63 protein-coding genes (1 of these 63 running past the window's edge) are annotated in these 57,671 nt (G+C 39.8%); 48 read left to right on the top strand and 15 right to left on the bottom strand.

The features are described from left to right. Positions 1-935 carry the 3' portion of a type I phosphomannose isomerase catalytic subunit gene (locus BSCG_RS23845; protein WP_004313588.1) on the top strand. 37 nt of this gene lie to the left of the window's left edge, so only the last 935 of its 972 coding nucleotides appear in the window; the start codon falls outside the window, past its left edge; it ends in the stop codon at positions 933-935. A gap of 95 nt (positions 936-1,030) precedes the next feature. Here the strand turns inward: BSCG_RS23845 and BSCG_RS23850 are convergent, their stop codons facing one another. The 3 genes from BSCG_RS23850 to BSCG_RS23860 are packed head-to-tail and all read right to left on the bottom strand — an operon-like array spanning position 1,031 to position 5,572. Continuing rightward, positions 1,031-2,734, bottom strand: a complete 1,704-nt coding sequence (locus BSCG_RS23850; protein ID WP_008774867.1) for a response regulator — start codon at positions 2,732-2,734, stop codon at positions 1,031-1,033. Further along, positions 2,731-3,375 (bottom strand): hypothetical protein, encoded by a 645-nt coding sequence (locus tag BSCG_RS23855; protein ID WP_032849309.1) that lies wholly within the window; start codon positions 3,373-3,375, stop codon positions 2,731-2,733. Before BSCG_RS23855 ends, BSCG_RS23850 begins: the two co-directional genes overlap by 4 nt. Further along, positions 3,353-5,572 carry a reverse transcriptase family protein gene (locus BSCG_RS23860; protein ID WP_032849308.1) on the bottom strand — a complete coding sequence of 740 codons (2,220 nt, stop codon included), beginning with the start codon at positions 5,570-5,572 and terminating at the stop codon, positions 3,353-3,355. The genes BSCG_RS23855 and BSCG_RS23860 overlap by 23 nt, the downstream gene beginning before the upstream one ends. A 275-nt stretch (positions 5,573-5,847) precedes the next feature. Between BSCG_RS23860 and BSCG_RS23865 the strand changes: the two genes are divergently transcribed. From BSCG_RS23865 to BSCG_RS23875, 3 genes are all read left to right on the top strand, one after another. Continuing rightward, positions 5,848-6,813, top strand: a complete 966-nt coding sequence (locus BSCG_RS23865) for a tyrosine-type DNA invertase cluster 3b (RefSeq protein ID WP_008774864.1) — start codon at positions 5,848-5,850, stop codon at positions 6,811-6,813. 335 nt (positions 6,814-7,148) lie between these two features. Continuing rightward, positions 7,149-7,727, top strand: a complete 579-nt coding sequence (locus BSCG_RS23870) for a UpxY family transcription antiterminator (protein WP_008018120.1) — start codon at positions 7,149-7,151, stop codon at positions 7,725-7,727. A 28-nt stretch (positions 7,728-7,755) separates the two neighbouring features. Further along, a complete protein-coding gene (locus tag BSCG_RS23875) occupies positions 7,756-8,505 on the top strand; it encodes a polysaccharide biosynthesis/export family protein (protein ID WP_015531610.1) in 750 nt (249 codons plus the stop codon). Between the two features lie 3 nt (positions 8,506-8,508). Here BSCG_RS23875 and BSCG_RS23880 read toward each other — a convergent pair whose 3' ends face one another. The 3 genes from BSCG_RS23880 to BSCG_RS23885 are packed head-to-tail and all read right to left on the bottom strand — an operon-like array spanning position 8,509 to position 9,557. Further along, positions 8,509-8,922, bottom strand: coding sequence for an N-acetylmuramoyl-L-alanine amidase (locus BSCG_RS23880; protein WP_008774862.1), 414 nt, complete (start codon positions 8,920-8,922; stop codon positions 8,509-8,511). A 3-nt stretch (positions 8,923-8,925) separates the two neighbouring features. Beyond that, positions 8,926-9,033 carry a smalltalk protein gene (locus BSCG_RS29865; protein ID WP_004297473.1) on the bottom strand — a complete coding sequence of 36 codons (108 nt, stop codon included), beginning with the start codon at positions 9,031-9,033 and terminating at the stop codon, positions 8,926-8,928. 35 nt (positions 9,034-9,068) lie between these two features. Next, positions 9,069-9,557 carry a DNA-binding protein gene (locus BSCG_RS23885; RefSeq protein WP_008770913.1) on the bottom strand — a complete coding sequence of 163 codons (489 nt, stop codon included), beginning with the start codon at positions 9,555-9,557 and terminating at the stop codon, positions 9,069-9,071. A gap of 220 nt (positions 9,558-9,777) precedes the next feature. Here BSCG_RS23885 and BSCG_RS23890 point away from each other — a divergent pair, with 220 nt between their 5' ends. After that, a complete protein-coding gene (locus BSCG_RS23890) occupies positions 9,778-9,996 on the top strand; it encodes a DUF4248 domain-containing protein (RefSeq protein WP_004313208.1) in 219 nt (72 codons plus the stop codon). A gap of 174 nt (positions 9,997-10,170) precedes the next feature. Here BSCG_RS23890 and BSCG_RS23895 read toward each other — a convergent pair whose 3' ends face one another. Next, positions 10,171-12,003, bottom strand: a complete 1,833-nt coding sequence (locus BSCG_RS23895) for a DUF3987 domain-containing protein (RefSeq protein WP_008774861.1) — start codon at positions 12,001-12,003, stop codon at positions 10,171-10,173. Positions 12,004-12,039: 36 nt separating this feature from the next. Further along, on the bottom strand, positions 12,040-12,672 hold the full coding sequence (locus tag BSCG_RS23900) for a BT4734/BF3469 family protein (RefSeq protein ID WP_032849307.1): 633 nt from the start codon (positions 12,670-12,672) through the stop codon (positions 12,040-12,042). Positions 12,673-12,825: 153 nt separating this feature from the next. On the opposite strand from BSCG_RS23900, the gene BSCG_RS23905 reads away from it, so the two are divergent. From BSCG_RS23905 to BSCG_RS24010, 25 genes are all read left to right on the top strand, one after another. Beyond that, complete coding sequence (locus BSCG_RS23905; RefSeq protein ID WP_008021935.1) at positions 12,826-12,975, top strand: hypothetical protein; 150 nt, start codon at positions 12,826-12,828, stop codon at positions 12,973-12,975. 150 nt (positions 12,976-13,125) lie between these two features. Further along, positions 13,126-14,532, top strand: a complete 1,407-nt coding sequence (locus BSCG_RS23910; protein WP_008774859.1) for an undecaprenyl-phosphate glucose phosphotransferase — start codon at positions 13,126-13,128, stop codon at positions 14,530-14,532. Positions 14,533-14,596: 64 nt separating this feature from the next. Further along, complete coding sequence (locus BSCG_RS23915) at positions 14,597-15,403, top strand: polysaccharide biosynthesis/export family protein (RefSeq protein WP_032849306.1); 807 nt, start codon at positions 14,597-14,599, stop codon at positions 15,401-15,403. 20 nt (positions 15,404-15,423) lie between these two features. Continuing rightward, positions 15,424-17,862, top strand: coding sequence for a GumC family protein (locus tag BSCG_RS23920; protein ID WP_008774857.1), 2,439 nt, complete (start codon positions 15,424-15,426; stop codon positions 17,860-17,862). Positions 17,863-17,901: 39 nt separating this feature from the next. Beyond that, entirely contained in the window at positions 17,902-18,297 is a 396-nt protein-coding gene (locus tag BSCG_RS30335; protein WP_234116502.1) for a hypothetical protein, read from the top strand. After that, a complete protein-coding gene (locus BSCG_RS30330) occupies positions 18,294-18,818 on the top strand; it encodes a polysaccharide pyruvyl transferase family protein (protein WP_241762137.1) in 525 nt (174 codons plus the stop codon). The genes BSCG_RS30335 and BSCG_RS30330 overlap by 4 nt, the downstream gene beginning before the upstream one ends. Next, the gene (locus tag BSCG_RS23930) at positions 18,818-20,353 is read left to right on the top strand and encodes an MATE family efflux transporter (protein WP_004313215.1); all 1,536 of its coding nucleotides are present in this window, start codon (positions 18,818-18,820) and stop codon (positions 20,351-20,353) included. Before BSCG_RS30330 ends, BSCG_RS23930 begins: the two co-directional genes overlap by 1 nt. 62 nt (positions 20,354-20,415) lie before the next feature. Next, positions 20,416-21,225 (top strand): glycosyltransferase family 32 protein, encoded by an 810-nt coding sequence (locus tag BSCG_RS23935; protein WP_032849305.1) that lies wholly within the window; start codon positions 20,416-20,418, stop codon positions 21,223-21,225. 14 nt (positions 21,226-21,239) lie between these two features. Beyond that, positions 21,240-22,214, top strand: a complete 975-nt coding sequence (locus BSCG_RS28490; protein ID WP_008651621.1) for an acyltransferase family protein — start codon at positions 21,240-21,242, stop codon at positions 22,212-22,214. A 6-nt stretch (positions 22,215-22,220) separates the two neighbouring features. Further along, a complete protein-coding gene (locus BSCG_RS23940; protein WP_004313218.1) occupies positions 22,221-23,189 on the top strand; it encodes a glycosyltransferase family 2 protein in 969 nt (322 codons plus the stop codon). Position 23,190: 1 nt separating this feature from the next. Then, on the top strand, positions 23,191-24,228 hold the full coding sequence (locus BSCG_RS23945) for a hypothetical protein (protein ID WP_004313219.1): 1,038 nt from the start codon (positions 23,191-23,193) through the stop codon (positions 24,226-24,228). Positions 24,229-24,271: 43 nt separating this feature from the next. Then, positions 24,272-25,402, top strand: a complete 1,131-nt coding sequence (gene glf / locus BSCG_RS23950) for a UDP-galactopyranose mutase (protein WP_008651624.1) — start codon at positions 24,272-24,274, stop codon at positions 25,400-25,402. Between the two features lie 2 nt (positions 25,403-25,404). Beyond that, positions 25,405-25,731 carry a hypothetical protein gene (locus tag BSCG_RS30325; protein ID WP_241762136.1) on the top strand — a complete coding sequence of 109 codons (327 nt, stop codon included), beginning with the start codon at positions 25,405-25,407 and terminating at the stop codon, positions 25,729-25,731. Beyond that, the gene (locus BSCG_RS23955) at positions 25,721-26,410 is read left to right on the top strand and encodes a hypothetical protein (protein WP_004313221.1); all 690 of its coding nucleotides are present in this window, start codon (positions 25,721-25,723) and stop codon (positions 26,408-26,410) included. The genes BSCG_RS30325 and BSCG_RS23955 overlap by 11 nt, the downstream gene beginning before the upstream one ends. 58 nt (positions 26,411-26,468) lie before the next feature. Beyond that, the gene (locus BSCG_RS23960) at positions 26,469-27,662 is read left to right on the top strand and encodes an O-antigen ligase family protein (RefSeq protein ID WP_004313222.1); all 1,194 of its coding nucleotides are present in this window, start codon (positions 26,469-26,471) and stop codon (positions 27,660-27,662) included. A gap of 172 nt (positions 27,663-27,834) precedes the next feature. Then, positions 27,835-28,893: a glycosyltransferase family 4 protein gene (locus BSCG_RS23965; RefSeq protein ID WP_004313223.1), complete on the top strand. Its 1,059-nt coding sequence runs from the start codon at positions 27,835-27,837 to the stop codon at positions 28,891-28,893. 10 nt (positions 28,894-28,903) lie between these two features. Beyond that, positions 28,904-29,995: a glycosyltransferase gene (locus BSCG_RS23970; protein ID WP_008651626.1), complete on the top strand. Its 1,092-nt coding sequence runs from the start codon at positions 28,904-28,906 to the stop codon at positions 29,993-29,995. Positions 29,996-30,006: 11 nt separating this feature from the next. Continuing rightward, positions 30,007-30,585, top strand: a complete 579-nt coding sequence (locus BSCG_RS23975; protein WP_008774854.1) for a putative colanic acid biosynthesis acetyltransferase — start codon at positions 30,007-30,009, stop codon at positions 30,583-30,585. 25 nt (positions 30,586-30,610) lie between these two features. Then, entirely contained in the window at positions 30,611-31,726 is a 1,116-nt protein-coding gene (locus BSCG_RS23980; RefSeq protein WP_004313226.1) for a glycosyltransferase family 4 protein, read from the top strand. Beyond that, a complete protein-coding gene (locus BSCG_RS23985) occupies positions 31,719-32,288 on the top strand; it encodes a DapH/DapD/GlmU-related protein (protein ID WP_008997745.1) in 570 nt (189 codons plus the stop codon). The genes BSCG_RS23980 and BSCG_RS23985 overlap by 8 nt, the downstream gene beginning before the upstream one ends. 8 nt (positions 32,289-32,296) lie before the next feature. Then, entirely contained in the window at positions 32,297-32,776 is a 480-nt protein-coding gene (locus BSCG_RS23990; RefSeq protein ID WP_004313228.1) for a hypothetical protein, read from the top strand. Positions 32,777-32,817: 41 nt separating this feature from the next. After that, positions 32,818-33,243, top strand: coding sequence for a glycosyltransferase (locus BSCG_RS23995; RefSeq protein ID WP_229096967.1), 426 nt, complete (start codon positions 32,818-32,820; stop codon positions 33,241-33,243). Positions 33,244-33,273: 30 nt separating this feature from the next. Then, positions 33,274-34,029, top strand: coding sequence for a glycosyltransferase family 2 protein (locus BSCG_RS24000; protein WP_008651635.1), 756 nt, complete (start codon positions 33,274-33,276; stop codon positions 34,027-34,029). Between the two features lie 405 nt (positions 34,030-34,434). Beyond that, the gene (locus tag BSCG_RS24005; protein ID WP_004311443.1) at positions 34,435-34,728 is read left to right on the top strand and encodes a nucleotidyltransferase family protein; all 294 of its coding nucleotides are present in this window, start codon (positions 34,435-34,437) and stop codon (positions 34,726-34,728) included. Next, positions 34,721-35,113, top strand: coding sequence for a DUF86 domain-containing protein (locus BSCG_RS24010; protein WP_008644079.1), 393 nt, complete (start codon positions 34,721-34,723; stop codon positions 35,111-35,113). The genes BSCG_RS24005 and BSCG_RS24010 overlap by 8 nt, the downstream gene beginning before the upstream one ends. Before the next feature lie 7 nt (positions 35,114-35,120). Here BSCG_RS24010 and BSCG_RS24015 read toward each other — a convergent pair whose 3' ends face one another. The 3 genes from BSCG_RS24015 to BSCG_RS24025 are packed head-to-tail and all read right to left on the bottom strand — an operon-like array spanning position 35,121 to position 35,986. Further along, on the bottom strand, positions 35,121-35,378 hold the full coding sequence (locus BSCG_RS24015; RefSeq protein WP_004297510.1) for a hypothetical protein: 258 nt from the start codon (positions 35,376-35,378) through the stop codon (positions 35,121-35,123). 3 nt (positions 35,379-35,381) lie between these two features. Then, positions 35,382-35,744: a phage holin family protein gene (locus tag BSCG_RS24020; protein ID WP_004297511.1), complete on the bottom strand. Its 363-nt coding sequence runs from the start codon at positions 35,742-35,744 to the stop codon at positions 35,382-35,384. 32 nt (positions 35,745-35,776) lie between these two features. Further along, complete coding sequence (locus BSCG_RS24025) at positions 35,777-35,986, bottom strand: YtxH domain-containing protein (protein ID WP_004297513.1); 210 nt, start codon at positions 35,984-35,986, stop codon at positions 35,777-35,779. 200 nt (positions 35,987-36,186) lie between these two features. Between BSCG_RS24025 and BSCG_RS24030 the strand changes: the two genes are divergently transcribed. The 18 genes from BSCG_RS24030 (at position 36,187) to BSCG_RS24115 (ending at position 54,600) form a co-directional block, all read left to right on the top strand. Further along, a complete protein-coding gene (locus BSCG_RS24030; protein ID WP_004307255.1) occupies positions 36,187-36,957 on the top strand; it encodes an SDR family oxidoreductase in 771 nt (256 codons plus the stop codon). A 115-nt stretch (positions 36,958-37,072) separates the two neighbouring features. After that, complete coding sequence (locus BSCG_RS24035) at positions 37,073-37,567, top strand: SPOR domain-containing protein (protein ID WP_004311445.1); 495 nt, start codon at positions 37,073-37,075, stop codon at positions 37,565-37,567. Between the two features lie 251 nt (positions 37,568-37,818). Next, the gene (gene cysQ / locus BSCG_RS24040; RefSeq protein WP_008651639.1) at positions 37,819-38,643 is read left to right on the top strand and encodes a 3'(2'),5'-bisphosphate nucleotidase CysQ; all 825 of its coding nucleotides are present in this window, start codon (positions 37,819-37,821) and stop codon (positions 38,641-38,643) included. A gap of 11 nt (positions 38,644-38,654) precedes the next feature. Beyond that, the gene (locus BSCG_RS24045) at positions 38,655-40,208 is read left to right on the top strand and encodes an SLC13 family permease (RefSeq protein WP_008644081.1); all 1,554 of its coding nucleotides are present in this window, start codon (positions 38,655-38,657) and stop codon (positions 40,206-40,208) included. Positions 40,209-40,220: 12 nt separating this feature from the next. After that, positions 40,221-40,829 carry an adenylyl-sulfate kinase gene (cysC, locus tag BSCG_RS24050; RefSeq protein WP_008774851.1) on the top strand — a complete coding sequence of 203 codons (609 nt, stop codon included), beginning with the start codon at positions 40,221-40,223 and terminating at the stop codon, positions 40,827-40,829. Positions 40,830-40,836: 7 nt separating this feature from the next. Then, positions 40,837-41,745, top strand: a complete 909-nt coding sequence (gene cysD, locus BSCG_RS24055) for a sulfate adenylyltransferase subunit CysD (RefSeq protein ID WP_004297523.1) — start codon at positions 40,837-40,839, stop codon at positions 41,743-41,745. 12 nt (positions 41,746-41,757) lie between these two features. Beyond that, a complete protein-coding gene (gene cysN, locus BSCG_RS24060; RefSeq protein ID WP_004307251.1) occupies positions 41,758-43,218 on the top strand; it encodes a sulfate adenylyltransferase subunit CysN in 1,461 nt (486 codons plus the stop codon). A gap of 82 nt (positions 43,219-43,300) precedes the next feature. Continuing rightward, complete coding sequence (locus tag BSCG_RS24065; protein ID WP_004311448.1) at positions 43,301-44,407, top strand: sulfotransferase family protein; 1,107 nt, start codon at positions 43,301-43,303, stop codon at positions 44,405-44,407. A gap of 25 nt (positions 44,408-44,432) precedes the next feature. Beyond that, positions 44,433-45,401 carry a PCMD domain-containing protein gene (locus tag BSCG_RS24070; RefSeq protein WP_004307249.1) on the top strand — a complete coding sequence of 323 codons (969 nt, stop codon included), beginning with the start codon at positions 44,433-44,435 and terminating at the stop codon, positions 45,399-45,401. A 318-nt stretch (positions 45,402-45,719) separates the two neighbouring features. Further along, positions 45,720-46,859: an OmpA family protein gene (locus tag BSCG_RS24075; protein WP_008774850.1), complete on the top strand. Its 1,140-nt coding sequence runs from the start codon at positions 45,720-45,722 to the stop codon at positions 46,857-46,859. Between the two features lie 74 nt (positions 46,860-46,933). Then, positions 46,934-47,350 (top strand): Holliday junction resolvase RuvX, encoded by a 417-nt coding sequence (gene ruvX, locus BSCG_RS24080; RefSeq protein ID WP_004307247.1) that lies wholly within the window; start codon positions 46,934-46,936, stop codon positions 47,348-47,350. A gap of 45 nt (positions 47,351-47,395) precedes the next feature. Beyond that, positions 47,396-47,950 (top strand): peptide deformylase, encoded by a 555-nt coding sequence (gene def, locus BSCG_RS24085; protein ID WP_004313245.1) that lies wholly within the window; start codon positions 47,396-47,398, stop codon positions 47,948-47,950. A gap of 76 nt (positions 47,951-48,026) precedes the next feature. After that, positions 48,027-50,057 carry a tetratricopeptide repeat protein gene (locus tag BSCG_RS24090; RefSeq protein WP_008774849.1) on the top strand — a complete coding sequence of 677 codons (2,031 nt, stop codon included), beginning with the start codon at positions 48,027-48,029 and terminating at the stop codon, positions 50,055-50,057. A gap of 82 nt (positions 50,058-50,139) precedes the next feature. Further along, positions 50,140-52,080, top strand: a complete 1,941-nt coding sequence (gene thrS / locus BSCG_RS24095) for a threonine--tRNA ligase (protein WP_004297531.1) — start codon at positions 50,140-50,142, stop codon at positions 52,078-52,080. A gap of 72 nt (positions 52,081-52,152) precedes the next feature. Then, complete coding sequence (gene infC, locus BSCG_RS24100; protein WP_004307244.1) at positions 52,153-52,764, top strand: translation initiation factor IF-3; 612 nt, start codon at positions 52,153-52,155, stop codon at positions 52,762-52,764. Between the two features lie 69 nt (positions 52,765-52,833). Then, positions 52,834-53,031: a 50S ribosomal protein L35 gene (gene rpmI / locus BSCG_RS24105; RefSeq protein ID WP_004326827.1), complete on the top strand. Its 198-nt coding sequence runs from the start codon at positions 52,834-52,836 to the stop codon at positions 53,029-53,031. Between the two features lie 98 nt (positions 53,032-53,129). Continuing rightward, positions 53,130-53,480 carry a 50S ribosomal protein L20 gene (gene rplT / locus BSCG_RS24110; RefSeq protein WP_004297540.1) on the top strand — a complete coding sequence of 117 codons (351 nt, stop codon included), beginning with the start codon at positions 53,130-53,132 and terminating at the stop codon, positions 53,478-53,480. Between the two features lie 358 nt (positions 53,481-53,838). Continuing rightward, positions 53,839-54,600, top strand: a complete 762-nt coding sequence (locus BSCG_RS24115; protein WP_008774847.1) for an EFR1 family ferrodoxin — start codon at positions 53,839-53,841, stop codon at positions 54,598-54,600. Between the two features lie 17 nt (positions 54,601-54,617). Here BSCG_RS24115 and xpt read toward each other — a convergent pair whose 3' ends face one another. The 4 genes from xpt to BSCG_RS24135 all read right to left on the bottom strand — a co-directional run. After that, positions 54,618-55,190, bottom strand: a complete 573-nt coding sequence (gene xpt, locus BSCG_RS24120; RefSeq protein ID WP_004311456.1) for a xanthine phosphoribosyltransferase — start codon at positions 55,188-55,190, stop codon at positions 54,618-54,620. Between the two features lie 90 nt (positions 55,191-55,280). Beyond that, the gene (locus BSCG_RS24125) at positions 55,281-56,588 is read right to left on the bottom strand and encodes a phenylacetate--CoA ligase (RefSeq protein WP_008774846.1); all 1,308 of its coding nucleotides are present in this window, start codon (positions 56,586-56,588) and stop codon (positions 55,281-55,283) included. Positions 56,589-56,599: 11 nt separating this feature from the next. Then, positions 56,600-57,184, bottom strand: a complete 585-nt coding sequence (locus BSCG_RS24130; protein ID WP_004311458.1) for an indolepyruvate oxidoreductase subunit beta — start codon at positions 57,182-57,184, stop codon at positions 56,600-56,602. 3 nt (positions 57,185-57,187) lie between these two features. Next, on the bottom strand, positions 57,188-57,671 hold a 484-nt coding region (locus BSCG_RS24135; protein WP_241762135.1), incomplete at its 5' end, for a thiamine pyrophosphate-dependent enzyme.

The following is a 57,671-nucleotide window of genomic DNA, read 5'->3' as shown; positions in this document are numbered from 1 at the left end:
CGCTTTGGGGGGGCGACAAAATTATTCCGTTCAAGCATTTGAACTCTGACTTGAAAGGAGTAGGAGAAAGCTGGGAGATTTCCGGTGTTGAGGACAATGAATCCGTAGTGGCTAATGGCCCGGATAAAGGTTTAACCTTAGCCGATATGGTAAGAAAGTATCGTGAGGAACTGGTTGGTGAAGCGAATTATGCCCGTTTCGGCAACAAATTTCCGTTGCTCATTAAGTTCATCGACGCCAAACAGGATTTGTCAATCCAGGTACACCCAACAGATGAGTTGGCGAAGAAACGCCATAATTCGATGGGAAAAACCGAGATGTGGTATGTGGTAGATGCCGACAAAGGAGCTAAATTGCGTTCAGGATTCTCTGAACAGATTACCCCGAAAGAATATAAAGAACGCGTGTTGAACAATACGATTACCGACGTATTGCAGGAATATGAGATCCATCCGGGTGATGTGTTTTTCCTTCCTGCCGGACGCGTACACAGCATCGGGGCAGGTTCTTTCATCGCCGAGATTCAGCAAACCTCTGATATTACTTATCGTATTTACGACTTCAACCGTAAAGATGCGAATGGCAAAACCCGCGAACTTCACACCGACTTAGCCCGTGAAGCCATCAACTACGAAGTATTGGATGACTATCGCACTAAATACGAACCGTTGAAGGATGAGCCGGTAGAACTGGTTGCCTGCACCTACTTTACGACTTCTCTGTATGACATGACTGAAGAAATCAGTTGCGACTATTCCGAACTCGATTCATTCGTGATCTTTATCTGTATGGAAGGATCCTGCAAGATGAGAGACAATGAAGGCAATGAACTGACTGTTAGTGCTGGAGAATCTATTTTGTTGCCTGCAACTACACAAGACATCACAATCACTCCTGAAGGAGGAAATGTGAAATTGTTGGAAACATACGTATAAAACTAGGAAACAGGAAGTATAAAGGGGCATTCTTTTGAAGGATGTCCCTTATTATTTGGCAAAGTGGAAAAATTGGCAATAAAATGTGTAGAATGTTATGCATTATCCATGAAATCGATGATGAGAGCCATCATTTTTAGAAGTCTTTTTTCCAAATCAATATTGGAAGTGCTACTTCCTCCATGGGTGTTGTTGTTTCTTGTAGAGTTTAATTCCAATAATGTCATGAAATGTCGGTTTGTGGTACGGGCAAACATCCATGAACCAATGCGCGCGTATGGTGTCAGTTCTAACTCTTTTTCTTTATGAGTACCTTGTGTTTGTTGGATCAAATTGCCCTTCCAGGTTTTATCATATATCATTTTTAGCTTTTCAGAACAATTAATATCATTTCCGTTTATATCTTCGCAATAAATATCCTTTTTGTTTTTGATTTTGATATACATATCAGGGCTTGGTTCTGCAAAAAGTTCTAGAATCTGATAATATGACAAGTAAGCATATCGTAGATATCTTTCATCAAAGCGGTAATTTGTTAACATGATCCATGCTATTTCTATTTGTTCCCTTATATTATCAAGCATCTTTTTTCTAATAGGAACACTTATTGTGCTTGTTTTATCATCTAATCTGTCCAAAATCTTTTTTTCATTTTCTGCCACTTTCTGGAGAAAATGACTTTTAGAGATTGCATTGACAGATTGTTTTAATAACTCTTCCAGTTTTTCTTTAGAGCAACTTTTATCAAAAATAGATTCTTTAGTGATATAAGCAAATACATTTTTGTTTAAAGTATATTGTAGGTTCCATGCCTTATTGGAGGCTGTCACGATGATAATTTGGATTCCCTTATTAAGTGTTTGCAACATATTGATAACATCAAAGCTGGAGAAGTCTGTTTTCTTGTTAAAGTCATCTTGCAGTAGCCGGATGTCAAGTAATACTAAATGGTATGGTTCAAACGCATTTTCTAGAATCGTCTCCTTTACTTTTTGGAGTAAGGTCTCTTTGGTGTCAGATGCATAATCAAAGCCTTTCAGCGTGTTTACTTCAATGCAGGAATAGTGGGAAAATAATGCCTTATAAAGTTCACCCCATCCTTTATCTGCTTCATCATCAATAATAAGAATGCGCTTTTTTTCCGGCTCTGACTCTGATGGATATGGAGGATAATCAATCGTGACTTTATCGTCAGATTCGGGGTGTTGTGATGTAATATACCTGTAATATAAATTCCTTTCAATATGATTTTCTATAGCCGATTTGATATTCAGACATTTAGACCATTGGTAGAGAGACCACTCGCTCGTTATAGAATGATGGGAAAGATAGTTATTAGGTTGAGGTATATGAGTTTTTTTTAGATATGCTTCATAATTTTCCAGATGTTTATAGGTATGAATATTGTCAATGACATTTTTCACTTTTTCTTTAGAATAAGGTAAAAGTTCCACCGCCGGAGTCTGTAGAATGGAGGAATAATCTGAAAGACGTAATAATTCGGTGATATTTTCTGAACCAATTAAGAAAATGGGCAGCTTTCCTACTCCTTCGCCTCTGGTTATAATACGTATATAGTGTGCCATCTGAAGTCCTTGCAATTCTATAGCATTATCAGATAATGTGTTCATAATGAAAATGGCTGTGATTCCTTCTTTGTTGTAGCTTTCTGATAAGTCATTGAATGTCAGATAAAATCTTTCATCAACAGTGTGTCCAGAAGTGGCTAAACGGATGTTTTGAAAATAATCAAGTTGAGAAAATACATTTTCTTTATAGTAAATCAAGGCAGGTTTCATATTTTTTGTTTTATAAGTGAGGATATACTATTAATCTGTTCGCGTAATAGGGTCGGATTATACCCTTTATCTTCATGCACACATTCGGTTAACGAAGCATTGTTGGCTAATTCTAATACATAACTGTCTAAATCAAGTTCTGAATATGTCTGCGTGTCGTCTTCAGCTTCAAGCCATTCTATCAATTTATTTCTTGTGTTCATTAATATGGCAACTTCATAATCTTCTCCGAATTCTATTTTTTCAAGTATCAGCGGATTTTCTGCTTTTATATCTTGCACTATGTATGGCAATGCCTGTGTGTAAAACTTGTCGACGCTCAGTTGCAATACATTATCACTCATGTAGGAGTAGGAATAACGTCCGGAAAAGAAAATTAGTGGAATACTGTTTTTCCGGCATATCTCTTTTAGCTGATCTTCTATTTTTTCCACAAATGTGTGGTGGCAACAAATGATTGCATACTTCGCAATATGGGATGTCTCTTTGTTGGAACGAATTTCTTCAATAAAAGAAGCACATTCGTTCCCTGTCAGGATGTGAAGCTGGTCACAGTTCTTCAATATGTTGTTTACTTCCTTATTTATTGAAGCAAGCTCTTCCCGCCGTGTTTTCTTTTCATCTATAATTAGGATTTTCATAAGCATAATGTTTATATATACGGATTCGGTGAGTGAATCCCTTTACTCCATCTAAAAGTAAAGGTTCTGCTATTGTCCGATCAGATTGAATACTATTTAAATACTTGATGCGGAATACTCCATCTTTACATTGTGCTTCCACATACCAGTCGCATAAGTTTATCATTTTTCTTTTCCATTCACAAAAATCTCCTGATTCAATTTCCTGCATCAGTTGTTGGTGAGTGGCGTAATAATTCGAATCTTGTTGACTAAGTAAGATGTCTACATAATCAGAACCAAGGTCTTCTACTTTTACGAGTATGTTGGGAAACTGTTTCCTTTGTGCCATGTCATGTAGTATGTCGGATAGAATATTACGTATCATATATACGTTTGTGTATAATTTGGTGTCTGTTAGTTCAAAAGTAACATGAAAATCGAAATTTAAATATTGCTTGACTAGTTCTCGCAGAAGTTTCTTTAGTTGACGTGTCTCCAGCCTGAACTGAAATTCAGACTTAAATAGTTCTACGATATCACTGAAATAGTTCAATTTTACATTTTTTGCTATTTCGCGTTTATTTTCCGGAATCGGGCAATCGAAAGGAGAACGTTCCGGATGTTCAGAACACCATGCTTTTAGCCATGAAGAACTCCATCCGGATTTTATTTTATATTGCCCCCATCCTCTGTTGTTGAGGGGATTATGTAGAAAACCGTAAAAACAGTAAAAAAGATTCTTATCTATTGTTTTAAAACGTTCGGTTATCTCTTTAAATGCAATTTGTTCCTTTCGGATAAAATCCTCATATCCTTCAAATTTGCAATTGTCAGCATTTCCATCCCAGATATGAGTGATAAATTTGAGCGGATCGTTTTTGCTGAAATTCTCATATAAAAAGGATGGTAGTAGTGTGGCATTGTGTATTTGTTCCTTAAAGACAGTCTGTGTGGGAGTGTCAGATGCTTTTAAAGTTAAACAAGACAGAGCTTTGGTAAGTGAAGTATAGAGGGGTGTGTCTTTTAGCAGGTGTATGTTGATGTTTGTACTAATTGTTTTATACCATTTATTTAGCTCTTCTATACTTAATTTAGAGTTCTGTACTGCATCACAGAAATTGAGTATATTCTTTTTCCATTCTTTCCACTGAGGAATATATAAGTAAATAAATTTATTTTGCAATGTCTTATAAGTAGCATCACCATTTCCTTTTATCATCCGCATATATTGGATTTTTCCACTTAAATAGTTGGATAATTGAGGAATGTCAGAACAGTTGTCTTTCGTTTTCTTTATATCTGAATCGAGATACATCTGCGCGCGTTCGTATCCATATCGTTCCCATAAATATAAATATAACCGAATCTCTTTGACATACGATTTTGAGACATTTACCTTTTCATTGATCGTTAAGCCGCAAACAGTCTGTCTGTAGCCTCTGCCTTCTGCTCTGGTTTTGGAAGGTTGAATTTGGAAGTTCTGTCCCGAAATGATCCTGGCTAGTTCTTGCTGGAACTCTGTGTTGTTTGCGATGTCCTGATAGGATGAAAAAGTTATATCATCTGCATAGCGTGTATATCTAGCACTGAATCTTTTGGCAAGTCCGGTAAGTTTACGATCCAGACGCAGACTTACAATGTTAGATAAAATGGGAGAAGTCGGTGCGCCTTGAGGTAAGAAGGCTCTGTTGCCGTCATTAGTACAACATATATTGGCAATACAATAAGCTATTCTTTCTTTATCTCCATTCAGATTGAATGGAGGTAATGTAAGACAGGCCTTTACCCGATAAAGAGAAATAGAAGTAAAAAAGTCTTTTAAATCTAAATGAAAAACATAAGGCATTCTTACATGTGGTTTTGCTGCGTCACCTATGTTTTGTCCCAAAATAAAACCCTTAGCGGAAGGATGAGGGTGATAGAGACTGGACAGGATAAAGTTCAGACATATTTGCAGACGTTTTAAATCTTTTATGGGTGCTTGTATTTCACGTGTTTTTCCGCTTTTTTTAGGAATTAAAAACTTGTAATATGCATCTTTAGCCAATTTATAATTACTAAAATAGGTCACGTCTTTTAGTGGAATTCTTTTATGTACACCTTTGCATAAGTATGACCAAACCTCATTCATCAGTTTAGTCAAATCTGCAACAGTCTTTATATCTTGAAAAGACTGAGCTACTTGCTGACGTATCTTAATTTCTTGCTCTGTCATTAATAGAGGAAAGTATACTAAAAAATTCTTTATGTATAAACGAGCACGCAGAGCAGTCTGCGACTACGGCAAATGATAAAACCTATAGTCTTCCGAAGAAGACATCAAGCCGATCTGTTAATTTCTTAACCAGCTTGCTAAATTCAATTTATGTAATAGCATACTTTCCTTGCTGCAAAGATAAGATTTTCGTTTGAAATAGGAAAGAATTAGAAAGTTTTTCGTTCTTTTGCCACTTGCCAAATGGCATAATATACCAAATAATTAATGATGTAATGAGGAACAAAAATGGATTTAGCCGGTGTGCGGAATTCTACATCGGTCGTTTGCGAAAGGAGGGACGGCATTCTACGGCGCATGTCTACAAGAATGCCCTCTTCTCTTTCAGCAAATTTTGCGGCACGTCTAACGTGTCGTTCAGACAGATCACCCGTGAGCGTTTACGGCGTTACGGTCAGTATCTTTATGAGTGTGGCTTGAAGCCCAATACGATTTCTACGTATATGCGTATGCTTCGTAGTATCTATAACCGTGGAGTGGAAGCGGGCAGTGCGCCATACGTGCCGCGACTGTTTCATGATGTTTATACAGGTGTGGATGTCCGCCAGAAAAAGGCTTTGCCTGCTACGGAATTGCATAAGCTTCTGTATGAAGATCCCAAAACGGAGCGTTTACGCCGTACGCAAGCTATCGCTGCTCTGATGTTTCAGTTTTGTGGAATGTCATTTGCCGATTTAGCCCATTTGGAGAAGTCGGCTTTGAATCAGAATGTGTTGCGATACAATCGTATCAAAACCAAAACTCCGATGAGCGTGGAAGTGCTGAATACTGCAAAGGAAATGATTAACCAGCTCCGTAGTAAGGAAAGTTCTCACCCCGATTGTCCGGATTATCTGTTTGATATTCTTCGTGGGGATAAGAAACGGAAAGATGAAAGAGGTTATCGGGAATATCAGTCCGCTCTTCGTCGATTTAATAATAATCTGAAGGACTTGGCAAGAACCTTGCATTTGCAATCTCCTGTCACTTCCTATACGCTTCGTCATTCCTGGGCAACGACTGCGAAGTATCGGGGAGTATCCATTGAAATGATTAGTGAATCATTGGGCCATAAATCTATAAAAACCACACAAATCTATTTGAAAGGCTTTGAGCTTAAAGAACGTACGGAGGTAAATAAAGGGAATTTATCTTACGTAAGAAACTGCTGTGTAGGCAGAAATAAAAGCGTAAAGTTCTAATAATCAGAACTGATATATGTGTGTTACTTCTTAGGTAACGGAACTTAAATTTGACGCAAAGATAGACAAAAACATAAATAGTAAGCAAATATTCTTCCATTTTTTTTCGTTTTATCTAAAATATAGGAAAAAAACTATCCGAACATGAAATAAGATTATTTTCATGCCCTATACTTTTTATTGCCTAATCTCTGGATTCTTCCCGTTGAGTATTAGGCTGTTTCCTTCTTATGCCCTATTTCTATATGTGATTTCCATTTTTTGTTGAGATGTGTGCCTTGTGTATGTATTGTCCGTTACCTAAGAAGTAACGGAAGAACATGAGGTAAAAAAACATGATTTTAACAAAGCCGAAATCAATTAGTGCTGGGCCTAGCGATGGGACAGGGGAAGGCGTAGCACACTCTAAACGCTGGTATGTTGCTCTGGTTCGTATGCATCACGAGAAGAAAGTAGCCGAACGTTTAGATAAAATAGGGATTGAGAATTTTGTTCCTGTTCAGCAGGAAATTCATCAGTGGAGTGACCGGCGCAAGATGGTTGAGTCTGTCCTTCTTCCAATGATGGTGTTTGTACACGTTAATCCGAAAGAACGCAAAGAAGTTCTAAGTTTTTCTACAGTGAGCCGTTATATGGTGATGCGTGGTGAGAGCTCTCCAGCGGTGATTCCAGATGAGCAGATGGCTCGTTTTCGTTTCATGCTCGACTATTCAGAGGAAGCTATTTGTATGAACAGCTCTCCTTTGGCACGTGGTGAGAAGGTTCGTGTAGTGAAAGGACCTCTGACCGGGCTGGTTGGTGAACTGGTTAATGTAGATGGCAAAAGCAAGATTGCCGTCCGGCTGAATATGCTGGGATGCGCTTGCGTGAATATGCCTATTGGTTATGTCGAAGCTATCTGCGAGAAAAACTAGTACTCGTCATCATTTATCCACAAATTACATGAATATGAAGTTTTCTTGTGCTTTTGCACTGATATTCTCTTTCTTCTTCTTTTCAGCTTGTCAATCCTATAAGAAAGTACCTTATTTGCAGGATGCGGAGGTTTTGAAACAGGTGAATACGCAAGTTTCCCCTGTTCAGGACGCCAGGTTGATACCGGGAGATGAGGTTTCCATTCTTGTTTCTACTTCCGATCCGGTTGTTTCGCAGCCATTCAATGCACAAGGCAGTACCTTTTTGTTGGATGACCAGGGAAATATCAATTATCCGGTTTTAGGTAAACTCCCTTTAAACGGATTAACGAGCCGAGAAGCTGAAAACCTGATAACGGAGCGACTGAAATCTTACGTGAAAGAAAGACCTACGGTAGTAGTCCGCATGTCCGGTTTTAAAGTTTCGGTTTTGGGAGAAGTGGCGTCTCCGGGTGTTTATCCGGTGGTGAATGAGCAGATCAATGTACTCGAAGCCCTTGCTATGGCAGGAGATTTGACCATTTATGGTGTTCGTGATAATGTGAAACTAATCCGCGAAGACAAGAACGGGCATAAACAGTTTGTTACACTCAATCTGAACGACGCGGATTTGTTATTATCTCCTTACTATCAGTTGCAACAGAATGACATCCTGTATGTCACTCCCAATAAAACCAAAGCACAGAGCGCGGACATCGGAACAAGTACCACGATGTGGATTTCGGGATTTTCCATCTTAGTGTCTATTGCCAGTCTGCTGGTTAATATACTTAGATGATCCCTACAACTCTCCATATTCTTTGATACAGTTAAAACACGGACATTCCTTCATCGGATTTAAATCATGATGGTCTACAATCAATGCTTTGGGGAATCTTTTCCTCAATTCGCGGAGCAAAGCGAGCAAAGAACCTCGTTGCGCCAATGTACGTGTGTCTTGGGGACGTCCGGCAATATCCAGCCCTCCTTCGTAACAAATACCTATCGAATGGGTGTTATGGTCACGGCAGTGTGCTCCGACCTTTTCCAGAGGACGGCCCTGGCAAATTTCTCCATCGCGGGTGATGTAGAAATGGTAACCAATGTCACGGAACCCGCGGTGTTGGATATGATCTTGTCGGCAAGCCTCCGCCGAAAGGAATTTTCCTTCCGGCGTGGCACTGCAATGAATGATAATCAGCGTGATGGTGCGCATGGGCTACATACAACTTTGTACTCCGATCAGGCCTCCGATAGCGGTGGCAACGGTGATAATCACTTTGATAATGAAGCTCCATACGGAGCGGGGAGAAGATGAATTACTCATAAAGAAGAGGTTTTAAATAAATTAATAATATTCCCTTAGGCAGCCGGGTCAGGTGCTTCACCGCTTCCGCCCGGATTCGGATTCGGCGTATTGCCTGAATCGGAATCTCCACCAGGGGTGGTTGGTTTCTGATACTCCGCTTGCTGCTTCAGTTGACTGTCGAGTTTCAGGTTGGTAGTCGACAAATTACCGGTGGCACGAGCTTTAAGGCGCATACCAGTGATGTTTTTCTCTAACGAAAAATCTTCCAGTGTTTCAGCCGCCTTACTTCGGATGCCTACCCCAAAGATGGCAAGGTCGTCGATTTTCACGCATTTGCCGTCGAGCAGCAATTCTTTGATGCAGTCTACCATGTCAGAAAGTACACCTTTGATGACACCACCGGAATACGGTGAATTGTGTTTCGACATGTGTTCGGCAAGCTTGGCCAAATCAAACGTCTCGTCGCTTACCGCACGGGCGAACCACTTGCCTGCATTCAGGCCTTTCTGCTGTTGGTTTTGATAAATTTTGTAACGAATCATAAAACAATAAATTAAAGGGTTAAACATATTGTCCGGGGATTCTTTTCCCCTTCCGACAATACAAAGATACTACCCTGAAACATCGATAAATCAATTGTTTGCGATTGCACACGATTGTTGTCAATTATATGTCGTAATGGTCGTTTATTCAATGGAAAAGCGTTGGTTATGTGGTACTATTTTGTTATTTTTGTAACTGTAAATCAAAATTTTATCCATTATGACCGAATTCAAAATACGTGCCTATGGGCGCATGGAACTGGCGCAACTTTATTCTCCGACACTTACCGACATTGCTGCTTATCGAAAAATGAAGAAATGGATCTCTTTATGTCCCGGACTTCTGCAACGTCTGTACGACTTAGGGTACGAATCAAAGCGTCGCTCATTCACACCGTTGGAGGTGAGAGTGATTGTGGACGCTTTGGGAGAACCTTGAAGAAGTTGAGAGTTGAGAATTGAGAGTTGAAAAATGAAAGTGGGAGATGGAGAGAGGAATAGAGGCGGTTTGTGTGGGATAAAGCGGTGCTTTATGGGTGCTAAACCTATGCTTTACGAACGCTAAAGCGATGCTTTATTAAAATACAAGAAATACACTTTTACCCCCCTCTCCCTAACACACGCACACGTGCGTGCGCGTATAGACGCCTTTATCGTCTGCGTTGGTAAACAATCCTTTTTTAATCAGACGATTTAGCCAGCCGAAAGCAGTGTTAGGTTTGATTTTCATGATTGTAGCCTGCTCCGACAACTGTGCACGGGTGAATTGGTTGCCCATTGCTTCGAAAAGTGCATCCCGGTCGGCATTGGCTCTATGCTTGACTTCTGTGGAGGGAAGAAAAGACAAGATATGCGTGGCATGACGATAAAGCGGAGTTACAAGCTCCAGGACCGCTTTAAAATCTTCAGCGGTGATCGTTACATCCCAACGGGTGATAATGCCGTCTTTGATATTATCAGTGGCAATCTCCTTATCAGGAGTAAGCAGATGGATAGAAGAATTCTTGAATTGGTAAGGTTGATCACATTCCAATGCACGTATCATAGCTACTTCTGCCATGATACGGCACGTGTTGACAGCCAGTCGGGCGATGGAACTGCTCATTTCGTTGTCGTTGGCAAGTCCCGAACGGAAGAACAAATCGGAAAAGAGAGCGTTGAACTCTTGCTTTTGCTCGTCGGTGAGCCGGAGCGTATGGACTCCATGTGTTTTCATCAGGTCGAGTTGCTTTTTCCATTCCAGGCCTATGTCTGTGAAGATAGCTTCCAGATCGGCTTCGCCACTTTCAAACTGATTGATCCATGCCCATATACCATGCATGTAATAAAACAGTTGGCGCGAGAACAAGCCGTTCTCTGTCGAGGGAATAAGTGGTTTCACTTGTGCGGGCGTACCGGAAAGCAGGACGGACAGATAGCTTTTCTTTACTTCCCGGTATTCCTGGTCGGTACGCCGGTTGTACGACAAACGGTCATGGTCGAACGCTTTGCGGAGCGTGTCGCTCCAGTGTCCGTATTCCGAGCCGATGGCAGCAGAAATAGTATCTGCTTCCGTTTCGCAGATAAGTCCTGTGCCGTTGGCATCCATGATATTTTGCAGAATACCTGTTCCGGTGTTATTGCCAGAGATGAGAAACATTCTGTTTTTGGGCATTTGGGGAGCTTCCACTTTGCTACGCTCTTTTCCCATGACGTCGTAGGCGGCTTTCTCTTTTTTGTAAGCCTTGACCTCTGTCGCTACTTGTTGGCGGATCTCGTCATGGATAGGTTCGACGAGCAGACGGATAAGCGAAAGAATTCCCTTACCCGAGGCAGAAGGAGCCACGATGAAACTTTGCAGGCAAGGAGACTGGAGTTTGCCGGCGTATGGACATCTCACATATCGTTCCATGCTGGCACCTATGGCAGTCAATGCTCCAATCAGCATGACGTCACGCTGGGTAGGGCTGGTGGCATAGCTCATGATGAGCAAGAGGATTTTCGGCCAGTCCGCTTCGGGGAAAGTGGGCAATGGCTGGTTCGGGTCACTACCGTTCAGCAGCTCTTCGGATTCGTCCGGTTCGTCATTCTCCACCTTATTATATACGTGTGCGTGTGTGAGAACTTTGGACGGTGTATTTTCCGTATTTTCTGTATTTCTACGGTTGTTCATAACTTCCGTATTACAGAGTTTCACATTGGCCATCTCGGCAAGATGGAAAGCCGTGCCCAGGTGCACTTCCCCATGCCGGGTAGTGAGAGCATTGGAGAATATCCGTTCGGCATGTTCGCGTTGGTACTTGGCGGACGTCCGGCACAAACGGTGGAAAAACTCGCGTCCCGCTTCTCCGCAATCTGTTGCGATGGCAAACGCCAGTTGTACATATTCAGCATAGGTAGGAGCAATATCCGCTCCTGCAGTTTCAACCGCTTCAGTGAGGCGGCGTAAAGATTCAATATCAGTCATTATTTTGATTTATGATTTATAATTTATGATTTATGGTTATTCGTTGGTGGCTCTAAATAATGCTCCCGGGTCATGGCAAAGGAAGCAGGATCTCACAATGTCTTTACCGGAAAAGTCCACGCCTTTTTTCTTTTCTCCGAAAGGAGGAGGTGTTCCTGTACCATAGATCATCACAGTGTATAACATTGCTAACTTCATTTTTTCCGTAATACAGTTTGCGTCATCGGCCATGGGTAAATGATTATAGGGTATGAAGGCTTTTACGCCTCGTCCGCTAGGACTGATAAACGTGAGCATAGGGTGGAGAAGAGGATCATTGAACAACGTCTTACGCATCTCCACTGCTTCCTGATAGGAGGTGAGATAGTCTATATCTACTACTGTTAGGAGGGAAGGATCTATGAGGCATTTGCTGCTGCGACGCGAGAATGTACCACAGGGAGTCACGTATGGTAATAGTGATGCTTTTGCCGTCCGTATATCTTCGGAGTTGCGTACTTGTTCGGTCAGAACTTTGAGATTCTCGTTGCAGGTAATCATTTGAAAGACTTGCTCTACGGAGACTTCGCAGCAGGGAATAAGCGTAGGAGGAGTAACTAATTGTCCGTGTTCGTCTTTAATGGGCGCAATGGGAGGCATGAAATAAGACATTCTAAAATCGTTTGTCATAATGTATCTAATTATTTGATTATCGCCTTGAATTTTCAAAACGCGGGGCGAAGGTAGGAATAGCTTTTAAATCAACTGTTCTGACATATCAGAACAGTTATAGGTAGAATCATGTATTATTTAATAACTTTAACAATTAACAGAATTACAAAAATGAAAAAGTACTCTCATGTAGCACTCGGTCTTTTCATCGCCGAGCAGTTTAAGAAAGCAGGTGTGAAGATAGCTCCCATGTGCGCTGAAATAGGCTTGGGCAAAGCTGTCTACTATGCAAAGGTTATAAAAGGGGAGACGTTCGTTTAAGCCATTTCACCCGTCTTTTGGCTTACTTCTATGACTGTCATACCAAAGAGGAATTTCGAGCCAAAGCAATTGAATGGGTCGACCGTTATATTGATTATCGTGAGAAACACGGGTGATGGGAAAGAAATTTAATCAGTTGATAATAAAATAATGCAGGAAGTCCAACGTTTCAATAAAGTCCTAAAATCTTTTGTCCTTCTAGGGGACATCATCTTATTGAACTTGCTGTTATGGATGTTTACTTCGATCTGGGAAAACCGGTCTCCATTTGAGTATTCAATGCCTCTTCTCCAGAACATGGCTCTGATGACTTTATGTTATCTGGTTTGCAACATCCGTTCAGGAGTGATCCTTCATCGTCCGGTGGTTCGCCCGGAACAAATTATGCTTCGGGTGGCCCGGAATATGATTCCTTTTGTGTTGATAGTCTTTGGGCTTTCATACATATTCCATTTTGAATGTGTCAATCTGCGTCAGTTAGGGGTATTTTATATAGTTCTCATTATCGTTATCATTTCCTATCGTCTGACGTTCCGATCTATTCTGGAGCTTTATCGCAAAAGTGGGAAAAATGTCCGAAAGGTAGTGCTGGTGGGTAGCCATGAAAATATGCAGGAACTTTATCATTCTATGACGGATGATCCGACATCCGGGTATCGTGTATTGGGATATTTTGAAGATTTTCCGTCAGACCGCTATCCTATGAACATAGCTTATTTGGGACAGCCGTGTGAAGCTGTTGATTATTTGACTCGTAATGCGGGAAAGGTAGACCAACTTTATTGTAGTCTTCCTTCCGCCCGTAGTGCTGAAATAGTGCCGATTATCAACTATTGTGAGAATCATCTGATTCGTTTCTTTAGCGTTCCCAATGTCCGGAACTATCTGAAACGGAGAATGTATTTTGAAATGTTAGGTAATGTCCCGGTACTTTCTATCCGTCGTGAGCCACTTGAGTTATTGGAGAACCGTATGATGAAACGTGGCTTTGATATTATTTGCTCGCTACTGTTTCTTTGTATCCTTTTCCCGATTATATACGTCATTGTAGGGCTGGCTATAAAGATAAGTTCACCTGGACCTGTCTTTTTCAAACAGAAACGAAGTGGGGAGGATGGTCGTGAATTCTGGTGTTATAAGTTTCGTTCAATGCGGGTAAATGCTCAATGTGATACATTACAAGCTACAGAACATGATCCTCGTAAAACCCGAATCGGTGATCTGATTCGTAAGACGAATGTGGATGAACTTCCTCAATTTATTAATGTCCTGAAAGGGGATATGTCTTTAGTGGGTCCCCGTCCGCACATGTTGAAGCACACAGAAGAATATTCTCATTTAATAAATAAATATATGGTTCGTCATTTTGTAAAGCCTGGTATTACAGGTTGGGCACAAGTGACAGGTTTCCGTGGAGAAACGAAGGAGCTTTGGCAGATGGAAGGACGTGTGCAACGTGACATCTGGTATATTGAGCATTGGACGTTCATATTGGACTTATATATCATGTATAAGACTGTGTATAATGTAATCCGTGGAGATAAAGAGGCTTATTAGGTGAGGAATTGGAAATTGAGTAAAAATTAAATCAATAGTTGTAAAATTACATGAGTAGGTGGTTATGAGAAAATTGAAACGATTGACTTTGGGTGCGTTACTTGCTTTTTTGCTGGTGTCCTGCCAATCATATAAGAAAGTGCCTTATTTGCAGGATACGGCTTTTGTGAATGATACAGAACAGAGTGTTCGTCAGACAGGTGTGAAGGTTATGCCCAAGGATTTGTTGACGATTGCCGTATCTTGTTCTACTCCAGAACTGGCTGCACCTTTCAATCTGGTAAATTCGGGTACTGCTAATGGAACGGAGAGAAAGGCGATAGCGCAAGGAACTACGTCACCTGCTCTGCAGCAATATTTAGTAGATAATCAGGGAAATATCAACTTTCCGGTGTTGGGTGAGATTCATGTAGGTGGATTGACTAAACTGGAAATAGAAAACTTGATTATAGAGAAATTGAAAGTCTATTTGAAAGAAGCCCCGCTTGTAACTGTGCGTATTGTTAATTATCGGATTTCGGTATTGGGGGAAGTTACCAAGCCAGGCAGTTTTGTAGTTTCTAACGAGAAGATTAATTTGCTGGAAGCGCTCGCCATGGCAGGTGATTTGACTATTTATGGTATGCGTGATAATGTGAAATTAATCCGGACTGGACAGGATAGCAAGCAGGAAATAATTACTATAGATTTGAATAAGGCCGAAACGGTACTTTCGCCTTATTATCAGCTGCAGCAGAATGATATCATTTATGTGACACCTAATAAGACTAAGGCTAAGAATTCGGATGTTGGAACTAGTACGGGATTGTGGTTCTCTGGTGTTTCTATTTTGGTTTCATTAGCCACTCTTTTAGTAACAATATTAAAATAATCTACAATAAGCGAACAGTAATGAAAGAAAACTCATACGACAATAATATGAATGAATTGGATGAAGAAAAAGTAAATTATCAGGAGCTTTTCTTTAAGTATATAATTCACTGGCCTTGGTTTGTAGCTTCCGTTTTGGCTTGTTTGATTGGCGCCTGGGTATATTTGCATTTTCAGACTCCTGTGTATCAGGTTTCAGCTTCTATCATGATTAAGGATGATAAAAAAGGCGGCGGCAATACCACTGATTTGGAAAGTCTCGGATTAGGTGGAATGATTACTTCTACCCAGAGTATTGATAATGAGATTGAAGTGTTACGCTCCAAAACGATACTGAAAGAAGTTGTTAATAATCTGGAACTTTATATAACTTATTATGATGAGGATGAGTTCCCTAAAAAAGAGCTATATAAGACCTCTCCGGTAATCGTGAATCTGACTACCCAAGAGGCTGATAAACTTCCAGGCATAGCTTTGATTGACATGAAACTTGCCCCTGAAGGTGGTTTGGATGTAAATTTGAAAGTGGGCTTGAGTGAATATGCTAAACATTTTGATAGACTTCCGGCTGTGTTACCTACCGATGCAGGTACCTTTGGATTTACATTGAAAGATTCCTTGTCAAATGGTAAGATAGAAGGGCAGGATGTAGTACGGAATATCAGCGCTGTAGTCAGCCAGCCGTTTGTAGTGGCAAAAGGATATCAGTGGTCATTAAATATAGAACCCACCTCAAAAACAACTTCTGTAGCGGTTATTTCGCTTATGAATACGAATATGCAACGAGGACAGGATTTTATCAATAAGTTGATAGAGATGTATAATCGTAATACAAATAACGATAAGAATGAGGTTGCTGAAAAGACAAGGGAGTTTATCAATGAACGTATTAAGATTATTGATGAAGAACTGGGAAGTACTGAAGATAAACTGGAAGTGTTTAAAAGAAATGCGGGCTTGACAGATATTAGTAGTGATGCTCAATTGGCTGTATCAGGAAATGCTGAATACGAAAGAAAACGTGTAGAAAATGGTACTCAGATAAATTTGGTTCGTGATCTTGCTAAATATATCAATAATCCGTCGAATGAGTATGAGGTATTGCCCGGTAATATAGGCTTGTCTGATGATGGATTAACCACTCAGATAGACCGTTACAATGAATTGATTATCGAACGCAAGCGTTTGCTTCGCACTTCTACGGAAAGTAATCCGATGATTGTAAATTTGGATACAAGCATCCGTGCCATGAAAGCGAATGTTCAGGCTGCTATTAATGGAACTTTGCAAGGCTTATTTATCGTAAAGGCTGATTTGGATCGTGAGTCCAGTCGTTTTTCCCGTCGTATCAGTGATGCTCCGGGACAGGAGCGCCAGTATGTAAGTATTGCACGTCAGCAGGAAATCAAGGCTGGGCTTTATCTGATGCTTTTGCAGAAACGTGAAGAGAATGCTATTACTTTAGCCGCTACTGCGAATAATGCGAAGATTATTGATGAGCCAGCAGCTGAAGGTGCTCCAGTTTCTCCTAAGCCTAGGATAATCTACTTAATTGCTTTAGTGGTAGGAGTGGGATTGCCTGTTAGTATTATTTTTTTAATTGGTTTGACTAAATTTAAAATAGAAGGGCGTGGTGATGTAGAGAAGTTAACAAGTCTGCCTATTGTAGGTGATGTACCGTTGACAGAAGAAGCAAATGGTTCTATTGCTGTGTTTGAGAATCAGAATACTTTAATGAGTGAAACTTTCCGTAATCTCCGTACTAATCTTCAGTTTATGCTTGAGAATGATCAGAAAGTGATTTTAGTGACTTCGACAGTTAGTGGTGAAGGTAAATCTTTTATTTCTTCCAATCTAGCAATAAGTCTTTCTTTATTAGGAAAGAAAGTAGTGATTGTGGGGCTTGACATTCGCAAGCCCGGTTTGAATAAAATTTTTAATATTCCGAGGAAAGAGCAGGGAATTACTCAATATCTGTCGAATCCGGACAAGAATCTGATGGATTTCGTTCAGCCTTCGGATGTTAGTAAGAATTTGTTTATTCTTCCAGGAGGAACTGTACCACCTAATCCAACAGAGTTATTAGCTCGTGATAGTTTGGATAAAGCGATTGAGGTATTGAAAAAGAACTTTGATTATATAATTTTGGATACTGCCCCGGTTGGTATGGTAACTGATACTTTGCTCGTAGGTCGTGTGGCTGATTTGTCAGTTTACGTATGTCGGGCAGACTATACTCGGAAAGCAGAGTTTACCTTGATTAATGAATTGGCTGATAGTAATAAGTTGCCTAATCTTTGTACTGTAATCAATGGTTTGGATCTTCAGAAGAAAAAGTACGGCTATTATTACGGTTACGGTAAGTATGGCAAATATTATGGCTATGGTAAGCGTTATGGCTATGGTTATGGCTATGGGGAGACACACCATGGTGGTAAGGGAGAAAGGACAGAAGAATAGACGAATGTGATTTTGGAGAAGACAAATGAATTATATAATATGAGAATTAAACAATTACGCATAAAAGGTAGAATCATAAGATTATTTAGGCTTATTGTAAATACAGGTTATATGCTTTTGCATAAAAGAGCAGATGAGATTGTACTTAATGTGTCTATGAATTTGTTGTGTAATAAAGTGTTTCATAGTAATATAGGTGATGACATAAACTATTATCTTATAAAAGAATTGAGTCATAAACGTATATTGAATTATTGGGATTTTTTCAATCTACGGGAGCAGCCTAATTTTATGGTTATAGGTTCGATAATAGGTTGGATGACAAATAAAGATAGTATCATTTGGGGGAGCGGAGTGCGGGAACCGGATAATCCTTTGCCAGCTATTCCTCGTAAGGTATTGGCTGTTAGGGGCCGCTTACACGCAAATACTTGATCTCACAAGGGGTGGAGTGCCCGGAGATATATGGAGATCCCGCTTTATTGTTACCTAAGATTTACCCTCTTCCATTTGTAAATAAAAAATATCTAATAGGGGTGATTTTACATAAAAATGATCTAGGTAATTCTATTATAAAGGAATTTATTGAAAGAGAAAGAAACAAGGCGAGACAGATTGATATTAAACATTATAAGGATTGGAGGCAAGTGATAAAAGAGATCGTAGAATGTGAAATGATTATATCTAGCTCATTGCATGGTCTGATTCTGTCTGATGCGTATCATATTCCCAATATTTGGATTAAATTCTCTGATGAAACCTTTGATGGAAGTTTTAAATATTTGGATTATTTCGCTTCTGTGAAAAGGCCGATCGATAGACCACTAATCATACGATCACGTTTGGATTTATCGGATTTGCTTCAATATAAAGATAGTTATTCTCCTATTACTTTTGATGCTCAAAAATTGTTGTCTGTCTGTCCGTTTATAGATAAAAACAAAATTTTACCTTAATGTCAGGAAACGATAGAATCGCAAAGAATACAATATTCTTATATTTTAGAATGTTGTGTACAATAGTCGTATCATTATATACATCACGAATTATTCTCCAAACATTGGGTGTCAATGATTATGGTATTTATCAAACTGTGGGTGGAGTAGCAGGTTTATTAAGTTATATTATTAATGGTTCATTGGCATCCGGTTCATCGCGATTTATTACATTTGAAATGGGGAGGAGAGATAAGGGAAAGCTAAGTGATACTTTTTCCTCTTTATTGACTGTACATCTATTATTCGGCGTGGTCGTTGCTTTATTGGCAGAAACTATCGGATTATGGTTTTTATATAATAAATTAGTCATTCCCCCGGAACGATTTTCCGCTGCTGTATTTACATATCATTTATCTATATTAATGTCTATTGTCGGTATTACGCAGGTGCCATATACCGCTGTGATTATTGGACATGAGAAAATGAATATATATGCTTATACGAGCATTATTGAAGCTATATTGAAATTACTGCTTGTATATATACTCATGGTTTCCGATTGGGATAAATTAATGCTTTGCGCTTCATTGCTTTTTGTGGTTCAATGTGGTATTACTTTTTTTTATCGTTATTACTGTATTCGTCATTATGAGGAATCTCATTACCATTTCTCTTTTGACAAGTCTATTATAAAGAAAGTACTCGGCTTTTCATCGTGGAATTTGGTAGAAAACACTTCTATTTCATTAAATGCTCAAGGTACTACTATTCTTCTTAATATGTTTTTTAATTCGGGCATAGTGACAGGACGTTCAGTGGCCAATATTGTTTCTATGACAGCTAATTCATTTGTTAACAATTTCCGAACAGCAGCAAATCCGCAGATCGTTAAGAGGTTTTCGGCAAATGATTTTGATGGCAGTAAGCATTTATTGCTAATATCAACAAAATATTCATATTTTTTAATGTTGATATTAGCATTTCCAGTCTTTTTAGTTGCAAAGCAATTATTATATCTTTGGCTGGGACAAATACCTGATTATTCTGTTGTATTTCTGCAATTCGCAATTGTTACTACGCTTTTTGGAGTGTTTGACCAATCGTTTTACAGTGCGTTTACAGCAAAAGGTCAGATAAAGGAAACTACTATATGTTCCATTTGTGTCGGCTATTTATCCTTTCCTGTCATCTATGTTTTGTTCAAGTTAGGTTATTCTCCAGTTTCATTGTCCTGGGTCATGTTATTTTCATCTCTGATACTCGCTATTTTTATAAAGCCTTTCCTACTGGTGAAAATTATGGGATATACGTGGACAGATATTTTTGTTTTATTTAAATCTTGTATCATAGTAACTGTTGTTTCTGTGCCTATACCATTACTGTTATATATATTTAGAAATACATTGTTTCACACGCCATATTTGGATTTTTTTATCCTCTCAATAAGCGGCGTAGTTTGCGTAGCTTTGGCTGTTTGGTTTTTGGGTTTGGATGATGGCATACGTAAGAGAATACAAAACAATATTAAGATAAAGTTATTAAAAAGAAAATGATGAACTCGAGAATTGAACACATTGACTGTTTGAGAGGACTAGCCATTTTTTAACATTCTAATATGATACCTAAAATAATACATTATTGTTGGTTGAGTAACGACCCGATGCCTGCAGAACTCAAACGTTGCATTAAAAGTTGGAAGAGAAAGCTTCCTGATTATAAAATAAAGAAATGGGATACACACAATTTTGATATTTATTCCATCCCTTTTGTAGCAGAAGCATGTAAGATGCGAAAATGGGCATTTGCTTGTGATTATATTCGTGTATATGTACTTTATACGGAAGGGGGAATATATATGGATTCAGATGTTTTTGTCAGGAATAGTTTAGACTTTTGTCTTGCTAACAGGGCATTTAGTGCGGTAGAGTGTTATCCGGACTTAGTGGAGAAAATTTATGCTGAAGGGTCGGTTGATGCGGAAGGTAACAAAAGAAAAGATATTCAATATATAGACGGAATTCAGATTCAGGCGGCTATTCTTGGTGCGGAAAAAGGACATCCTTTTATGAGGGATTGTATGAACTATTATCATGATAAGCATTTTATATTGCCGGATGGTTCATTGAATAATAAAATTATTTCTCCTTTTATTTTTGCAAATATTGCGATTGATTATGGTTTCAAATTTAAGGATGAAGAACAGGATTTGAAGAGTGGATTAAAAATTTATTCGTCAAGTTTGTTTGCAAGTAATATGGAGCTTATAACAGAGAAAGCCGTTGCAATACATTGCTGTGCCGGTAGTTGGCGTTGGATGCCTTCCTCATCAATGGCGTATGCTGTGCAGTATATGAAAGAAATAATCAAAAACATACTTTTCAGATTACATTTGAGAGGCGGCAAAACTAGAGGAACTTTGAAATAATTTGTATTTTTATTATGCGTATAGATTCACTTGATATTTTAAAAGGGATAGGTATTATCCTTGTGGTAGTTGGTCACATGATTGGGAATCAACTATATATCCGTCCATGGATATATGCATTTCACATGCCTCTTTTTTTCATGCTATCGGGATACTGCTTCAATATAGCGAAGCATCCTCAATTGTTACCGTTTGCTGTAAGTAGGGTTTGGACACTTCTCGTTCCTTGTGTTCTATATACGGTGGTTAGTCTTGTAGTTTCTCCGGAATATATTTGTGAAGGGAGATATTATGAACTGAAGACATTGCTTCCCGGCGCACTTTGGTTTCTTCCAATATTATTTATAGTAGAAGTTCTAGGGTATAACGTGGCTCGCTTTAAGGGGGGGGTGGTAAAAATATTTGTCATATTGCTATGCGTGGTCTTAGCTGCTTGCTTTCGTTTTTGGGAATTCCCTTTAACATATAGGCTTATTCAAATTCCAATGTGTCTTTTGTTCTATCTAATAGGAAATTCATTGAGAAAATATGCTATTGTTGAAAGGTTTTTGATGAATAGCAATTGGATGTCTTTGTGGAAATATTGTTTGTTGGGTTTGTTGGGGTGTGTTTTGACTTATGTATATGTGAGAACTGATGCGTTAAAACATAGTCAGGAAATTTTGAACTATTTTGAGATAGGGATGGTTCTTGCTTGTTTCAGCGCTATTGTCGGTGTAGCTTCATTCTCGGTTTTTTCTCTCAAAAGAATGCCTAAATTAGGAAATGTATTGATATATATAGGTAGAAATACATTGATAATTATGTCTGTTCAGGGTATATTTATATCATTAGCTGATTATTTTTTGCGTCCATTGATACCGTCGTTTGCTATCGGTAAGTTAGTTCAGTTTATTTTTGTATTTTCCTGCTGTTTGATAATGATACCACTAATCAATAAATACATTCCTGTACTAGCCGGTAAAGGGATAAAACATCGTTCACTTTAATTAAATATGTTTCTTTCAGTTATTATTCCTGTATACAACGTAGAACCTTATTTGCATCGTTGTATTGATAGTGTCATAGCCCAAGATATGAGTGATGAAATAGAATTGCTGTTGGTGGATGATGGCAGCAAAGATGCATCGGGGGCAATATGTGATGAATATGCATCGAAGTATAGTTGGATTCATGCTTTTCATATTCCCAACGGAGGAGTAGGCAATGCGCGTAATTATGGTATTGAACATGTTCAAGGTGAATACTTTACTTTTATAGACTCGGATGATTTTATTGATCCCGGTTTCTATAAAGAGGTGTTAAGGTTGCATCGTCAAACTCCTTCAGACGTATATTTATTTGGTTATAAGGATTATCCTCTTAATAGTAGCGATGGGCATAGGTTGAAACAATGTCGTTGTGATGATACTGAATCATTGGCGCAATTGTATTTAGATATGAAGAAAAACTATCTGATGTTTTCGGTTATCAACAAAATTTTTAATTCTATTGAAAATCGGAAACATCGATTTTTGACAAATATTCACTATTTTGAGGATTGCCTCTTTGCTCTTGATTGTCTGGGTAAAGCAAAATCTGTAGGAGTGATTGAGCAGGCTCCTTATAATTATGTGCATCATCCGGGGGAACATTTAGGCGGAAAATATACTGCACCGGAGGTGGTGGTTGAAGTAGCTCGTGAATTGAAGAGGCGAAGTGACTTACTTCCTCAAAGTGATGAACTGACTCAATATACAATTCTTGAATACTATAATAACATGCTTCATGCGGTTGATAGCAGCCGTGGCATAAAGCAAAGATTACAATATATACGCATACTTTTGAGGGAAATCGAGACGTTTGGTTTCAAGACTGAATTCAAGAAGTATCTAGGCAGGAGAAAAATACTGATGCAGTTCTCGAGTCCTGTAGGTGTACTTATGATGTGCCTCTTACGTAATTTAATCCTAAAATTCAGATGATATGTATCAAAATTATAAAGTTGTAGTGAATACGGCTGCAGGTCGCCGCCGTTATATGCAATATTTGGTTCCTCCCATTTTGAATGCTGATATTGTGGATCGGTATGATATATGGGTTAATACTCGCAATATGGTGGATATTGAGTTCTTTAAAAAGCTTGCGCAGAAATATCCGAAAGTTAATTTGGTGTGGCAACCGGACGGAGTTGTTAATGGCATTGCGAGCATTAATGCATTTTATCGTGATTGCTGCGACAAAGATACTATTTACATGAAACTTGATGATGATGTGGTATGGTTTGAACCCGAACTGTTTGAGAAGATGGTGAAGTTTCGTGTGGATAACCCAGAGTATTTTTTAGTATCACCGCTCGTAATCAATAACGCTTTGTCTACTTATCTTTTACAGGTGCATAATAAAATCAAGTTGGATAAGTATTATATGAGTATCTGTGGGGAGAGAACTATCTGCTTTGATGGCTGGTTTGCGGCAGATTTGCACGATTGGTTCATGGAGAAATATCTTATTGCCGGTAAATATCAAGAGCTGTATGTTGGTAAGCATCCTATGGGGATGGCTCGTTTTTCAATCAACTGTGTTTTATGGTTTGGTAATGAAATGGCTGAATTTAAAGGTGAAGTGCCAGGAGATGATGAAGAGTTTTTGAGTTGTATCAAACCAACTCAATTAGGTAAGGCTAACTGTTTTAATGGCGATGCTCTGATTGCTCATTTCGCTTTTGGACCTCAACGAGAGGGGCTTGATAAGATGGATATTCTGAATCGATATGGTAAAATATTGCATGATTTGTGGAAGCAGGATGAATCAATGCGTGAGATAGACATTTCTGTACAACAAATGATTAAGAAAGTTGAAGCGCGTGAAGCTGAATTGAACAGCCTTCCATCACCATATAAATGTATACCTAAAGTAAAAGTGCCTTTCTTCATGCGTTTAGGAAAAAAACTGCCGGAAAGGGTGAGATGTGCAATCAGAGAACTACAACGTAAACAGCGATATAAATTCATAGAAAGATAAAAAATATCTGTGAAAAAATCAGAATAGAAAAAACTAACATATTATGAAACAATATGATTATTTGATAGTGGGTTCCGGACTTTTTGGATCCACCTTTGCCTGTATGGCTAAACGACAAGGTAAGAAATGTTTGGTCATTGATAAGCGTCCACAGCTGGGTGGCAATCTTTATTGTGAAAATATAGAAGGGATAAATGTTCACCAATATGGAGCGCATATCTTTCATACTTCAAACAAAGAAGTGTGGGATTTTGTCAACTCTATAGTGGAGTTTAACCGATATACCAATTCACCGGTGGCTAATTATAAAGGCAAACTTTATAATCTCCCCTTTAATATGAATACCTTCTACCAGATGTGGGGCGTGACAACCCCTCTCGAAGCTGAAGCTAAATTGGAAGAACAGCGGACGGAAGCAAAAGTTGCTCTTAATGGTCGTGAACCTGAAAATTTGGAAGAACAGGCGCAGCTTCTTATTGGAAAAGATATTTATGAAACACTCATCAAGGGATATACTGAAAAACAATGGGGACGACCTTGTACAGAATTGCCTGCTTTTATCATTCGTAGATTGCCGGTACGTATGGTATTCGATAATAACTATTTTAATGACAAATATCAAGGAATTCCAATTGGTGGGTATAATAAGCTGATTGAAGGCCTATTGGATGGTGTGGAGTGTCGTCTAAATTGTGATTTTGGGGAGAACCGTGAAGAACTGACAGCTCTTGCCGATAAGATTGTTTATACAGGTGCAATAGATGAGTTCTATGGTTATCGTTTGGGGCGTTTGCAATATCGCACCGTATCTTTTGAAACAGAGATCTATGATACTGCTAACTATCAAGGTAATGCTGTAGTGAATTATACTGACCGAGGAGTACCCTATACTCGTATCATTGAGCATAAACATTTTGAGATGTTCGGTCAGCAACTTTTTGATTGTCCGAAAACTGTAGTTAGCAAAGAGTATTCTGCAGAATGGAAACCCGGTATGGAGCCCTATTATCCGGTAAATGATACTCTGAATAATGATTTAGCCGATAAATATCGTGCGTTGGCAGCTCATGAAAAAGATATCATCTTTGGAGGTCGATTGGCTGAATATAAATATTATGATATGGCTCCTATTGTGAAAAGGGCTTTTGAAGTAGTTAGATCACAAGGTTTATAAAAATGAAGAAATACATACTTATTATTAAAACTATAGCAAATGATAAACTTAGTAAATCTTTAATAGGTGGTGGAGCAAGTGTTAAGGCTCCTCAAGATATACATAAAATTGCTTTACAAAATGGTTATGAAGAATATCCTATCATTTTGAGAGGGTATAAGAATAAGCTACTTTTTATTGTTGTTTTATTCCTAAAAATGATTCGTCTTGCTATCAATTTACCTAATGGTGCAACATTGTTGATTCAGTATCCAAGCTTAAATCCTAAAATGCTTTATTTTATTTTTCCTTTCTTGAAAAAAAAAATATCTGATAACATTGTTGCATGATATTAATTCTGTAAGAGAAAAAGGGGAGCTATCGGGCTTTGAGAATAAGGTTTTGTCAAATTTTGATGAAATAATTGTGCATACACCTGAAATGCAAACTTATTTTGAGCAGCGATTGAGACCGGGCATTAAATATCATTATTTAGGTTGTTTCCCTTATATTGCAGTCCCAGATAAAGAAGCACGTCAGTTAAGTAAGCAGGTTTGTTTCGCAGGTAATATAGATAAGAGCGTGTTTTTTAGTGATTTTGTTTTTGAGAATAAAGATTTAGATCTTATAGTATATGGTTCTTGTTCCTCAAATAATGCTATGAAGAATAAATATGAGTATAAAGGAGTTTTTAAGCCTGATATGATTGGTCACTTAGAAGGGAGTTGGGGACTTGTTTGGGACGGAGATTCCACAGAAACCTGCTCTGGTACATGGGGGAGTTATCTTAAAATTATTGCACCTCATAAATTTTCGTTATATGTGTTAGCTGGATTACCATTAATAGTATGGAAGGATTCGGCGATGGCGAAATTGGTAGAGATGAAGAATCTTGGTATTACCGTGACATCGCTTTCAGAGATTTCTGCTAGAATTTCTGCTGTTTCAGATAATGATTATAAAGAATATTGTGCTAATATTCTAAAATTCCAGCCAGTTCTATTGAAGGGTGAAAATGTGTGTTTGTAGAACATTGGGTATTATAGCCATATAGGAGTGCATAATTTCTAGTAAATTTTATTATTATATGTTGGGTCTTAGCTTGGTAATAATTAATCGTGATATTAAGGAATATTGTTTTCCTTCCTTAATGGCTTTTTTTCTTATTTGTTCAAATTCAATTATTTTTCCTGGTATATATACATTACTCATTGCATTTGGGTATGTGGCATTTTACAAAATTAGATATGGAACCTTTACCATTAAATATTCAAAACTAAATATCTTACTTCTTTTAGCCTGCTATATTTCTGTATTTTCAAATTTATATATCGATTATCGCATTCTTATGTTTACTGGGATGATGCTTATTTGTGCACCATTTTATGTATCTAAAAAAGTCTTCTTATTTGAACGCAAAATTTTATCTGTAATTTTATTATTTTTTCCTGTTGTATCAATGATAGCTATGTATTGCTATCTAAAAGGCATAAATGCCTTTGCACAGGAGGGGGTACATATTGACCTCTCTTTTTCGGCTATTTATTATCATCCTATGTGGTTAGCTCCTATTGCAGGATTAGCTAATGTTATTTTGTTGTGGTGTCTATTTCAGTTACAAAATAAATGTTTCAGATGTATTGTGTTGTCTATTTTGTTACTGTCTATTTATGTCACTGTTGTTGCTGCCTCTCGTACTGCTCTTTTTGCATCCGTGATAACCATGGTGTTATACATTGTATACAATGCAAGAAATGTAAAAAAAATAATATTGTATTTGTTAGTTATAGGATTTCTTGCAACAATATCGATTCCTGTATATCTTGAGCATTCAACTCAAATACAAAATAAGTTTGAAGGGGGAAAAGGTGAAAAATATGGTTCTCGCTCTGCCCATTTTGGAGAGGGGTTTGATAAATTAAATGAATCTCCTCTTATTGGAAGTGGATTTGCAACGGCTTGGTATAGAGGCGTACTTCATAAAGGTCGATTGGAGAGTGGTAGCGGATGGTTGTCTATATTATTTCAATTAGGTGCCTTAGGTGCAATAATAATGTTATTCATTCTAAAGAAAGTAACTCGAGTTTTTAAATATATTAGACATGATCGAAGGTTACAATTGTTTGTTATTTCTTTACTTTTTCTGTGTTTGCATTCTTGTTTTGAGGGGTATTTATTAACTGTCGGTTATTATATAGGTTTTGTATTTTGGCTTCTAATTTCTCATATAATATGTTATCCGGATATGGTGAAGAAGTACAAATTAAATTTTGAATCATGAAAATGTTTTCTTTGGATACTTTTGTTTATAGTGTATTGTTCTTTTGTATTGATTGTGACGGGCTTGAATCTGTTTATAATATTTGATGTCATTCTGTCTTCATTCAGTTGATGTTCATGTGTTAATAGCTTATTTGTTATGATCTTTTTTATTTGCAAAATCTTGTTTTGAAATGAACTTATTTTTTTTCCAAAATTGTATTAGTCCGCATCAGATACCTTTTATCGAAGAACTGTCAGTTTTTACAGATGTTGATAGGGTAGTGGTGATAGCTCCTCGTGTGGATTACGATGATCGAAAGCTGATGGGATGGAAGACATCAAAATTGCTTGAGACAAAAGGTATAGAGTTTTTGATTACTCCTACTATGAAAGTAGTGCAAAGACTATATGAGGAATGCAAAGGTATTGAAACGTTTTGTTTTTTTTCTGGTATCAATGCTTTTCCTGAAATTGTGCCATGGATGAAACTCTCATTCAATTATTCTTTTAAGCGAGGAGTAATAACCGAGCCACCATTACTCTATAATCATCCACTATGGTTGCATAAACTAAGATTTGCATTGAAAGATTGGCGATACGTAAAGTATTTTGACTATTTATTGGTGATGGGCGATGAATTTGTGCCTTATTATCGCTTTTGGAGTAAAAAATGGAAAGTATTACCTTTTGTATATTGTACAGAGTGGAGAGAACGTATATATCCTATACCGACTTCAGAGAAGCTTAAGGTACTCTATGTGGGTAGTTTGTCAGATAGAAAGAATGTGGTGGAGATGTTTCAAGTGTTGTGTCAAAAGACTGATTTAGAGCTTGGTATTGTAGGTGACGGTGAGAAGCGAGCACAAATTGAGGAGATGAGTATGCAGGCTAATACAGAAGTAGTGCTTTATGGTATGCAACCGATGGAGAGGATCTCGGATATTATGCAACAATATGACGTACTGATTTTGCCTTCGAAGCATGATGGGTGGGGAGCTGTTGTGAATGAGGCGTTGATACTTGGACTATATGTGATAACAAGTAATCATTGTGGAGCTTCGTATCTATTAAAAGATAAGCAACAGGGTATGATATTTACTTTAGAAGAGGCACAGAGTTTAAGCAACGTGGCTGATGTTTGTATTGCAAAAAAAGATTGGATAAGGGAGACGGTAAATGAGCGTATTACATGGAGCAAAAACTACATCTCGGGTAAAGCAGTGGCGAACTATATAGTCCAAAATTTATAAATAAACGCTTATGAAAGTAATACATTATATTCCTGGTCTAGACCGTTCTTCAGGTGGTACAACTGCCTATATGCAGTTATTGACTAAAGAATTGACACGGTTGGTAGAACTCTATGTAGTGAGCCATGCTAGTGAGAATCCTGTAGTAATAGATAATTGTACGGTGTATTTCATTCCTGAATTTAGAAACTTCATGGGGATGAAACGACAGTGGAGAATATTGTTAACTCAATTACAGCCTGACGTGGTGCATGTAAACTGTTGTTGGATGCCTGCTTGTGCCTTTATACAAAAGTGGGCACAGGCATTGGGGTATAAAGTGGTGCTAACACCTCATGGTATGTTAGAGCCGTGGATTATGGCGCGTCATTATTGGACTCGTAAATTACCGGCACTGTGGTTTTATCAAAAGGCGGCAGTGATGAAGGCGGATGTATTGCACGCTACTGCAGAAAGCGAGAAGGAGAATTTACTGAAGTTGGGCTATAACAATAGGATTAAGATCATTGCTAACGGTATTGATGTAGAGAATATAGAGATGAAGTCATCATGGAAGCGGAATAAGGAGATTCTTTTCTTGAGTCGTGTACATGTGAAGAAGGGAATTAATTTTCTTCTTGAGGCAGTTGCTCAATTGAGGGAACAGGTAGAGGGGTATGTGATACGTATTGCTGGTGAAGGAGATGCTATCTACATTGATGAGTTAAAGCAATTAACAGAACGTCTTGGTATATCAAAACTAGTCTTCTTTGAAGGTGGTGTATATGGTAATCGTAAATGGGAATTATTCCGTCAAGCGGATCTTTTTATATTACCTACACATAGCGAGAATTTTGGTATTGTGGTGGCAGAGGCATTAGCTAGTGGTACACCTGCGGTAACAACAATGGGTACACCATGGAGTGAGTTAGAGAGTCGACGGTGTGGCTGGTGGACGAAAGTTGGTACAGAGGCAACCGTACAAGCACTTCGTAACTTTTTATCGCTTACTGAAAATGAGTTGGAGAAGATGGGACGTAATGGTCGTAAACTGGTAGAGGAGAAGTATTCGGCACGTAAGGTGGCAGAGGAGTTTGTGGAAATGTATAAATCAATTTTATGAAAAAGGATTTGATGGGATTTAAAACTCTATATTCGAAGAGGAATAAGTTTCGCAGATTGATATGGAGTATGGTTTGGACTTGTCTTGCCCGTCCGTTTCCCCGCTCTATGGCAATGGGATGGAAACGTATGCTGCTTCGTGCTTTTTGGGCAAAGATTGCATCTACGGCTGCAGTGTATGCTATTGCTAAAGTGTTCCAATCTTGGTTGCTGGCAATGGATGATTACCCCTGTTTGGCCGAGGGAGTAGATTGCTACAATACAGTACCCATTCGGATTAGGCGTAATGCTACGGTCAGTCAGCGGGCTTTCCTTTGCACTTCAGGACATGACATTACCGACTCACGTTATCATCAGACCAATGCTTCGATAGTGATTGAAGATAGGGCTTGGGTGTGTGCCGAAGCTTTTGTGGGACAAGGAGTGACTGTAGGAGAAGGTGCTGTATGTGCAGCACGTGCAGTAGTGATTAAAGATGTTGAATCATGGACTGTGGTTGGGGGGAATCCGGCAAAGTTTATAAAGAAAAGGATGTTAATAAATATCAACAGGACACCCTTGTCTCTTATTTTATATAATCAGTTAGCTTGATGCTGCATAATATAATTGAGCTGACATGAAAGTAAATATAATAACAGGGCCTTTTGGCTGTCTACCCCCATATGCTATTGGAGCAGTGGAAAAATTATGGTACTCTATCGGTACAGATATGAGAAATAAGGGACATCAAGTCATCTTTATATCTAAGAAGCCACTAAAAGAGAGTTCTATGGATGATAATCTTCTTCTGCATGGCTATGAAAGAACTGGATCTTGGGTAAAAGACTTTGTTCTGGATTTTGTTTTTTCAATAAAGGCATTAAGTAAAATGCCTAAATGTGATATGCTTGTGCTTAATTCAATATGGAGCCCTATTCTTTGTCTATTATTTAAATGGAAGTATCGTAGGGCTTTATATAATGTGGCACGATTTCCGAAGAAACAGATGGGGGCGTATTTTGCTATGAGTAGTTTGGCATGTGTGTCAACTGCAGTTTACAATGCATTAATAGAACAGAGTCCGAGTATGAAATCTAGGGCTTGTGTCATACCCAATCCGATTGATACTCATATATTCTGTAATGAACACATGGTAAAAACTCTTTCAGATAGTCCGGAAGTGGTTTATTCTGGCAGAGTACATAAAGAAAAGGGACTGGATATATTAGTAAAAGCAGTGACAAGACTCCATGAGGTGGGGGTATCTGTTGGATTACGGATAATTGGTGCAACGAAAATAGAAGACGGAGGTAGCGGTGAAGACTATGTAGATTATTTAGAATCTTTGGTAAGAGGATACAGGATAACATGGGTGGAACCTATTTTCTCACCTAGTTTGTTGGCAAAAGAAATACGTAAAGGTGATATTTTTTGCTATCCTTCTATAGCTGGATTAGGTGAGACATTCGGTGTAGCCCCTCTTGAGGCAATGGGCTTAGGATTGGTTCCTATTGTTTCGAATTTAGATTGTTTTAAGGACTTTATAGTGGATAATGAGAACGGATTGGTCTTTGATCATACTGATGTACGATGTGATGAATTGTTAGCTAATTGTTTAATGCGCTTATTATCAGATGAAAAAATGTATTCAGAAATGTCAGCGAAAGCAATTAAAAAGTCTGCAGGTTTTAGTGTGAGTAGAGTGTCTGATATGTATATGAGTATTTTTAAAAAAGTATTAGGTGGTGAGTAAGCTTTATCATAAAAATAAAAACCAACGTGATGCGTATTCTAGCCCATGGCCAAAGAAAGAAGCAATCATGATTCGTATATGGGAAGTGGTTTGGACGCTTTTTGTAAGGTGGCTGCCAAAGCCTTTTTATCGGTGGCATATATTTCTATTGAAGTTGTTTGGGGCACATATTAGTGGTCATCCTTTTATTGCGCCTACTGCCCGTATATATGCCCCATGGCTTTTAACCGTAGGAGATAGGTCTTGTATAGCGACTCGAAGCGAAATATATAATTTGGGACCTGTTATTATAAAAGAGAGAGTAACCATAGCGCAGTATGCTTATATATGTAATGGATCCCATGATTTATCTGATAATAAATTACCTCTGGTTGTAGGTGATGTGGTTATTGACAATGATGTGTTTATTGGAGCAAGAGCCATAATTCTGCCAGGATTACATCTTTGTCGATATTCGGTTGTTGGTGCTGGCGCAGTACTTACCAAAAATACTACTGATTTTGGCATTTATGCAGGTAATCCTGCAAGATTTATAAAAGAAAGAAATATTTATGGTGAATAATCATTATTATGGTGGCTCTTATGTTGCATAAATCTCCTAAAATCTGTTTAGCTTGTTCGGCAGGCGGGCATTTACGTGAGCTACAATTGGCTATCGGTGCTATTCCCGAGCAATGGGATTGCTATTGGCTTACCTTAAAAACGACATCAACTAAAGCTTTTATGGCAGACAAGGAACATGTATTTTTAGTGAATTTTCAACCAGCAAAGAAATGGACACTGATAGTGAACTGTTTGCAAGCAATATTCTGGGTGCTGGTGAAACGCCCAGATGTAATCATTACTACAGGAGCTGGTGTGACTGTACCTACGGTTTTTTTCGCAAAAAAACTATTGGGGACAAAAGTAATATTTGTTAATTCGGCTGCTGATGTGACACATGCTTCTAAAACTCCCGTATGGATAGAACGGTATAGTGATCTATTTTTGGTCCAATGGGAAGAGATGCGGCAATTATTTCCTAATTCAATTTGTTGTGGTGTTTTATGATTTTTGCTAGTTTAGGTACAATGAACATAGCCTTCAATCGTATGGCAAAAGCCGTGGATGAATGGGCAGCTATAACTAAGGAAGAGGTGATAGTACAAACTGGGTATACAGATTATCCCTACAAACATGCGAAAGCTTTTAAATTTTGTACAAAGGAGCAGATGAAGGGTTATATTTCTAGAGCTGATATATTAATACTTCAAGGTGGCTGGGGAGCAATATCGGAAGCGATGGAATTGAGGAAAAGAATAGTTGTGATACCAAGATATGACAAGGTAGAGCATATCCATGACCAATTTCAATTAATTAGGAAATTGGATACTTTGGGATGTGTGCTAGGGGTATTTGACGAAAGGGAGCTTGCTGCAAAAATGGAACAGGCAAAAACTTTTGAGTTTAAGCAAATAGAGAAAGGAAACGCACAGAAACTGATTGAGAAGAAACTGCAGGAGTGGTTTCCGAGATGACAATAATTAGCGAGTTCAAAATAGAATCTTATGAAAGTATCTATAATAACGTCATGCTTTAATCGTGTGGCGACGATTCGTGGTGCTATAGAGAGTGTCTTGGCGCAGGACTATAATAACATAGAGTTTATTGTTGTAGATGGGGCGAGTACAGATGGTTCGTTAGAGATTATTAGAGAATATGAAGATCGTATATCAACTATTATCAGTGAGCCTGATCATGGTATGTATGAAGCCATCAATAAGGGAATTCGTGTGGCTACAGGTGATGTAATCGGATTGCTACATTCGGATGATTTCTTTTATGATAATGGGGTCATAAGCCGCATTGTGGAACACATGAAGACTACTCGAGCGGATTTTCTGTATGGTGACGGACTTTTTGTGAATCCCGATAATACTGACAAGGTAGTACGTAACTGGATTGGCGGTGATTATCGTTTGTGGAAGGTACGTCATGGCTGGCTTCCATTACATCCTACTTGTTATATTCGCCGCGAGGTAATGATGAGACTAGGTCTTTATAACGAAAGTTATAAGATTGCTGCGGATAGTGAACTGCTGGTGCGTTATCTGATGACGGGCGGACTTTCTGTTACTTATTTGAAAGAGTATGTTGTACGTATGCGTATGGGAGGGCTTTCTACTGATAGTGCTAAGCGTAAGAAAATGTGGGGAGAGGACATTAGAGTGTATTCCTCTCACGGTCTATGGCCTACTCTGACTAAATTAGAGAAGATGGCATGGAAAGTACCACAGTTTGTATTGGCATTATTGAAAGGATAATGGCAATTAAATGAAATTGATCGTTGATTTGTGTTGATCAACTAGCCACTTTCTAAAAATAAACTTCTGAAGATTATTAGCCTATAATATAACGAAATATGTAGGTCCCTAACTTCATGCTACACACATGAATCCCCTACATTCTGCAGGTTGGGAAAAATACAGCGGTATATTCCTGATCTGTCCCCTCATATTGGCAAAATGCTGATATGTATTCTAAATATATCAACTGTCTGTGAAGATCGTTGATATATTGTTTTTTTAATACCATGCTTATTGATTAAAGATAATATTCAGATTTCTAGTTTTGTATAATAGAAAGAATTAGAATATTTTTTATTGATTATCTATTGTGTTTTTGAAAGAAAATGCATTTCTTTGTAATATAGATAAAAGCAATTTATTATGTTGACTACTGTAGAATACTTATCTTTGCTTCGTGAGTATATGCGCAAGAATGCTGCTAAATATGGTATTTCTCGCATGGGGATATTTGGCTCCGTTGCTCGTGGTGAACAACATGAGGGTAGTGATGTCGATATTTGTGTTGAAATTGATAGACCTTCTATCTTTACTTTAGTTCATATTAAAGAAGAATTGGAAAAACTATTGAAATGCCCTGTTGATCTGGTTCGGTTGCGAAATAATATGGATGAATTATTGAGAGGGTGTATCAATAAAGATGGAATTTATGTGTAAAAGTCAGATAATAGAATCATTGCTAAAGAAAATTTTCCAAACGGTGGAAAGGATATTAGCGAACTCGGAAACTATTACTTCCCCTTCTTTTTATTTATTGACTCCATCCGGAATGGAAAGACTAGAGAGTACTTGTATGTTATTAATAGCCATCGGTGAAGGAGTGAAAGGTGTTGATAAATTAACAGATAAAAAGTTATTATCTTTCTATCCAGAGATGGATTGGAAAGGTGTAATGGGAATGAGGGATATAATCGCACATCATTATTTTGATTTAGATGCTGAAATTGTTTATGACGTGATAAAACATGATTTGCCGAAGTTAAAAGATGTGTTGCAACAAATCATAGACGATTTGAAAATATCCAATCAAGCGATTGACTAAATGGTTTTTATCTCAAATTTCTAAAATACGCCCGTATCTTCCGCATAATCTTGATTCCCATCACTACGCCATCAAATACAGCCATACCGGTATTGAACGAACGCATGAGTGCATCCGCCTTGTTGGTTGCCGGAGCAAGTGGGGCAAATATTTCGCGTGTAGTAGCTGTCATGGCTTTTTTTTGGGCATGGATCTCATTTAAAAGCTTCTTTTTACGTTCGGCAATCTCTTCTAATGTAAATTTCTGCGGGGTCTGCGCATTCATAATTTATTTATTTGAATCAGTTAAAAATAAATTAGCGAGGAAGTTCACCATCGGAGAAATGATGAGCTGCTTGCGGAAAATAATAACCAGGGCGATGAGAACAACATTGATGCCTGCTATGATGGCGAAACTCGACATCAGACCGCCCACTAAAGGCTCCAATATATAAGCAAGAGCAAAAAGCAGATAAAACAGGGCAACCATGCCAAGGATAATAAGTACTAATATCATAATTAACGTGGAAAAAAGTATGGTTAACTTCTCCGTCAATTCTAATTTGGTATATTCTTTTTGAAGCTCCAGATATTTCTTGAACTCGAAAAACAACTGCTGAAAATTCTCAATACTTTTATCGTCTGCAAACATGGTCGCTCTGTTTTTAGTCTTTGGTTACTCACTTATTCTGCTATTTCTCCCTTCATCTCGGCAGCGATCTCGTCAACGAGAGTTTCCATTTCACTGCGATTAAGCTTGATTCCTTTTTTACGAAGAATCTCTGCGATTTTATGACGGGTATCTTCTCCCTTTTCAGGAGCAAATAAAATACCAAGGGCTGCACCTACGGCTGCACCACCCAGAAAAGCTGCTAAAACATTCAATCCTTTCATAATGTATAATGTTTAAAATGATTATGATACAACAAATATAACATTTTTATGGAAAGGTTGTTCGTGAAAACTGAAATTTTTTGCTACGTTTTATAATTCTTTTTTTCTTTTATGGTTTAATCTTATTTAACTGACTTTCGTAGCTAACCTTTGAAGGTTAAGGCGTACTTTTGTTTTCGAATATTGTAAATCAAAACATAATGGAAGCTAAGATTGTTTTTATAACTGGCGCCAGTAGCGGAATTGGTGAGGGTTGTGCCCGTAAATTTGCGAGGGAGGGATGGAATCTGATTCTGAATGCCCGTACCGTATCGAAACTGGAAGAACTGAAAGCTGAACTGGAAGGGGCGTATGGTGTCCGGGTTTATATATTGCCTTTTGATGTGCGCGACCGGAAATTGGCTGCCGCCTCTTTGGAATCATTACCCGAAGAATGGAAGGCGATTGATGTGTTGGTGAACAACGCCGGACTGGTGATCGGTGTGGATAAGGAATTCGAGGGTAGCCTGGATGAATGGGATATCATGATCGATACGAATATAAGGGGACTGTTGGCTATGACGCGTTTGGTGGTGCCCGGTATGGTGGAACGCGGACGCGGACATATTATTAATATAGGATCTATTGCGGGGGATGCCGCTTATCCGGGCGGAAGTGTGTATTGCGCAACGAAAGCTGCCGTGAAGGCTCTTTCGGACGGACTCCGGATTGATCTGGTGGATACTCCATTGAGAGTGACGAATGTCAAACCGGGAATGGTGGAGACAAACTTTACAGTGGTGCGTTATCGGGGAGATAAGGAAGCTGCCGATAATTTTTATAAAGGGATTCGTCCGTTGACGGGAGATGACATTGCAGAAACGGTTTATTTTGCCGCGTCGGCTCCTGCACATATTCAGATTGCGGAGGTACTTTTGATGCCTACTTATCAGGCAACAGGCACTATTTCGTATAAGAAGAAGCCGGAATAGACGTTTTTTTGACGGATTTCTTTGCCGGATGATAAAATTTCTATTATTTTGTTGCCCGAAACTAAATATAATAGACGAGAATATTGAATTATTAATTAAAACAGAGTATAGGATTATGAAAAAATTAGTCGTATTAGGAATGGGAGTATGCTTGGTGCTAGCATTTGCATCTTGTAAATCCAGCGAAAGTGCCTATAAGAAAGCTTACGAAAAAGCAAAACAGCAAGAATTGGCAGAACCGCAGGTGGAAGCTCCGGTAGAGGTTACTCCGGTGGTTGCAGCTCCTGTGACAACTACTAAAGTGGCAGATACATCCGGCGTTCGTCAGGAAAAGGTTACAGTGGTTTCCGGTAACGAAGGATTGAAAGATTATAGCGTTGTAGCAGGTAGCTTTGGTGTGAAAGCGAATGCTGAAGGCCTGAAAGATTGGTTGGACGGACAGGGATATCACTCTACGATTGCATTTAATGCTGATAAGGCAATGTATCGTGTGATTGTGAACTCTTTTGCTGACAAGACTGCTGCTGCTGAAGCTCGCGATGCATTCAAGGCTAAATACCCGAACCGTTCGGATTTCCAGGGTGCTTGGTTGCTGTATCGTGTATATTGATTTCTTTTTGGTAATATATATTGGAAAGAACGAACGTTTTTTTCCGAATAAGAAGGCGGTAACTGGGAAGTTACTGCTTTTTTATTGAAAATGAGTGGCTTTTTCGTTTAGATATTTTTATCTTTCTACTAAAAGAAGTTATAAATGATAGTGGGGAAACTTTTATAGCAAAGAAAGTTTTTACTTTTGTCAACTCTTAATTTGGAGGATGTTTTGCCTGAATGTGAATAGGGCATTAATTTAGAGATTGAATGGAACAAAAATATGTAATGGCTGCTATCGACGCGGCTCTAAAAGCAGGTGAAAAGATTCTTTCTATTTATAATGATCCGGCATCGGACTTTGAAATAGAGAGGAAAGCTGACAACTCTCCGCTAACTATAGCAGACAGAAAAGCGCATGAAGCGATTGTGGCTATTCTGAACGATACTCCTTTTCCTGTTCTTAGTGAAGAAGGGAAGCATTTAGGGTATGAGATCCGTCGAGGATGGGATACTTTATGGATTGTAGATCCGCTGGATGGAACGAAGGAGTTTATTAAGCGCAATGGAGAATTTACGGTAAATATCGCTTTGGTGCAGAACTCTGTACCTGTATTCGGTATTATTTATGTGCCTGTTAAAAAAGAACTTTATTTCGGGATCGAAGGTGTAGGGGCTTATAAATGTTCCGGTATTGTCAGTTTGGAAGATGACGGCGTGGCATTGGAACAACTGATTGGGAAGTCGGAACAGATACCTTTGAAGGAGGTGCACGATCATCTGATCGTGGTTGCTTCCCGTTCGCACCTGTCGCCTGAAACGGAATCATATATTGCAGATTTGAAGAAGAAACACGGCAGTGTGGAGTTGATTTCGAGCGGAAGTTCAATTAAAATCTGTCTGGTTGCTGAAGGTAAGGCTGATGTATATCCGCGTTTCGCTCCGACGATGGAGTGGGATACGGCTGCCGGGCATGCGATAGCCCGTGCTGCAGGGATGGAAGTATATCAGGCTGGAAAGGAAGAACCTCTACGATATAATAAGGAGGATTTATTGAATCCGTGGTTTATCGTTGAGCCAAAAAGAGAACACTAAATAATGTTTATATGACATTTGAAATTGTATTTGTACTATTATCCCTATTAGGAATGGTAGCGGCTTTGATAGCAGATAAGATGCGTCCGGGCATGATACTTTTTTCGGTAGTGGTTTTGTTTCTGTGTGCCGGCATTCTGACTCCTAAGGAGATGCTGGAAGGGTTTAGTAATAAAGGGATGATTACCGTTGCTCTGCTGTTTCTGGTGAGTGAGGGTATTCGTCAGTCGGGCACATTGGGACAAGTGATTAAGAAGTTGCTTCCGCAAGGAAAGACGACAGTATTTAAGGCACAGTTGCGTATCTTACCTTCGGTGGCATTTATTTCTGCCTTTCTGAATAATACGCCTGTTGTGGTTATTTTTGCCCCGATTATCAAGCATTGGGCTAAGTCGGTGAATCTCCCGGCTACGAAGTTTCTGATTCCTCTTTCTTATGTGACTATTTTAGGAGGTATCTGTACCTTGATCGGTACTTCTACCAATCTGGTGGTGCACGGTATGATATTGGAGGCCGGATTTGAAGGCTTTTCTATGTTCGAGCTCGGAAAGGTGGGTATTTTTATAGCTATTGCCGGAATCATTTATATATTTCTTTTCTCCAAACGTCTTTTGCCGGATGCACGTCCGGATACGGCTGTGCCGGATGAAGAAGTAGAAGAAGGGGAGAAGTTGCATCGGGTAGAGGCTGTTTTGGGTGCCCGTTTTCCCGGTATCAATAAAAAACTGAAGGATTTTAATTTCCAGCGTCATTACGGTGCGGAGGTAAAAGAGATTAAAACACGTAACGGACAACGTTTTGTGTCGAATCTGGAGGAAGTGGTACTTCACGAAGGGGATACATTGGTGGTGATGGCGGATGATACGTTTATTCCGACATGGGGGGAATCTTCTGTGTTTGTCTTGTTGACGAATGGGAATGAGCCGGATACTACCGGGAAGAAGAAGCGTTGGTTTGCTTTGCTGTTGCTGGTTCTGATGATTGTCGGCGCAACGGTGGGTGAGCTTCCGATAACGAAGGAGATGTTTCCGGATATCAAACTGGATATGTTTTTCTTTGTGTCTATTACTACTATTATTATGGCATGGACGAATCTGTTCCCTGCCCGTAAATATACTAAATATATTTCGTGGGATATTCTGATTACTATTGCCTGTGCTTTTGCTATCAGTAAGGCAATGGTGAACTCTGGTGTGGCGGATAGTGTTGCGAAGTTTATTATCGGGTTGAGTGATGATTACGGCCCGCATGTGTTGCTTGCAATGGTATTTATTATCACGAACTTGTTTACGGAATTGATAACTAATAATGCAGCAGCGGCTTTGGCGTTTCCTTTGGCACTGTCAATCTCTGCCCAATTAGGAGTGAGCCCTACGCCTTTCTTTGTGGTGATCTGTATGGCTGCATCTGCCAGCTTCTCGACACCGATCGGTTATCAGACAAATTTGATTGTGCAAGGTATCGGTAACTATAAGTTTACGGATTTTGTACGTATCGGGTTGCCGCTTAATATTATCACTTTCTTAATCTCTATTATTCTGATCCCGTTGATCTGGAACTTTTAAATAAAATTGTAAATGGAAGAAAAGAACCATATATATCCGATATTTGACCGCATGATGACGCGGCAGGACAAAGAAGAGCTTTTGGGGCAACACAGTGTGATGATCTGGTTTACCGGATTGAGTGGTTCCGGAAAGAGCACGATTGCCATCGCATTGGAACGTGAACTTCATAAGCGTGGATTGCTTTGCCGTATCCTGGATGGGGATAATATCCGTAGTGGAATTAATAATAACCTGGGATTCTCCGAAACGGACCGGGTGGAAAATATCCGTCGCATAGCGGAAGTGTCGAAGTTGTTTCTGGATAGTGGTATCATTACGATTGCTGCATTTATCAGCCCTAATAATGATATTCGCGAAATGGCTGCAAACATTATTGTTAAGGATGATTTTCTGGAGGTTTTCGTTAGTACTCCGCTGGAGGAATGTGAGAAACGTGATGTGAAAGGATTGTATGCGAAGGCACGGAAAGGGGAAATTCAGAATTTTACAGGAATTTCCGCACCTTTCGAGGTTCCCGAACATCCGGCTTTGTCACTGGATACTTCCAAATTGACTTTGGAGGAGTCGGTGAACCGTTTGTTGGAGCTTGTTTTGCCAAAAGTGAAGTGTATAAAATGAAATAAATATGGAAGAATATAAATTAAGCCACTTGAAGGAGCTCGAAGCCGAGTCTATTCATATCATCCGCGAGGTGGCGGCGGAATTTGAGAATCCGGTGATGCTTTACAGTATCGGAAAGGATTCCTCGGTGATGGTACGCTTGGCTGAAAAAGCGTTTTATCCGGGTAAAGTGCCATTCCCGTTGATGCATATCGATTCGAAATGGAAGTTCAAGGAGATGATTCAGTTTCGTGATGAATATGCGAAGAAGTACGGATGGAATCTGATTGTTGAAAGTAATATGGAGGCTTTTCATGCAGGGGTAGGACCTTTTACGCATGGAAGCAAGGTGCATACGGACTTGATGAAGACGCAGGCTTTGCTTCATGCGTTGGATAAGTATAAGTTTGATGCTGCATTTGGTGGTGCCCGTCGTGACGAGGAGAAGTCACGTGCGAAGGAACGTATTTTCTCTTTCCGGGATAAGTTTCACCAATGGGACCCGAAGAATCAGCGTCCTGAATTGTGGGATATTTATAATGCCCGCGTGCATAAGGGGGAAAGTATTCGTGTATTCCCGATTAGCAACTGGACTGAATTGGATATTTGGCAGTATATTCGCTTGGAGAATATTCCGATCGTTCCGTTATATTATGCTAAGGAGCGTCCGGTAATTAATTTGGATGGCAATATTATTATGGCGGATGATGACCGTTTGCCTGAAAAGTACCGTGACCAGATTGAAATGAAGATGGTTCGTTTTCGTACGTTGGGCTGCTGGCCTCTGACAGGGGCAGTGGAAAGTGGAGCTGCTACGATTGAAGAGATTGTGGAGGAAATGATGACTACGACGAAGAGTGAACGTACTACCCGTGTGATTGACTTTGACCAGGAGGGTAGTATGGAACAAAAGAAGCGTGAGGGATACTTTTAATTGTAACTAGTTATGGCAGATAATAAATTAGATATAAAAGCTTTTCTGGACAAGGATGAACAGAAAGACTTGTTGAGACTGTTGACTGCGGGTTCGGTAGATGATGGAAAATCAACGTTGATCGGACGCTTGTTGTTTGACAGTAAGAAACTGTATGAGGATCAGTTGGATGCACTGGAGCGTGATAGTAAACGTGTGGGGAATGCGGGCGAGCATATTGACTATGCGTTATTGCTCGATGGATTGAAGGCTGAACGTGAACAGGGTATTACGATTGACGTGGCTTATCGCTATTTCTCAACGAATGGTCGTAAGTTTATCATCGCGGATACTCCGGGACACGAACAGTATACCCGTAATATGATTACCGGGGGATCTACGGCTAACTTGGCTATTATCTTGGTGGATGCTCGTACCGGAGTGATTACCCAGACTCGTCGCCATACTTTCCTGGTGTCTTTGCTAGGAATCAAGCATGTGGTGTTGGCTGTCAACAAGATGGACCTGGTGGGTTTCTCGGAAGAGCGTTTTAACGAGATTGTGGCTGACTATAAGAAGTTTGTTGCTCCATTAGGTATTCCTGACGTCAACTGTATTCCACTTTCTGCATTGGATGGGGATAATGTGGTGGATAAGTCTGAACGTACTCCGTGGTACAAGGGGATTTCTTTGCTCGATTTCCTTGAAACGGTTCATATTGATAATGACCATAATTTTACGGATTTCCGTTTCCCGGTTCAGTATGTGCTTCGTCCGAATCTGGATTTCAGAGGATTCTGTGGTAAAGTTGCATCCGGTATCGTTCGCAAAGGGGATACGGTGATGGCGCTTCCTTCCGGAAAAACATCTAAGGTGAAGAGTATCGTGACTTATGACGGGGAATTGGATTATGCTTTCCCACCGCAGTCTGTGACCTTGACATTGGAGGATGAGATCGATGTGTCGCGCGGCGAAATGTTGGTGCATCCTGACAATCTGCCAACGGTGGATCGTAACTTTGATGCTATGATGGTCTGGATGGATGAAGAACCGATGGATGTAAATAAGTCGTTCTTTATTAAGCAGACTACCAATTTGAGTCGTACGCGTATTGATACGATAAAGTATAAGGTGGACGTGAATACGATGGAGCATCTGTCTCTGGAGAATGGTCAGCTGACTAAAGAGACGTTGCCTTTGCAGTTGAATCAGATTGCCCGTGTGGTGCTGACTACGGCTAAGGAATTGTTCTTTGATCCTTATAAGAAGAATAAATCTTGTGGCTCATTTATCCTGATTGACCCGATCACTAATAATACTTCGGCAGTAGGTATGATTATCGACCGCGTGGAAATGAAAGATATGAGTGACACGGAGGATATTCCGGTATTGGATATGGCAAAACTGGGAATTGCTCCGGAACATTATGAAGCGGTAGAGAAAGCTGTGAAGGAACTGGAACGTCAGGGCCTTGCAGTGCGACTAATAAAATAGATTGTTCAACAATAAATTGAAAACTGAAAATGACAGCATTCTGTCGTCTTTAATTTTTAATTCTTAATTTCTAATTAATAAAGTGGGATTACTCGAATTTAATAAACTTCCGATTAATACATTGGTAGGTGCCGACTGGAAGACATTCAAGGCTATCACCGCCGGGCGTGAAATTGACGCAGCCTACAAAGGTAAATACCGATTGACGAAGGCTGTGTGCCGATTGCTTTCTCCACTGGCGTCATTACAAGACAGGCGTTACGAGAAGTTGCTGGCTAATCAGCCATTGGAGCATGATCCGGTGTTCATTTTGGGACACTGGCGGAGTGGAACTACATTTGTACATAATGTGTTCTCTTGTGACAAGCATTTTGGGTATAACACTACTTATCAGACTGTATTTCCTCATCTGATGATGTGGGGACAGCCTTTCTTCAAAAAGAATATGAGTTGGCTGATGCCGGATAAACGTCCGACGGATAATATGGAACTGGCAGTGGATCTTCCCCAGGAAGAGGAGTTTGCTTTGTCGAACATGATGCCTTATACATATTATAATTTCTGGTTCCTGCCGAAATATCAGCAGGAGTATGCCGATAAGTATCTTTTGTTTGATGATATAACGGATGCCGAATTGAAGGTGTTTGAAGAGGTGTTCACGAAGTTGATTAAGATTTCTTTGTGGAATACCCAGGGAACTCAATTCCTTAGCAAGAATCCTCCGCATACCGGAAGGGTGAAGGAACTGGTGAAGATGTTCCCGAATGCTAAGTTTATCTACCTGATGCGTAATCCGTATACCGTATTCGAATCTACACGCAGTTTCTTTACAAATACGATTCAACCGTTGAAGTTGCAGGATGTCAGCAATGAACAATTAGAGGAAAATGTCCTTTCTATCTATGCAAAACTTTATCATAAGTATGAATCGGATAAGAAATTTATTCCGGAAGGTAACTTGATGGAAGTGAAATTTGAAGATTTCGAAGCGGATGCGATGGGAATGACGGAGAATATTTATCAGTCTCTTTCTATCCCTGGATTTACCGAAGCACGTACTGATATAGAAAAATATGTGGGCGGAAAGAAGGGATATAAGAAGAATAAGTATAAATATGACGACCGTACGATTCGTTTGGTAGAAGAGAATTGGGATTTTGCTTTGAAACAATGGGATTATAATTTATAAGAAGAAAAAGAAAGGAAAAGTATTGATGATTCAGAAAAGCGTTCATCGCCTGTTGATGACAGGTTTCGTTGCATTTATTTCTTCCTTGTCTTTGATGGCGCAACATAAAGTTGAAATGCTTCCTTTTGGGGACATGGATCAATGGGTGGACCGTCAGATAAAGGAATCGAGCATTATCGGTGGGAATACAAAGAATGTATATGCGATAGGGCCGACGACGGTAATTAAGGGAGATCAGGTTTATAAGAATATGGGCGGATCGCCTTGGGCTACTTCAAATGTGATGGCGAAAGTTGCCGGTATTACGAAGACTAATACTTCGGTATTTCCGGAGAAGCGGGGAGATGGATATTGCGCCCGTTTGGATACGCGCATGGAGAGTGTGAAAGTGTTGGGACTGGTTAATATTACGGTGTTGGCGGCTGGCTCTGTCTTTACCGGTTCAGTGCATGAGCCGATTAAGGGTACTAAAAATCCACAGAAAATGTTGCAGACTGGTATTCCGTTTACCAAAAAGCCGGTGGCTCTTCAGTTTGACTATAAAGTGAAGATGTCCGACCGGGAGAATCGTATTCGCGCTACCGGTTTCAGCAAGATTACGGATGTTCCCGGAAAAGATTATCCGGCAGCTATCCTGCTTCTGCAAAAACGTTGGGAAGATGCCAATGGAAATGTGTATGCAAAACGGATAGGGACTATGGTGACTTATTACTATCATTCGACGGACTGGAAAAATAATGCGACCTATGAGATTATGTACGGTGACATCACGAATCGTCCGGAATATAAGTCGCACATGATGCGTTTGCAGGCGACTGAAAGTTATACGGTGAACAGTAAGGGTGAAAGCGTGCCTATTCATGAAGTGGCCTGGGGAGATGAAAATGATGTTCCGACTCATATGTGTCTTCAGTTCACGTCCAGTCATGGAGGAGCCTATATCGGTTCTCCGGGAAATACACTGTGGATTGACAATGTAAAACTGGTATATTAACTAAAGTATATAGACAAAGAATAGAAATAGTCAGTGATCTAATTTCATCACTGACTATTTTTTTTGTTTTAATTCTTCCACAACAAACCCCTTCAGATGCCTTCTGAAGTTATATTACACTTTTATCGCTCTATAAAATTCTATGAATGAATGAAAAATTACGTGTTTTTTTGTTTGTGTTATATTAAATATCTATATTTGCACTAATTTTAGAAGAAAGGATGACGTTTATTGTCTCTTAGTCAGGTGTGGAACATTTGGGTTGTGTATCTAGCCTGTAAGACAATTGAAATATATTATTTACTAAAATAAATTGAGATGAAAAAGGGTTTATTGTTTATTTTATTGGCAGCAGTCTCTGTATGTCTGCCTGCACAAGAAAAAGAAAATGCAGCAAAGAGTTATAGAGTGGAAACAAATCGCTTTGGTGCTAACTGGTTTATTAGTGGTGGCGTTGGCGCACAAATGTATTTTGGCGACAATGATGGTAAAGCTGACTTCGGAAAACGTCTTGCTCCGGCACTTGACATTGCTGTAGGTAAGTGGTTTACTCCGGGTATCGGATTACGTGTAGCTTACAACGGGCTTCAGGCTAAAGGTGCTACTCCTAATGCTAATGGTCCGCTTGTAGACGGAGGACAGTATTCTAATGGCTACTACAAAGAAAAGTGGAATGTGATGAACTTCCATGGAGATGTAATGCTGAATCTTTCCAATATGATTTGTGGTTATAGAGAAGATCGTCTGTATTCATTCATTCCTTATGCAGGAGCTGGATTTGTACATTCAGGAAAAGGTGCAGGTTACGACGAACTGGGTATCAATGCCGGTTTGATCAACCGTTTCCGTTTGTCTTCTGCTTTGGATCTTAACGTTGAATTGCGTGGACTTTTGATGAAAGGCGCATTCGGCAATTCAGGTCCTGAAGGATTGGCTGGTCTGACTATAGGTGTTACTTACAAGTTTAAGAAACGTGGTTGGGATGCTGTTCCTACTGTACCAATGGTTCCGGAAAGCCAGTTGAACGACATGAGAGACAGAGTGAACGCTTTGAAGGGTGAAAACGAATCTTTGAAACGTGACTTGGTTGAAGCTCGTAACAAGAAACCTGAAGTGATCGTTAAGAAAGAAGCTGGATTCGTTCCACGTCTGGTTGTTGTATTCAATATCGGAAAGAGCAACATCAGCAAGAGAGAATACATGAATATTGAAGCTATGGCTAAGGGTATCAAAGCAACTGATAAAGTGTTTACTATAACAGGATATGCTGATAAGGGTACTGGTTCTGCTGAATACAACATGAAGTTGAGTAAGAAGAGAGCTGAAGCTGTTCGTGACCTGATGGTTAATGAATTTGGTGTTCCTGCTTCTCAATTGAAGGTTGATTACAAGGGTGGTGTAAGCAACATGTTCTATGATGATGCTAAGTTAAGCCGTGTAGCTATTGTTGAAGAATAATATACATTTGAAATAATAGAATAAAAGAGACGTTTCCTTTCACGGGAAGCGTCTTTTTTGTATTTTTGTACCCCATGAGCAGAATAGTAGCAATAGATTATGGAAGAAAGCGTACCGGAATAGCTGTGAGCGATACAATGCAGCTGATCGCAAACGGATTGACGACGGTGCCCACGCATGAACTTCTGAACTTTATCGGTGAATATATAGCTAAAGAACCGGTGGAGCGGATTATTATTGGATTGCCCAAGCAAATGAATAATGAGGTTTCGGAGAATATGAAGAATATAGAGCCTTTTGTTCGTTCGCTGAAAAAGCGTTATCCGGACCTTCCGGTCGAATATGTGGACGAACGTTTCACTTCTGTTCTTGCACACCGTACCATGCTGGAGGCAGGTTTGAAGAAAAAAGACCGCCAAAACAAGGCATTGGTGGACGAAATAAGTGCTACTATTATTTTGCAAACATATTTGGAGAGTAAACGTTTTTAGTATAGGACATAAGAATAACTTAATTTTTTAGTAGAGTATAAAAGTATGATTTTACCTATTTATGTATATGGTCAACCTGTATTGAGAAAGGTTGCAGAGGACATAACACCGGATTATCCGAATCTGAAAGAGTTGATTGAGAACATGTTCGAAACAATGGTACATGCGGACGGTGTAGGATTGGCTGCTCCACAGATTGGTTTGCCTATTCGCGTGGTTACGATTACATTGGATCCGCTTTCGGAGGAATATCCTGAATTTAAAGACTTTAATAAGGCGTATATCAATCCTCATATTTTGGAAGTAGGAGGGGAAGAAGTGAATATGGAAGAGGGATGCTTAAGCCTTCCCGGTATTCACGAAACAGTGAAGAGAGGTGATAAAATTCGCGTGAAATATATGGACGAGAATTTTGTGGAGCATGAGGAAGAGGTGGAAGGTTATCTGGCTCGGGTGATGCAACATGAGTTCGATCATTTGGATGGTAAGATGTTCATCGACCATATCTCACCGCTTCGTAAGCAGATGATTAAAGGAAAGCTGAATACGATGTTGAAGGGGAAAGCGCGCAGTTCATATAAGATGAAACAGGTGAAATAAAGATAAAAAACGTTTATATCCCTGTTAAGTAAGCGAAAAGCATTATTTTTGCTTCGTTTACAAGCATAAAATATCAATGATAAAAAGAATCTTAACAGTTTTATTACTGTTCCCAACGCTGGTGTGTGCTCAAATAAATACGGATCGGGTGATGACTATTGCCCGAAACGCTCTTTATTTTGAGGACTATGTACTTTCTATTCAGTATTTTAACCAGGTTATTAACGCTAAGCCTTATCTGTATGAACCTTATTTCTTCAGGGCATTGGCTAAACTGAATCTGGAGGATTTTCAGGGTGCTGAAGCAGACTGTGATGCAGCTATCCAGCGTAATCCATTTGTGGTGGGTGCTTATCAGATTCGTGGTTTGGCAAGGATTCGTCAGAGTAAATTTGATGGAGCGATTGAGGATTATAAGAAAGCGTTGCATTATGATCCGGAGAATATTACCTTATGGCATAACCTGACATTATCTCATATCCAGAAGAAGGATTATAATGCTGCGAAAGAGGATTTGGAAAGCTTGTTGAAGGTGTCTCCACGCTATACCCGTGCTTATTTGATGAGGGGGGAAGTGTCTTTACAACAGAAAGATACGATTGCTGCCTTGAATGACTTCAATAAGGCGCTTGAACTGGATAAATATGATCCGGATGCTTGGGCTGCAAGAGCGATTGTTAAATTACAACAGGCTAAGTATGCGGAAGCGGAAGCGGATTTCAACCGTGCTATTCCGTTGAGTGCTAAGAATGCTGGAAATTATATAAACCGTGCATTGGCACGTTTTCATCAGAATAATTTAAGAGGTGCCATGAGCGATTATGATCTGGCATTGGATATTGACCCGAATAACTTTATCGGTCATTATAATCGCGGATTGTTACGTGCACAGGTAGGAGATGATAACCGGGCTATTGAAGACTTCGACTTTGTTATCAAGATGGAGCCGGATAATATGATGGCTGTCTTTAACCGTGGTTTACTTCGTGCGCAAACGGGTGATTATCGCGGAGCTATACAAGATTACACAACTGTTATCAATCAGTATCCGAACTTCCTGGCCGGATACTATCAGCGTTCGGAAGCTCGCAGAAAGATTGGAGATAAGAAGGGTGTGGAGCAGGATGAATTTAAAGTCATGAAGGCTCAGATCGACAAGCAGAACGGTGTGACGAACAAAGATGTAGCACAGAACAAGGATAAGGAGAATGATGAGGAAGGCGGAGAGAAGACCCGTAAGAAATCCGATAAGAATATGAATAACTATCGTAAGATAGTGATTGCGGATGATTCTGAAGCCGAACAACGCTATACAAGTGATTATCGTGGTCGTGTGCAGGATAAGAATGTAAATATAACGCTGGAACCGATGTTCGCTTTGACTTATTATGAGAAGATGAGTGACGTGAAACGTTCGGTGAACTTCCACAAATATATTGAAGACTTGAACCGTACGGGTATACTTCCGAAACGTCTTCGTATCACAAATATGGAAGCTCCATTGACGGAAGAACAGGTGAAGGTGCATTTTGCCTTGATTGATACACACACATCGGCGATTGTGGAAGATGACAAGAATGCTTCGAAACGTTTTGCCCGTGCGATTGATTTTTATCTGGTGCAGGACTTCTCGAGTGCGGTTTCTGATTTGACCCAGACGATCTTGCTGGATGGTGATTTCTTCCCGGCATATTTTATGCGTGCATTGATTCGTTGTAAACAGTTGGAATATCAGAAGGCTGAACAAGCTGTCGAAACAGATGTTGTTCCTGGCGATAATAAGCGTAAAGAGATTACCGCGGTAGATTATGAGGTGGTGAGAAAAGATTTGGATAAGGTGATTAATCTGGCTCCGGACTTTGTGTACGCATATTATAATCGTGCTAATGTTTCTGCCATGTTGAAAGATTACCGTGCCGCAATTATTGACTACGATAAGGCGATCGAGCTAAATCCTGATTTTGCGGATGCTTATTTCAATCGTGGACTGACTCACATTTTCTTAGGAAATAATAAGCTGGGCATTTCAGATTTGAGTAAAGCCGGTGAGTTGGGGATTGTTTCTGCTTATAATGTTATCAAACGTTTTACAGATCAATCGGAATAACATTTTTTTGATAAAAAATAGAAAACTCAAAAGATTTAGTTACTTTTGCGTTCAAATTATGAAAATATAACATCATCATATTATGATAAAGATAACATTTCCCGATGGCTCCGTTCGTGAGTATAACGAAGGAGTGAACGGTTTACAGATTGCTGAAAGTATCAGCTCGCGTCTGGCACAGGAAGTGCTGGCATGTGGCGTGAACGGCGAGACTTATGATTTAGGACGTCCTATTAATGAAGATGCTAATTTCGTTCTTTATAAATGGGATGATGAAGAAGGTAAACATGCATTCTGGCATACAAGTGCACACTTGTTGGCGGAAGCTTTGCAGGAACTTTATCCGGGTATCCAGTTTGGTATCGGACCGGCTATTGAAAACGGATTCTACTATGATGTGGATCCGGGTGAAGCGGTAATTAAAGAAAGCGACCTTCCTGCCATTGAAGCTAAAATGTTGGAACTGGCTGCAAAGAAAGAAGACGTAGTCAGAAAAAGCATCGCAAAAACGGATGCTCTGAAAATGTTTGGTGATCGTGGCGAAACATATAAATGTGAATTGATTTCTGAACTGGAAGACGGACACATTACGACTTATACCCAGGGTGCATTTACTGACCTTTGTCGTGGTCCTCACTTGATGACGACTGCTCCGATCAAGGCTATTAAGTTGACTTCAGTGGCTGGTGCTTATTGGCGTGGTCATGAAGATCGTAAGATGCTGACTCGTATTTATGGTATCACGTTCCCGAAGAAGAAAATGCTGGATGAATATCTGGTGTTATTGGAAGAAGCGAAGAAGCGTGACCATCGTAAGATTGGTAAGGAGATGCAGTTGTTTATGTTCTCCGAAACTGTAGGTAAGGGACTTCCTATGTGGTTGCCGAAAGGTACTGCATTGCGTCTGCGTCTGCAGGAGTTCTTACGTCGTATCCAGACACGTTACGATTATCAGGAGGTGATTACTCCGCCAATCGGTAATAAGTTGCTGTATGTGACTTCGGGTCACTATGCAAAATATGGCAAGGATGCTTTCCAACCTATCCATACTCCGGAAGAGGGGGAAGAGTATTTCTTGAAACCAATGAACTGTCCTCACCACTGTGAGATTTACAAAAACTTCCCACGTTCTTATAAAGACCTTCCGTTGCGTATAGCTGAATTTGGTACGGTTTGTCGTTATGAACAAAGTGGAGAGTTACATGGTTTAACTCGTGTTCGTAGCTTTACGCAGGATGATGCGCATATCTTCTGTCGTCCGGAGCAGGTGAAAGATGAGTTCCTTCGTGTGATGGATATTATATCTATTGTGTTCCGTTCTATGGATTTCCAGAATTTTGAAGCACAGATATCTTTGCGTGATAAAGTGAACCGTGAAAAGTATATTGGTAGCGATGATAACTGGGAAAAAGCGGAACAGGCTATTATCGAGGCTTGTGCGGAGAAGGGCTTGCCTGCTAAGATTGAGTATGGAGAAGCTGCTTTTTATGGTCCTAAGCTTGACTTTATGGTGAAAGACGCTATCGGTCGTCGTTGGCAGCTGGGTACTATCCAGGTTGACTACAACTTGCCGGAACGCTTTGAACTTGAATATATGGGCTCTGATAATCAGAAGCATCGTCCGGTGATGATTCACCGTGCTCCGTTCGGATCAATGGAACGTTTTGTTGCTGTATTGATTGAGCACACTGCCGGTAAGTTCCCATTGTGGCTGACACCGGAACAGGTAGTTATTCTGCCGATCAGTGAGAAGTTCAATGAATATGCAGAACAGGTGAAGATGTATCTGAAAATACACGAAATCCGTGCGATTGTAGATGATCGTAACGAGAAGATCGGCCGCAAGATTCGTGATAATGAAATGAAGCGCATTCCTTATATGCTGATTGTCGGTGAAAAAGAGGCTGAAAATGGTGAAGTTTCTGTTCGTAGACAAGGCGAAGGTGACAAAGGAACCATGAAATTTGAAGAATTTGCTAAAATTTTGAACGAAGAAGTTCAGAATATGATAAATAAATGGTAACTTTGCAGCCGTTTCAGAATAAAATATTTAGTATAACAATAAAAAGATCAAACTAGGAAGTAAACGTTTTTAATGAAGAATGACACTCTAAAAGGGCAATACAGAATCAATGAACAGATTCGTGCCAAGGAAGTTCGCATAGTAAGCGATGATATTGAACCGAAAGTATATCCAATCTTTCAGGCTCTGAAAATGGCTGAAGAAAAAGAATTGGATTTAGTGGAAATTTCTCCTAATGCTCAACCCCCTGTTTGTCGTATTATTGATTATTCTAAATTTCTTTATCAATTAAAGAAACGTCAGAAGGAACAGAAAGCGAAGCAGGTGAAGGTTAATGTGAAGGAGATTCGTTTTGGTCCCCAGACAGATGACCATGATTACAACTTTAAGTTGAAACATGCTAAAGGATTCTTGGAAGACGGTGATAAGGTGAAGGCTTATGTATTCTTTAAAGGTCGTTCTATCCTTTTTAAGGAACAAGGTGAAGTATTGTTGCTTCGTTTTGCGAATGATTTGGAAGACTATGCAAAAGTGGATCAGATGCCGATATTGGAAGGTAAGCGTATGACTATCCAGCTTTCTCCGAAGAAGAAAGAAGCTCCTAAAAAGCCTGCAACGGCCGGAGCACCGAAACCTGCTGCTCCTGCACAAAAAGCAGAGAAGCCGGAAACGAGCGAAGAATAAGAAAAGGATGCGTAACGCGCAGGTATAGTGCGTTGCCATTATATATTTAATAATTTAAAAACAAGTAAGATGCCAAAGATGAAGACTAACTCCGGTTCTAAAAAAAGGTTTACCCTTACCGGAACAGGTAAAATCAAAAGAAAGCACGCTTTTCACAGTCACATTTTGACTAAGAAAACTAAGAAGAGAAAAAGAAATCTGTGCTACTCTACAACTGTTGATACAACAAATGTAAGCCAGGTTAAGGAACTCTTAGCAATGAAGTAATCAAAAGCGTAAAAGTATTATTAAAGTATTAACCGAATGCATTAGCCTGAAGTTCGCTGCGTGAAGTAGCGGCGCTAACATTCAAAAAAAGTAAAACTATGCCAAGATCAGTAAATCATGTTGCTTCAAAAGCAAGAAGAAAGAAAATTTTGAAATTAACCAGAGGTTACTTTGGTGCAAGAAAGAATGTATGGACCGTAGCTAAAAACACTTGGGAAAAGGGTTTGACTTACGCGTTCCGTGACCGTAGAAATAAGAAAAGAAACTTCCGCGCTCTTTGGATACAACGTATCAACGCTGCTGCACGTCTTGAAGGAATGTCTTATTCTAAATTGATGGGCGGTCTGCACAAAGCCGGTATTGAAATAAACCGTAAGGTTTTGGCTGATTTAGCTATGAATCACCCGGAAGCTTTCAAAGCTGTAGTTGCAAAAGCAAAAGCTGCTTAAGCATCAATAGTTTACGAGTTACAAAGTGTCAGTTACTAAGCTAGTAACTGGCACTTTTCTTTTGTTAGGCAGATGAAAGGGAATAAAAAAAATGTTAGTTGGCAAACAAAATCCTTTTTTTTCTTGTTAGTTTCATGTATTCTTATTACATTTGTGATACAAAAATATTAGCCGTATCGACTGGATCGGGAAACTCTTCAAATTAATCTGATGCACCGAGAAAGCTTCGTTCTTCAATGGCGGGCCACATCCTTCGGGACAGCTTTAAGCCGGTGGATTACAAAGAGGGCGAGCGCTCAAATCTTGTTCTATCAGAGTTTCATCACATCGTCGATGCGGCTTTTTTATATACTTTTCTATGATATTCTATTTCTCCGGTACAGGTAATTCTAAATGGATTGCAAATCAGCTTTCCAAAGAGCAAAAAGAAGAATTGTTTTTTATTCCCGATGCGTTAAAGAACAGAACGTTTGAGTTTTGTTTGCGGAAAGATGAAAAGATCGGTTTTGTATTTCCTGTCTATTCGTGGGCGCCTCCTGCAATCGTACTTAATTTTATTCGGCAACTCTCTTTAAAGGGGTATAAAAGACAATATTTGTTTTTTGTTTGTTCCTGTGGGGATGATACCGGGCTTACGCAGCAGGTGCTGGAGAAGGCTTTGAGTCATAAAGGCTGGAAGTGTCATGCAGGCTTTTCTGTGACTATGCCCAATAATTATGTATTGCTTCCCGGTTTTGACGTAGATAAGAAAGAACTAGAGGAGAAAAAACTGGCAGATGCTATTCCGACTGTCAATCAAATTAATGCTTCAATAAGTAGGAGGGAAGAGTTGTTTCTTTGTCATGAAGGGAGTATTCCTTTTATTAAGACGAGGATTATCAATCCTTTATTTAATCGCTTTCAGATGTCTCCCGAGAATTTTTATACTACGGATGCTTGTATTGGATGTAGGCGTTGTGAGAAGAGTTGTCCGGTAGGGAATATTATGATGATGGGCAGAAAGCCTGTTTGGGGGATGGATTGCACCTCATGCCTGGCATGTTATCATGTTTGTCCGCAGCATGCGGTGCAATATGGGAAAAGAACGAAAGATAAAGGGCAGTATTTCAATCCTAATTAATCTACTCGCCAATTAATCTACTCGTCTTTGATTTTAATGCAGCAATTGGATAAATCTTCAATGATAGCCAGGCTTTCTACTCTGACGCCTTGCTCCTCAAGTTTTTTACGCCCATTTTGGAAGGCTTTTTCAATAATGAATCCCATTCCTACCAAATTTGCTCCGGATTGCTTGATGAGGTCGATAATGCCTAATGCGGCATTGCCATACGCGAGGAAGTCATCCACGAAAAGAACATTGTCATTTGGAGTGAGGAAATCGGCACTGATAACGACTTCATAATCACGATCTTTAGTGAATGAGTGCACAGTGGTGCTTAGTGCATTCTGGATGGTTTTAGGAGACTTCTTCTTTGCAAATACAACTGGTAAATCCATCAGGTAGCCTGTCATGATAGCCGGGGCGATGCCACTGGCTTCGATTGTCATAATCTTATTTACGTTTGTGGCTGCAAAACGACGGACAAACTCGACTCCGATTGATTTCATCAGGACAGGGTCCATTTGATGATTAATAAAACCGTCTACTTTCAGGATACCTCCTTCGTAGCATTTTCCGTCTTGCAGAATTCTTTTTTTAAGTAATTGCATGCTGTATGATATTAATTAATAATGTGCTAATATTCCATCCCGCATGGTGAAAACAGCGGTTGGTATATTAGCACATGGATATTTGAATCGTTACTTGTTGTCTCTTAAGTCTTTCACCCGGACGGCTTTTCCTTCGCTTTGAGGAAGAGAGCCTTTCTTTACCAGTTTAACTTTAGGAGTCACCAATATTTCATCCTTCAATTGGCGGGTAATATCCTTGCGGATCTTCTCCAGTTCAATATAATTGTCGGTAGAAAGGTCGCTTAATTCTACTTCGACGATCATCTCGTCTTGGTTGTTGACAGTTTCCAGCGTAATCAGGTAGTTGCTGCCTAATTCGGGGAATTGTACGAGAATCTTTTCTACCTGCATCGGGAAGATGTTTACTCCCTTGATAATGAACATATCGTCGCTGCGGCCTTTGATACGGTCGATACGGATATGGGTACGGCCGCATGGGCATTTTCCGGGAAGAATACGGGTTAAATCGCGGGTACGATAGCGGATTAACGGCATCATTTCACGATCAAGAGTCGTAAGTACTAATTCTCCGATTTCTCCTTCCGGAACTGGTTCGCCTGTTTCCGGATCGATAATTTCTACCAGATAACAGTCTTCCCAGAAGTGCATTCCATTCTGTTCCTTACATTCGAAGGCAACACCGGGACCGTTCATTTCTGTCATGCCGAAGCTGTTGTAGGCTTTTACACCCAGCATTTTTTCTATTTTCCGGCGTTGTTCGTCGGTATGGGGTTCGGCGCCGATAACCAGGGTTTTCAGTGTGGTTCCTTTGGGATCGAGTCCTTCTTCCTGGAAGACTTCTGCAAGGCGGATGGCATAGCTGGGGATAGCATGTAAAGCGGTAGTCTTAAAGTCGTTGATGAATTTAATCTGTCGTTTACTGTTTCCTGCAGCGGCAGGGACTGTCAGGCAGCCCAAGCGTTCTGCACCGTATTGGAAGCCTAAACCTCCTGTAAACATACCGTATCCGGAGCTGTTTTGGAAAACGTCAGTCTTGCGTATTCCTACTGCATACAGACAGCGGGCTACCAGGTTGGCCCAAGAATCGAGGTCGTGTTGTGAGTGAACAATAACAGTCGGGTTTCCGGTGGTACCACTGGAAGAGTGAATACGTACACCATCATTGCTCATATCACCTGCTACCAGTCCGAACGGGTAGTGGGCGCGCATGTCAGATTTGGTAGTGAAAGGTACTTTGCGGATATCATCCAATGACTGTATGCTATCTGCTGTGATGCCATGTTTGCTGAAAACTTCTTTGTAATATGGAGCGTTCGCAGCTATATTGATTGTTTTTTTAAGCCGTTGAAGCTGCAATTCCTGCAACTTCTCCCGGCTCATGGTTTCTAATTCTTCTTCCCAGTATTGTGTACTCATGGTAATGCCTTTTATTGCATTAGCTTTTCCGCAATTTCTTTGCCGGCTGCCAATGCTTTAAGATTCATTTCTACAATTGCTTCTCCCTTACGCAGGAAGATTTCGCGGATGCTGTCTTGTACTTTTTCGTAATCAATGCCCAGGAATGGGATTGTTGCTCCCAGTAAGACAATGTTGGCAACGCGGGCGGAGCCTACTTCTTTTGCCACTTTGTCTACGTTCAATACTATCTTATGAGGCAGTTTGTTGATTTCTGCCATCACTTTGTCTGTTTCCGGATAATTGGGGATGTTGACAAACGGAGTTTCGTTAGTCACCAACCAGCCGGTAGGGCTAAGGTAGGGGAGGTAACGCAATCCTTCCATCGGTTCCAATGAGATGATGAGATCACATTTGCCTGATGGGATCAGGTCTGAAGCAATCGGCTGGTCGCTGATGCGGAGATTGGATTGGACATCTCCTCCGCGTTGGCTCATTCCGTGTACTTCCGCTTGTTTCATGTATAATCCTTCTTTCAAGGCAGCTTTGCCGATTACTGTGGCAATGGACAGAATTCCCTGTCCGCCGACTCCTGATAATATAATGTCTTTTTTCATGGCTTACTTACTTCTTTTTTTGCGTGTTAATGTCTGGATACACTCTCTGCGTGGGATAATGACAGATACACCACGATATTCGATTTCTTCGCGAATGATTTGCTTCATTTCCTCATAGTTCTTCTTCAATGGAGTAACTACACGGATATGGGCCGGATCTACTCCGATACCTGCACAGATCGCTTCGATGCGTCCGGTTCCGGCAGAATCCTGTCCACCTGTCATGGCGGTGGTTTCATTGTCGGAGATGACGATGGTTACACTGGCGTTCTCGTTCACGCAATCTAACAGTCCGGTCATTCCGGAATGGGTGAACGTTGAGTCGCCGATGACAGCTACAGCCGGGAAAAGACCTCCGTCAGCGGCACCTTTTGCCATCGTAATGGAAGCACCCATATCCACGCATGAATTAATTGCATTGAAAGGAGCATTTGCACCTAATGTATAACAGCCGATATCGCTGAATACTTTATGAGATGGATATTCT

Origin of the sequence: Bacteroides sp. 2_2_4 (assembly GCF_000157055.1) — a bacterium.
Taxonomy (GTDB): domain Bacteria; phylum Bacteroidota; class Bacteroidia; order Bacteroidales; family Bacteroidaceae; genus Bacteroides; species Bacteroides ovatus.
This window is presented reverse-complemented; position numbering and strand designations above follow the sequence as displayed.

Bases quoted from the DNA above. Each gene is read 5' to 3' on its own strand.
- BSCG_RS23850 (WP_008774867.1), bottom strand. From the start codon at position 2,734: ATGAAACCTGCCTTGATTTACTATAAAGAAAATGTATTTTCTCAACTT.
- BSCG_RS23935 (WP_032849305.1), top strand. From the start codon at position 20,416: ATGATACCTAAAATAATACATTATTGTTGGTTGAGTAACGACCCGATG.
- BSCG_RS24020 (WP_004297511.1), bottom strand. From the start codon at position 35,744: ATGTTTGCAGACGATAAAAGTATTGAGAATTTTCAGCAGTTGTTTTTC.
- BSCG_RS24075 (WP_008774850.1), top strand. From the start codon at position 45,720: ATGAAAAAGGGTTTATTGTTTATTTTATTGGCAGCAGTCTCTGTATGT.
- BSCG_RS24115 (WP_008774847.1), top strand. From the start codon at position 53,839: ATGATATTCTATTTCTCCGGTACAGGTAATTCTAAATGGATTGCAAAT.
- BSCG_RS23870 (WP_008018120.1), top strand. From the start codon at position 7,149: ATGATTTTAACAAAGCCGAAATCAATTAGTGCTGGGCCTAGCGATGGG.
- BSCG_RS23920 (WP_008774857.1), top strand. From the start codon at position 15,424: ATGAAAGAAAACTCATACGACAATAATATGAATGAATTGGATGAAGAA.
- thrS (WP_004297531.1), top strand. From the start codon at position 50,140: ATGATAAAGATAACATTTCCCGATGGCTCCGTTCGTGAGTATAACGAA.
- rplT (WP_004297540.1), top strand. From the start codon at position 53,130: ATGCCAAGATCAGTAAATCATGTTGCTTCAAAAGCAAGAAGAAAGAAA.
- rpmI (WP_004326827.1), top strand. From the start codon at position 52,834: ATGCCAAAGATGAAGACTAACTCCGGTTCTAAAAAAAGGTTTACCCTT.
- ruvX (WP_004307247.1), top strand. From the start codon at position 46,934: ATGAGCAGAATAGTAGCAATAGATTATGGAAGAAAGCGTACCGGAATA.
- BSCG_RS23890 (WP_004313208.1), top strand. From the start codon at position 9,778: ATGACCGAATTCAAAATACGTGCCTATGGGCGCATGGAACTGGCGCAA.
- BSCG_RS23975 (WP_008774854.1), top strand. From the start codon at position 30,007: ATGGGATTTAAAACTCTATATTCGAAGAGGAATAAGTTTCGCAGATTG.
- BSCG_RS24000 (WP_008651635.1), top strand. From the start codon at position 33,274: ATGAAAGTATCTATAATAACGTCATGCTTTAATCGTGTGGCGACGATT.
- BSCG_RS24125 (WP_008774846.1), bottom strand. From the start codon at position 56,588: ATGAGTACACAATACTGGGAAGAAGAATTAGAAACCATGAGCCGGGAG.
- BSCG_RS30325 (WP_241762136.1), top strand. From the start codon at position 25,405: ATGAAGAAATACATACTTATTATTAAAACTATAGCAAATGATAAACTT.
- BSCG_RS23900 (WP_032849307.1), bottom strand. From the start codon at position 12,672: ATGACAAACGATTTTAGAATGTCTTATTTCATGCCTCCCATTGCGCCC.
- xpt (WP_004311456.1), bottom strand. From the start codon at position 55,190: ATGCAATTACTTAAAAAAAGAATTCTGCAAGACGGAAAATGCTACGAA.
- BSCG_RS23990 (WP_004313228.1), top strand. From the start codon at position 32,297: ATGGTGGCTCTTATGTTGCATAAATCTCCTAAAATCTGTTTAGCTTGT.
- cysD (WP_004297523.1), top strand. From the start codon at position 40,837: ATGGAAGAATATAAATTAAGCCACTTGAAGGAGCTCGAAGCCGAGTCT.
- BSCG_RS30335 (WP_234116502.1), top strand. From the start codon at position 17,902: ATGAGAATTAAACAATTACGCATAAAAGGTAGAATCATAAGATTATTT.
- BSCG_RS23855 (WP_032849309.1), bottom strand. From the start codon at position 3,375: ATGAAAATCCTAATTATAGATGAAAAGAAAACACGGCGGGAAGAGCTT.
- BSCG_RS23980 (WP_004313226.1), top strand. From the start codon at position 30,611: ATGAAAGTAAATATAATAACAGGGCCTTTTGGCTGTCTACCCCCATAT.
- BSCG_RS23865 (WP_008774864.1), top strand. From the start codon at position 5,848: ATGAGGAACAAAAATGGATTTAGCCGGTGTGCGGAATTCTACATCGGT.
- cysC (WP_008774851.1), top strand. From the start codon at position 40,221: ATGGAAGAAAAGAACCATATATATCCGATATTTGACCGCATGATGACG.
- BSCG_RS24015 (WP_004297510.1), bottom strand. From the start codon at position 35,378: ATGAATGCGCAGACCCCGCAGAAATTTACATTAGAAGAGATTGCCGAA.
- BSCG_RS29865 (WP_004297473.1), bottom strand. From the start codon at position 9,033: ATGAGTAATTCATCTTCTCCCCGCTCCGTATGGAGCTTCATTATCAAA.
- BSCG_RS23915 (WP_032849306.1), top strand. From the start codon at position 14,597: ATGAGAAAATTGAAACGATTGACTTTGGGTGCGTTACTTGCTTTTTTG.
- BSCG_RS24045 (WP_008644081.1), top strand. From the start codon at position 38,655: ATGACATTTGAAATTGTATTTGTACTATTATCCCTATTAGGAATGGTA.
- BSCG_RS23945 (WP_004313219.1), top strand. From the start codon at position 23,191: ATGTATCAAAATTATAAAGTTGTAGTGAATACGGCTGCAGGTCGCCGC.
- BSCG_RS24035 (WP_004311445.1), top strand. From the start codon at position 37,073: ATGAAAAAATTAGTCGTATTAGGAATGGGAGTATGCTTGGTGCTAGCA.
- BSCG_RS23930 (WP_004313215.1), top strand. From the start codon at position 18,818: ATGTCAGGAAACGATAGAATCGCAAAGAATACAATATTCTTATATTTT.
- BSCG_RS23910 (WP_008774859.1), top strand. From the start codon at position 13,126: ATGCAGGAAGTCCAACGTTTCAATAAAGTCCTAAAATCTTTTGTCCTT.
- BSCG_RS24010 (WP_008644079.1), top strand. From the start codon at position 34,721: ATGTGTAAAAGTCAGATAATAGAATCATTGCTAAAGAAAATTTTCCAA.
- cysQ (WP_008651639.1), top strand. From the start codon at position 37,819: ATGGAACAAAAATATGTAATGGCTGCTATCGACGCGGCTCTAAAAGCA.
- BSCG_RS24025 (WP_004297513.1), bottom strand. From the start codon at position 35,986: ATGAAAGGATTGAATGTTTTAGCAGCTTTTCTGGGTGGTGCAGCCGTA.
- BSCG_RS23880 (WP_008774862.1), bottom strand. From the start codon at position 8,922: ATGCGCACCATCACGCTGATTATCATTCATTGCAGTGCCACGCCGGAA.
- BSCG_RS24005 (WP_004311443.1), top strand. From the start codon at position 34,435: ATGTTGACTACTGTAGAATACTTATCTTTGCTTCGTGAGTATATGCGC.
- glf (WP_008651624.1), top strand. From the start codon at position 24,272: ATGAAACAATATGATTATTTGATAGTGGGTTCCGGACTTTTTGGATCC.
- BSCG_RS23995 (WP_229096967.1), top strand. From the start codon at position 32,818: ATGGCAAAAGCCGTGGATGAATGGGCAGCTATAACTAAGGAAGAGGTG.
- BSCG_RS23885 (WP_008770913.1), bottom strand. From the start codon at position 9,557: ATGATTCGTTACAAAATTTATCAAAACCAACAGCAGAAAGGCCTGAAT.
- BSCG_RS28490 (WP_008651621.1), top strand. From the start codon at position 21,240: ATGCGTATAGATTCACTTGATATTTTAAAAGGGATAGGTATTATCCTT.
- BSCG_RS23970 (WP_008651626.1), top strand. From the start codon at position 28,904: ATGAAAGTAATACATTATATTCCTGGTCTAGACCGTTCTTCAGGTGGT.
- BSCG_RS23940 (WP_004313218.1), top strand. From the start codon at position 22,221: ATGTTTCTTTCAGTTATTATTCCTGTATACAACGTAGAACCTTATTTG.
- BSCG_RS24070 (WP_004307249.1), top strand. From the start codon at position 44,433: ATGATTCAGAAAAGCGTTCATCGCCTGTTGATGACAGGTTTCGTTGCA.
- BSCG_RS23895 (WP_008774861.1), bottom strand. From the start codon at position 12,003: ATGACTGATATTGAATCTTTACGCCGCCTCACTGAAGCGGTTGAAACT.
- BSCG_RS23875 (WP_015531610.1), top strand. From the start codon at position 7,756: ATGAATATGAAGTTTTCTTGTGCTTTTGCACTGATATTCTCTTTCTTC.
- BSCG_RS23905 (WP_008021935.1), top strand. From the start codon at position 12,826: ATGAAAAAGTACTCTCATGTAGCACTCGGTCTTTTCATCGCCGAGCAG.
- cysN (WP_004307251.1), top strand. From the start codon at position 41,758: ATGGCAGATAATAAATTAGATATAAAAGCTTTTCTGGACAAGGATGAA.
- def (WP_004313245.1), top strand. From the start codon at position 47,396: ATGATTTTACCTATTTATGTATATGGTCAACCTGTATTGAGAAAGGTT.
- BSCG_RS23965 (WP_004313223.1), top strand. From the start codon at position 27,835: ATGAACTTATTTTTTTTCCAAAATTGTATTAGTCCGCATCAGATACCT.
- BSCG_RS24090 (WP_008774849.1), top strand. From the start codon at position 48,027: ATGATAAAAAGAATCTTAACAGTTTTATTACTGTTCCCAACGCTGGTG.
- BSCG_RS23960 (WP_004313222.1), top strand. From the start codon at position 26,469: ATGTTGGGTCTTAGCTTGGTAATAATTAATCGTGATATTAAGGAATAT.
- infC (WP_004307244.1), top strand. From the start codon at position 52,153: ATGAAGAATGACACTCTAAAAGGGCAATACAGAATCAATGAACAGATT.
- BSCG_RS24130 (WP_004311458.1), bottom strand. From the start codon at position 57,184: ATGAAAAAAGACATTATATTATCAGGAGTCGGCGGACAGGGAATTCTG.
- BSCG_RS24030 (WP_004307255.1), top strand. From the start codon at position 36,187: ATGGAAGCTAAGATTGTTTTTATAACTGGCGCCAGTAGCGGAATTGGT.
- BSCG_RS23860 (WP_032849308.1), bottom strand. From the start codon at position 5,572: ATGACAGAGCAAGAAATTAAGATACGTCAGCAAGTAGCTCAGTCTTTT.